The following is a 57,671-nucleotide window of genomic DNA, read 5'->3' as shown; positions in this document are numbered from 1 at the left end:
ATGCACGGTAAGTCCCGGATGACGGGACAGGAAATCGGGCAAAGCGGGCAGGATAATGGTGCGTGCAAGATGCCCGACCGTATCGAGACGGATCACGCCGCTCAGCGCTGAGCCGATGGACCGGTCGGCTTCCTCGAGTGAAGCGACGATCGAGCGGCAATGGGCATAGTAGAGTTTGCCTTCCTCCGTGGGCTGTACGTGGCGTGTGGAGCGATGCAACAGCCTTGTGCCAAGACGCCGTTCCAGCGCCTGGATGGCAGCACTCGCAGCGGGTCGTGATACACCGCAGGAAGAGGCCGCTGCGCTGAAGCTGCCGCGCTCGATGACGCGCAGGAAAAGCTCGATACTGGCCAGTCTGTCCATAAGCCCATCCTGCCAATTGTTCTGTTCTGGTGAATAATGATGACAGGAATGCGCGGCTTATCGCAAGCCAGCGCGCATGGTCTCCTCTGCGTATCGAAACGAGAGGATATCACCATGACTTCCATTCATCGCATCGCGCTTGTAACGGGCGGTAGCCGTGGCCTGGGCCGAGCCACCGTCGAGGCTCTTGCCCAGAGAGGCATTGGCGTCATCCTGACCTATCAGGGTAATCGGGAGGCGGCGGAGGCCGTTGTCGCTCTGGCAGAGCAATCCGGTGTAAAGGCTGCCACGCTCAAACTCGATATGGGCAGCAGCGACAGTTTCAGCGTCTTCGCCGGGCAGGTGAAGGACATTCTGGGCCAATGGGGCCTGTCCCATTTCAACTATCTGATCAATAACGCCGGCAGTGCCCATAATGGCGGCCTGGCAGATACCACCCAGGCCGAGTTCGATCGCATGTATGGCGAACATCTCAAGGGCCCATTCTTCCTGACGCAGGCGCTCTTGCCTTTGCTCGCGGATGGCGGACGTATTCTGAATATCAGCAGCGGCCTGACACGTTTCACCTTTCCGGGTCGGATCGTCTATGCCTCGATGAAGAGCGCGGTCGAGACCATGACGCGCTATATGGCGAAGGAACTCGGCCCGCGAGGCATTACGGTCAATGTCGTGGCACCCGGCGCCATACAGACCGATTTCTCCGGTGGCGCCGTGCGCGACAATCCCGAGATTGCCCGTCATATCGCACAGAACACAGCGCTGGGGCGTGTCGGCCAACCTGATGATATCGGCCCGATGATCGCCTCGCTTCTCTCGGACGATAACCGCTGGGTCAACGCGCAGCGCATCGAGGTGTCAGGCGGCCAGTCGCTCTAAGAAGTCATGGCTCAGCCTCCACCGGGGTTTATGATCTCGGGGGAGGCGCATGAGCCCTCCTGGGTGCTCAGGAATGCAGGCGCGTCAGTCGGGCGTGGCGCGCTGCCTTGACGGGCTCTGGGGTCACGCGGTTTTCCTCTACCGCCCGCTTTGTCTCTTCATCGCCGCCTACCACATGGTCCAGGCCATTCATGAGAGCCTCATAACCCTGCCGGGCTACTAGGGTCTTGTCATTCTTGTGACCCTGATCAATGGCGCTGCTGGCCATACCGGCATTCTTGTGAAAACGACTATCGGTGGCGCCGGGCAGCAGGGCCGTCACGCTCACGCCCTTTTCCTTCAGTTCCTCACGCAGGGATTCTGCGAACATGAAGCCAAAAGCTTTCGAGGGCCCGTAGACGGTCTCGAAAGGCGTGGGCAGGGTCGCTGAAACCGACGAGGTGATCAGGATGCGGCCACGGCCCTGCGTAGCCATATGGCGTGCCACATGCTTTGCCATGCGCACGGTGCCGCTGATGTTGATGGCGATCACTCGCAGATCGTCTTGCAGGGCGGTGTCGATGAAAGCACCCCCCAGACCAATCCCGACATTGAGGGCCGCGGCGTCGACAGGCCGCCCTAGGGCGACGATGAACTGCCAGAAACTATCCACGCCCTCAGCCAACGCTGCATCCGCGCGGTGGGGATACGCAGAGGCGCCCAGGGCCTCAATGCTTGTGGCTGCCTCGAAGATCTGGTCGCTTGAGCCGGAAATGGCAACGTCATACCCGTTCCGCGCAAATTCGAGAGCGAGTTCGAGGCCAATACCCGAGGAAGCACCGGTAACGAAGGCGAGTGGGCGATGGGTCATGATGAAAATCCTGTCCTTGAAAGTAACCCGATTGATCACGGGGATATGGAACAGGTGTGCACCCCGGTGGTTTACTGACTCGAACTTGATGCACCGATGAGGAAGATTCATAAATGACCGCGGGTGGTGTGAGTAAGGACAGTCTTGAGTGCTTCATTGCGATTGCTCAGGCGGGTAGTTTCGCACGGGCTGCCTCGCTGCGCGGTGTGACAGGATCGGCCTTGAGTCACGCCATGACGCAGCTTGAGCGTAAGCTTGCAGTGCGGCTCTTCCACCGTACGACGCGTCAGGTGAGGCTGACAGGCGCTGGCGAGATGCTCCTGGCGGAAATCGCCCCGCAATTCGCGCGGATTGATGCCACTCTGGCGGCACTTGATGCGTTTCGCGCGTCGCCTTCCGGTCGGTTGCGGATCACGACGCTGCGGGATGCGGCCAATCTGCTGCTGGCACCCCGACTGGCCGAATTCATGGCGCAGTATCCGGCGATCGAGTTGGATATCGTGGTTGATGATCGTGTGGTGGATATCGTTTCGGAAGGATTTGACGCAGGAATACGCTACGGAGGCACTGTTCCCGAAGGCATGATTGCGACGCGCCTGACCTCAGATCTGAACTGGGTTGTCGTCGGCGCGCCGGCTTATCTCGACGCAATGGGTCGTCCGCAGCAGCCTGAGGATCTCATGCAGCATCGCTGTATTCGTATCCGCACCGGCACGGGTCGCCTTTATCCATGGGAACTGGGTGAGGGGTCGAGGCAATGCGTGCTCGAAGTGCCGGGGCAGGTCATTCTTGGCGATAGCGAGTTGTCGCTGGCTTGCGCCAGCGCCGGGGGCGGGTTGTTCTATTGTCTCGAAGCGAGAGCCCGGCCCGCTCTCGATAATGGCCAGCTTGAACTGGTTCTGCCTGAGTGGGCGTCGTTGGGGGAGGGCTTTCATGCCTATTATCCCTCCCGAAGGCACGTCCCGGCTGCACTGAGAGCCTTCACGGCGTTTTTCCGCATCCCAAGCGCGTAAGCGTTCCATCACAGGGAGAAGGTGGCCTGAAGGCGGGATACAGCACACCCGACGGTGCCGTGCTTCACGGCGATTGGCTTGCGCGCAGATCAGTCGCTTGCCTGCTGGTCGTCTTTTGCCCCCGACACTGCCATATCGCGCGACGTTTCCGAATGATTCTGATTATTTCAGAAGTGTAATTCGAATAACCAAAGGTAAGATATGAGTTCAGTTTACAACAACCGTAAGTAACTCTGTGATAAAAATACAATGATCAGTGTCTGCGCGATTTGATGTGCAATAAGCCTCTAGACGTGATTTCGTTTGTGAAATCTTTTCGCTCCCAGAACGCCTTTTGGAGGTCGAAAACACTATGAAGATCATCAGAAACAAGCGGCGATTGCTTCTTGTCTCCACAGTTGGTGCAGGTCTGGTTCTTGGTCAGGCGCAGCTGGCCCACGCCGCCCAGTCTGCAACGGCACCCTCACATAAGACCCACAAGCGCACAGCCAGAAAGACAACCCCTGTCGCTGCGCGCAACCAGGCCACTACCGCTCCTGCAGCCTCTGCCGCACCGCTCGTTCGTCCGGCTGCGCAGGGCGCTGGCGTCCGCTCGATCTCGGCCAGCAACGACACATTCGCGCCGGTTTCCGGTCGTGGGGCGCGGGGTGGCAGTGAAAACATTGTGGTGACCGGTTCGGCGCTCAGCACCTCGAACAACGCCAATGCCAACCCGGTCCAGATCGTGACGTCCAAGCAGATCCTGCAGACAGGCGCCACCACGGTAGGCGATTATCTGCAGCGCCTGCCTTCTGTCGGTTCGTCGGGCACCTATAATTCGCAAACGAATGGTACGGGCGGGTCGTCCTGCGTGGATCTGCGCAACCTTGGCCAGAACCGCACGCTGGTGCTGATCGATGGCAAGCGCACCACGCTCAACGGCAATAACAGCTGCGTCGATCTGAACACGATCAACGTCTATCAGGTTCAGAGCATCGAAATCCTCAAGGATGGCGGCTCCGAACTCTACGGTGCTGACGCCGTTGCAGGCGTGATCAATATCAAGATGCGCCATGACCTGAATGACGCGAACATTACCGTTCGCGGCGGGATCACCGATGTCGGTGATGGCCAGACGGGTCAGATTTCCGGCTACAAGGGCTGGAACTTCGATCATGGCAAGGGCAACGTGACACTGTTCGGGTCGTATATGACCAAGAGCGGGATCATGCAGCGCAACCGCGCCTGGTCACGCAATGTGCAGATCAACGATCCGACTGATGCGTCCGACCTGCTCTATGGTTCATCAATCCCGACAACGGGCAAGTATTTCACCGATTCAGGGACTTATATTCCCAATGCCAGTGGGACCGGCTACCACACGGCCACTTCTGCAGATCGCTATAATTACGGCTCGCAGCAATCCCTGACCAACTCGCTGCAGAACTCCACGCTGTCTTTCGACGCGCATTATGACGTGAACAGCCATTTCACGCCCTATGCCAATTTCCAGTACAGCCACCGTACCTCCAGCACCACCTTGGCGCCGGAGCCGATGACGGGCAGCATCTACCCGTCCAACCTGCCGTCCAGCCTCGTGATCCCGGCCGATGCGCCATACAACACGTTTGGCGAAGACGTGCTGATGTACAAGCGTTACGGCGAATGGGGTAACCGTCGTACCGAGACAGCGACCGATACCTACACTGCCATTGCAGGCGCCAAGGGCGAGATCACCCATGGCTGGATGTACGATCTGTCCTACACCTATGGCTGGAACCAGGTGACATCGCAGATGTCGGGTGTGGGCAACTATGCCAAGCTTCTGCAGGAATACGGTCTGCAGCAGGTCGATCCGACCGATTCAAGTTCTGCGCTCGTTTATAACCCGTCGGTCTGTCAGGCCTCTGCCGGTTGTGTACTGTCCGATCCGTTCAAGCCCCTTTCCTCGGCGGCTGCGGCTTATTCGAACTACACGAGCCATGATCATTACTATTACCAGCTGCGCGACCTGAACCTGCGCATGCACAACAACCATGTTGCCACCATGCCCTGGAAGGGCGGCGGCGATCTGGGCTTTGCGCTGGGCATGGAACATCGTGGCGAGCAGCTTGCCTATCATCCTGATGCTGTTGTGGCGTCAGGCGACACGCTCACCAACTCGGCCTCCTATACCGGCGGTGGGTTCAACGTCACGGAAGGGTATCTCGAAGGCAAGGCGACGCTTCTGCGCGACGTCTTCCTCGCCAAGGATCTGACCATCGATGCGCAGGGGCGCTATTCATCCTACAGCACCTTTGGTGGCACCAAGAACTGGAAGGCCTCGATCAACTGGGCGCCGATCCGCGATATCCGTTTCCGCGCGACCATCGGCAGCTCCTATCGCCAGCCGAATGTGTATGAGCTCTATTCAGGGGGCAGCCTTGGTTACGCCTCGGCAACCGATCCCTGCGCCCAGGCCAGCTCCTATGGATCGCTCTCGGCCAATGTCGTGGCCAACTGCGCCAAGCAGGGCATCAACACCTCAACCTTCGTTGCGGCAAATTCGGGTCAGGTGCCGACACTTTATGGTGGTAACGCATCGCTGAAGCCGGAAACCGGTCGCACCTATACAATCGGTACGGTGATCACACCGCGCTGGGTGCCGGGTCTTTCCGCCTCGGTGGAATACTGGCATTACACGATCAAGAACATGATCTCGTATCTGAGCTCACAGTATATTCTTGACCAGTGCTACACAGGTGCCAGCACCAATTACTGCAACAACATCACGCGCGTCTCGAGCACCAGCCAGCTGAACTCTGTGACGGACTACTATGCCAATATCGGCGGTCTGCGCACGAGCGGTATCGATTTCGACCTTGATTATCGTATCCGTGTAACACCCAAAGATGTGGTGACGCTGGGCAACAACTTCCAGCAGCTCATCAGCTACCTGCAGCAGAACGAGCCGGGCGGACAGTGGTACAACTATGCCGGTCGTCTAATGTACCAGTCGGGCACAGGCCAGCCGCGCGTGCGCGATTACGCCACGGTCAACTGGCAGCATGGCAACTGGGGTGTCACCTATATGATGAAATATACGGGTGGCATGGTGTGGAACAACGGATCGCAGGATCTCAGTACGGCCCTTGGTTATGGACGCTACAAGACCCCCGGCGTGTTCTCGCATGATCTGACGATTGATTATCGTCTGAACAAGTGGACGTTCCAGGCCGGTGTGAACAACCTGTTCGACAAGCAGCCGCCCTTCGTGGCCGATGCCTCGACCAACAGCGCCGCCGGTCTTTATGGCGACCTTTATTATGGCCGCTATGTCTTCCTTCAGGCCGGGGTCAATTTCTGATCCTGCCCCAAGGGTGACGCGCCTCGTGTAACGGGGCGCGAACGCCCTGTGTGAGAGGCCGTCGGACCCTGCGTTCGACGGCCTTATCTCGTTTAGGATGTTGCATGTCCGGCTGCGCGAAGGCTGCGGACTTACAGGCGATAGGAATCGTTACCGGTCACGATGGGCGACCGGGCTTCGCGGTAGTTGCTGCCGCTGCGTGAACGATGATCCTCGATCATCGAATAGACCAGCCCCTCGCTTTCAGCATCGAATACCCTGTGAGGGTGAGCATTTCTGATTGGATAGATTGCCTTGGTATAGGCGTGCGGGCCCGTGATATTGAATGTCGTGACCGCGCCCGCGCCATGCACCTCGGGACGATAGGTCAGGATCTTGGTCATCACGAGCTGGATCACCCGCCTCAGATAGGGATGACCGGGCCGGGCGATGAGAAACCATTGCTGGTATTCTCCACCCTGAACATAGGCGATCGAGGCACCAATGCCCCATCCCTTGTGCAGCCCGGAGCCTGACATGTTCCATTGCGAGATCAGATACGTATCATCCGCGCGTATCATCTCATCCAGCGGACGTGACGTCGTCGATTTGAGGTCGAGATAAACCCCACCCAGCTTGTAGATCAGCAGATAACGGAAGAAATCCGCCTTGGCGGCGCCGTATTCCCCGCCAATCATCAGGTATATTTTCAGCACATCCCAGCCATAATGCTCGGATATGAAATCGAAACGTGCAGCCTCGTCCCACAGCCTGAGCGACCATCCCGAATTCATCTGGGCCGTGCGCTCGATATTGGCTGCAATGGCGGGGTCCAGTGTCGCCACATCATTGCAGATGTAATGCAACAGACGCGGCACGGGCTCGGATGATATCTGTGCTGGCGCGATGACCGGGAAGCGGCGCAGGCTGAGGCAAACGAGTTCGCTCCAGCTGGCGCGTTCCATGACCAGATCGCGTGAGCCGTCAGGGGCGTGCGACCAGATGGCGCCGGAGGCATCGCGAAGCTGATACACGGCGGGCGCTGTCTGATGCAGGTTCCACCCGGCAGGTGCATTGAGCAACAGGCGGCGTTGCGTATCGATGCCGAGCAGGGTTTGCCCAGTGCCCTCCAGAACCGTGCCGCGAATGGGACTGTCTGTATTCGGCGTGAGGCTATCAGTTGTCCCGTTTGTCCCCATTCCGGGCGTTTCTTGCCCTGCGGCCCCCATTTCGGGAGTCTCTCTCCCGTTGGGGATGAGGACATCCCCGAACATGGTCACGAGGGCTGTGTCAGACATCGTGCGGATCACTTTCCGTTACGGCGTGAGGCTCATGAGGGAGGAACTCCCCGATTTGCCGCACCGCCTGCGCAAGGCTCACACGCTCGACATCGACGCCTTCAGGGAAAGCGGAAAGGAGGCGTGAGGGCATGCGTCGATCGAGAATGACGAATACCCCGCGGTCATCGCCCTTGCGTATCAGCCGGCCAAAAGCCTGACGCAGTTTCATACGCGTGAGACGGTCGTCGTAATCGCGCGGGTCGTCGGGGGAGAGCGCCTTGCGCCGCTCGCGATGCAGGATATCGGGGCGCGGCCACGGTGTACGCTCGAAAACGACCAGACGCAGCGCCTGACCCGGCACATCCACGCCGTCGCGCATCGCATCTGTGCCGAGCAGGCAGGAATGGAGTTCGGTGCGAAAGATATCGACCAGGGTGGCATTATCCATCGTATCGACATGCTGCGCGTAAAGCGGCAGGCCTGCTTCCTCCAGCGGTGCCGCAATCCGCTGATGCACGGCGCGCAGACGGGAGATGGCGGTAAACAGCCCCAGCGCACCGCCTTCCGACGCCATGAAAAGCAGCCTGTAGGCGCTTGCCAGCGCATCGAGATCGTTCGGTGGAACATCCGTGACGATCAGCGCGCGTGTCTGGCTGGCGTAGTCGAATGGGCTGAGCAGCGAGGCCCGCATGGGCGGCTTGATGAAATGCGGCGTACCCAGTCGCGTCTCGGCCGCCTGCCATCCCTGTTCGACCAGACGGGGGTCAGGGCCGCTCTCACCCTGCGGGGGTGTCTGGTCACGCAATGTGGCCGAGGTGATCAGGATGCCATGCGCCGGCCCCTGCATGACTGAGGCAAAGGGAATGGTCGGGTCGCGCCAGTGACGGTGCAGACCGATATCGCGCTCCCCCGGACGGCCGGGGACATATTCGATCCGGATGAGATCGATGAACGCACTTCCCGATTCAGGGGTGTCGCCCAGCACGGTGTCGAGCATGGCGATCCAGCCCTCTACACGCGAAATGGCCCGCCGGCGGATAGAGCGTATCATGGCCTCGATACGCAGCCTCTGCGCCGCTTCCAGCGCGTCATCCGGCTCGCTCAACAGGGCCTTGAGTCGCTCGACGAGGGTTTCGAGCGGCGTGAGCAGGCGTCGCAGCGCCGTATCGAAAGGCTCTACTGCCCCCCTGAGCGTCTCGCCAGCCGGGTGGAGCTCACATTCGGACGTGTCCTGTCCCGCCGCGCCAATGCGGCGCGCTTCGAGCTGCGCTCTGAGCGCCCGGAAAAACTGTTCGGCGCTGTTGGTAATCAGCTCCGGCACCTCCGGCTCCGTCGCGTCATCCTCCCCATTGAGGCGACCGAGCCAGCCCGGTGCGGGCAGGGCATGGGCTGCGGAGAGAATGGCATCCAGCGGCGATTCCAGCGCCGGGGAGGTGGCAACGAGGTCCTCCAGCCGCCGGCGTAATCCGCGCGCCCGCGAGCGGCTGCCCTCGGCGCCGAGCAGCCAGCGTCGCAGCTCCGCCGCCTCCAGTCCCGAAAGGGCGAGCGAGAACGCGCTATCTGCCGCCTCGGGCAGGTGATGCCCCTCATCGAAGAAATAGCGCGTTGGAAGCTGGTCCTCATCAGGCACATCATCACGTGCAAGGCTGGCCCAGCTTGCCTGCGACAGCACAAGAGCATGATTGGCGATCACGAGATTGGCGCCGCGTGCCCGACGAATGGAATGTTCGACAAAGCAGGTCTGATAATGCGGGCAAGCGCCGTGGATACATTCGCCCCGTCTGTCAGCCATGCCATAGATCGTGCTGGTACCGAAGATATCGCCAAACCAGCCTGGCAGGTCGCCCCCCATCAGATCGCCATCTTCGGTTGCTTCAGCCCAGCGGGCCAGCATGGACAAGCCGACAAGGGCAGCAGGTGAGGGGTTTGGCCTCGACGCCAGCGTGTTGACTGCGTCTTCCATGTTCAGAAGGCAGAGATAGTTCTCCCGTCCCTTGCGCAGAACGACTGTATTTCGGCGTTCGGCATCATCGGGATAGAGGCGATGCAGCTCCTGCTCGATCTGACGTTGCAGATGCCGCGTATAGGTGGAGATCCAGACCGGTCCATCATTCTGTTCGGCCCAGACACTGGCCGGGGCGATATAGCCAAGTGTCTTGCCTGTCCCAGTCCCGGCCTCCGCCAGCACGATTTCCGGTATCCCGAATCCCTCACGTGGGGCGAGGGCGTGGGTGACGGCCGAGGCATAATCGGCCTGACCCGGGCGCGTCTCGGCCTTGTTACCCAGAATGGCCGAGAGGCGGGTACGCGCCTCGACCGGGCTGACGGGGCGGCTTCCCGGCGGTGGTCTTTGCGCCAGCTCCTCCCAGCGCGGCAGTCGCCGCCAGACGCGCAACGCCTCGTAAGGATGGCGCTGTCTTGAGGGAGTTGCGGCCAGTTCCGTCTCGACAAACGCCGCCCAGGCCCAGCCTGCACGAGACAGAAGCGGAAGCAGGGCCCGCATGGTGTCCGCCTCGCCCGTCTCTGCCAGACGGGTGAGACTCTGGCGCAGCGTTTCGAGAAGCTGATGCAGAAAATCGGCCTCGCACGGGTCAGGGGCCATCATCCCCAATGCCAGAGCCATACCCCGAGGGGTCGGCACGACAGGGCGTGTGGGAAAGAGAAACAGGAACAGTTCGAGCAGATCGAACCACGGCACGACCTGACCCGGTGGCGTGAGACCCAGTCTCCTGATTGTGGCCGGACCGTGAATCAGCAGCGGTGGGGGGAGCGTCGCCAGCAGCTGCGCCGCCTCATTCGCGTCGAGGGAGAGAAGCTCGCCATCCGGTGTCAGAACCGACGCCCGCGCTCTGGTCGTTACAAGGGCAGGGGCATCATAAGGTAAGGCGCGGGAGGGTGTGGGCATCACACTGACCATAGACGCACTCGCGCTCGCCCGCCAGCAGAGCGTTTCCTTTGCCATATGCGACCTGGAGCGGGGTGGAATGGGCGCGTTGGGCAGCCTGTGAAGAAGAGGGGTTAACGCCAACTTGCTTGACCCGGGGCGGAACTATTTCTAGTTTTCGACCAATCATGTCCAGCATTGCAAAAAACAACGCCTCCCTCACTCCAGACGCCCTCGACCTGCCAAAAGCATGGCCGTTCGAGGAGGCGCGAAAAATCGTGGCCCATGTCGAGGCACGAGGCGGCGATGCTCCGGCCCTGCTCGAGACCGGTTATGGCCCGTCCGGCCTGCCCCATATTGGCACTTTCGGTGAAGTCGCGCGCACGACCTGGGTGCGTCTGGCCTATGAACGCCTGACGGGACGCAAGACACGTCTGCTGGCTTTCAGCGATGACATGGATGCGCTGCGCAAGGTTCCGGGCAATGTCCCCAATCAGGAGATGCTGGCGCAGCATCTCGGCCTGCCGCTGAGCCGCATCCCTGATCCGTTCGGCAGATTCGAGAGTTTCTCGGCACATAACAACGCGATGTTGTGCGAATTCCTCGACCGTTTCGGCTTCGAGTACGAGTTTGCCTCCGCAACCGATTATTACACATCGGGCCGGTTCGATGCGGCGTTGCGCCGTATGCTTGAGGTGCATGACGAGGTCGTGGCGACCATTGCGCCTACGCTGGGTGCCGAACGTCGCGCAACCTACTCGCCTGTGCTGCCCATTCATCCGCGCACCGGTCAGGTCATGCAGGTGCCCGTGACCAAGGTCGATCCGATTGCCGCCACCGTGCAGTGGCAGGACCCCGAGACGGGTGAGAATTTCGAGACCTCCGTGCTGGGTGGTCTTGCCAAGATGCAGTGGAAGGCCGACTGGGCCATGCGCTGGTACGCACTGGGCGTCGATTACGAAATGTCGGGCAAGGACCTGATCGATAGCGTCAAGCTGTCCAGCAAGATCTGCCGTATTCTTGGCAAGGCCCCGCCCGCGGGCCTGACCTACGAGCTGTTTCTGGACCAGAACGCCCAGAAGATCAGCAAGTCCAAGGGAAATGGTCTGTCGATCGAGGAGTGGCTGCATTACGCGCCGCCCGAGAGTCTGGCGCAGTACATGTTCAATCAGCCAACACGCGCCAAGCGCCTGTTTTTCGATGTCATCCCCCGTGCCATGGACGAGTATCTGGCCAATCTGGACAAGGCTGTCGAGACGGAAGACGAGACCACGCTGCGCGCTAACCCGGCCTGGTTCATCCATGGCGGCACGCTCGACAAGGGGCTTTCAAGCCCGGTCTCGTTCACGGCCCTGCTGAATCTGGCCTCGGTCGCCAATGCCGAGACCAGCGATACCCTCTGGAAATTCCTGCGCCGTTACGACCCGAGCCTCTCGCCGGAAACGCACCCCTATGTCGACCGTCTGGTCGGCCATGCTCTGGTGTATTTCAAGGAGTTCGTCCGCCCGGCCAAGACGTTCCGTGCCCCGACCGATCTTGAGCGCGTTGCCCTGCAGGATCTGGCAGACGCCTTGAAACTGGCAGACCCCGGACTATCTCCTGTTCAGGTTCAGGATATCGTCTTTGAAATTGGCAAGAAACATCAGATCCAGCCGCTAAGGGCGTGGTTCGGGTGTCTCTACGAGGTGTTGCTCGGGCAGACCGAGGGACCGCGCTTTGGCATCTTCGCTTCGCTTTTCGGCCTGCCGGAAACAGTGGCGCTGATCGAAAATGCTCTTGCCCGCGATGTTGCCGTGGCTGATGCCAATAACTGACAGGTGAAGAGACGATCAGCAGCCTTGATTGAGGGTTCATGACCGTTCAGGAACAGACAACACCCTGCTGTGAGGAAGGCGAGGCCAAACCTGCGAGCCCTTGGCGACGCGTGGCCTGTCGTCTTCCAGCGCTGCTGGGGCTCGTTCTTCTGGTGGCGGCAATCTACGTTATCCAGAAAGAGCTCAAATCGCTCTCTCTTGCCCAGATTAGGGGCGCTCTTCAGGCCATACCGGCACAGGCATTGCTGGCTGGCGTGGGCTGCACCTTCCTGTCCTACTTCATCCTGTCATTCTACGACCGGCTGGCCTGTTATCATATCGGGTCAAAGCAGTCGTTCCTGCGCACAGCCTTTGCAGCATTCTGTTCATATGTGCTCTCGCATAACCTGGGCTGCTCGGCCATTTCCGGCGCTGCCGTGCGCTTTCGGCTTTATCGAAATTGGGGGGTGTCGCCCGGCGGTATCGCCCAGATCATTGCCTTTTGTTCCACCACCTATCTGCTTGGTGCGATGGCGCTCATAGGCGGCGTGTTCCTGTTCGAGCCCGGCCATATCCCGCTTGTGGCTCATCTGCCCCATCTGGTCCTGCAACTGGGTGGTGCAGCGGCCTGGCTCTGCGTGCTCGCTTATCTCGGCGTGTCGCTGCGATATCGCCAGATGCGCATCTGGCGTTACACGCTTGACGTGCCGGGTTTTCGCGTGGCTGTGGCACAGGTCATTGTCAGCGCCGCCGACATGGCGATGACAGCGATGATTGCCTATGTCTTGTTGCCTCCCGAAGCGGCAATCGGCTTTCCGGCATTTCTCGCCATCTACATTGCCTCCTACACTGCCGGTCTGGTCGCGAGTGTGCCGGGTGGACTGGGCGTGTTCGACGGCGCAATGCTTCTGGCGCTTGGGCCCTATCTGCCCACCCCGCAGATCCTTGGCGTTATTCTGACCTTCCGCCTGTTTTATTACATCATTCCACTCTTTCTGGCCGGTGGCATGTTTGCCGTTCATGAGCTCTTTCTGCGTGGTGATGCGGCTTGGGCACGGCGCCGCGGCGGGGCGGCAGCGGGTGCTTTTGCACGGCGTCCAAGCCAGGTGGTGCGTGAGTCCGAGGCCGATTTTTCGGTGACGGTCGCGACAGGTGTGGTGGCCGGGACCGGCATATTGCTTGTGTTTTACGCAGTGGCCGTTCCTGCGCCCCTCCTTGGCACGCCATTCACCCATCTCATGTTGCAGCTGGCAGAATTCCTTTTGTGCCTGACCGGGGTGATGCTTGTGGGGGTCGCCGCAGGGCTGGCGCAGCGCGTGACTGCGGCATGGCGGGCGGCGCTTACGCTATTGGGCGTTGCCATTCCATTGGTCATCCTGCGGCAGGGGCCTCTAGCGATTCCGCTTTGCCTGATGATGGTGATGTTCCTCATCGCGCCGTTTCGGTCGTGCTATTATCGCAAAGCGCGGCTCTTTGCCGAACCCCTCAGCCCGACACTTATGGCGCCGGTCACGCTCTGGATCATCAGCCTCGGCAGCGTGGGGCTGTTTGCCCTGCGCCATCATCTCGGCCATGCTTGGTGGCGGTCGCTCATCTATGATGCGCATACCTCGGTCGTTCGCTGGGCGCTTGGCATTTCGGCTCTGCTCGGCATTGTCGCCGTCATCCAGATGCTGCGTCGAAGCCACGTTCTGGTGCGTCCCTGGGACAAGGAGAGCGAGACGCTCTACCGCAACCTGGCTCACGCCCTCGAGGAGCTTGGCCCCCGTCGCCCGAGTGGTCTGATCCTCAATGACAATGGCCGTGCCGGTATCCCGTTTCTGCGCACGGGTCAGTTCATCATCGGCGTTGGAGACCCTGCCGGCGCGGAGACCGAGTGTATTGCTGCGATCTGGCGGCTGCGCGATCTCGCCCTTGAGGAGGGGCGTCATCCCGTGTTCATCAAGGTGGGACAAGCGCTTCTTGGGGTCTATCATGACATCGGCATGACGGTCTGCCCCAACGGTCCGGGTGAAACCGGGGCGCTGTGCTGCCTCGCGCAGGATCTGCAGGCGGTCAAGGCGGTGCTGGGCAGTGAGCACAGGCGGCTCAAACGCCTTCTGCACACGAGACGTTTCCTGTCGGTCAAGGCCCGTGCCGATCGGGCCGCCGGGTGATGCACCTGCCCCATGTGTTGACGCAACAGGTCAGGATCAGCGACGTAACGGCCATCTGGCTGATGGCTTATTCGGCCCTGTTCTCGATCGTCAACCCTCTGGGCGCCTCGCTTATCTTTGCGCAAACGACCCTTGGTCGCCCACGAGCACAGGTGGTCCGTCTGGCCCGGACCGTCGGGTTCTATTCCTTCATCATTCTGATGGTGTCGGTGTGGCTGGGTGGGTGGATCCTCAGTTTCTTTCGGATCACCATTGATGCATTGCGCGTGTCTGGTGGTCTTGTCGTCGCTTCGCGCGCATGGGCGCTTCTGTTGGCGCCAGAGGAGAGCGAGGCGCGCAAGGAGCGGCAGGTTTTCGACCATGATACTGCCAACGCAGATAACGACCTGGGAGACAGAGCGTTTTTCCCTCTGGCCATGCCGTTTACCGTGGGGCCTGGCAGTATTGCCGTGGCCATTGCCCTGAGTTCGGGTCGTACGCTTGGGGCCTCGGCTGCCAGCTACATCATCGGCTTGTCCCTAGCGGTACTTGCCGTCTCCCTGACCGTGGTCATTTTCTACACCTATGCCGAGCGCATCGTCAGCTCGCTTGGACGGACCGGGGCGCGCATCGTTAGCCGTCTTGCTGCCCTCATTCTGCTTTGTATCGGTATCCAGATCCTGTTCGCGGGGCTGGAGGGGTTCGTTGTCTCGACACTCAAGCATATGCGCCAACTCAATTTGCTGGATTAAACTGAGCTGAGCTGAGCTGGGCAAGCGGGCAGGGCTTTTCAGGCCAAGGCGTTGCGTATCTCATGGCGCAGGGCAGGGATGACCTCCTCGCGGAACCAGGGCGCTCGCTTTTCCCACACACCCGTTCGCCATGATGGATGTGGCAGCGGAAAGTAACGGGGCAGATAATCCCGAAAGTGACGAACACGATCCGTTACGGATCTACGCCCCAGCGTGTAATGCTGGCTGTAGGAGCCAACCAGCAGGATCAGCCGCAGCTCCTTGAGATGCCCAAGAAGCTGGTCGCGCCATGCAGGTGCGCATTCAGGACGGGGTGGCTTGTCACCGCCATTCGGCAGGCGACCGGGATAGCACAGCCCCATGGGCAGAATGGCGACTTTGGCCGTGTCGTAAAAATCCTCCTCGGAGAGAGCCATCCATTCTCGCAGACGTCGCCCCGAGGGATCGTAGAACGATTTGCCGCTCTCATGGGCAATGGTGCCGGGCGCCTGGCTCGCGATGAGGACACGCGACGTTGGCGAGACATGGATGAGCGGTTTGGGGTCGAGGGGCAACGAGGCTTCACAGATACGGCACGCTCTGACGCGCGTTACCAGATCTGCGAGGCTCTCCTGAGGTTTTGGGGTTGGCAACTCAGAAAGACCACGCTTCGAGTGGCGGCAAGGCGCTGAGTGTCAGTGCGTACTCGGCGCAGGTTTCGTAATGAGGCGTATCACCCCCCCTGTGGGAACGGAACAGCACAAAGTGCTCCGTCATGACCGGCTTGCCGCGCATCAGATTATTCCCCTGAATCCAGCGAATGACCTCGGCGCCCGGATCGCCGTCAAAAACGCCCAAGGTGATGTGAGGCATAAACCGCTTCTTCTCGAGAGCAAGACCGCACCGCCTCAGGGCGGTATCGATCTTGCCCTGCAGGGTCATCAGGCTGCTGGACGGCGCCACGCCTGCCCAAAGACGTGACCGGGTGCCCTGTGTCGCAATACCTACCCCACTCGGCTCGATCTGGACGGGCGTGGTGGTGATGGCGGCCAGCGTATGGTCAAGCTCCTCCATCATCGGCCGAGAGCGGATATCGCCGATGAAGCGCAGGGTGAGGTGATAGGTCTCCGGTGGGTGCCATGTCACACCGGCGATGGGACGGCGCAGGGACGACAGAAGACGCTTGTGCTCGCTGGCAAGGTCGAGAGCAGTGAACAGACGCATGAACACTTCCTGTCAGGCGGGATGAGCCAAGAGTGGCCCTTTGGCGGAAGGATATCCCCGCAGGGACCGGATCAGAGAGGGCAGGAGCAGAGCCGACATGCAGGATGCGGCGTGGGGCGCGGAATGAGGGTGGGAGTCAATTCGATAGCGTTTGAGATCCGTTCTGTCGTAACGTCACAGCCTATAACGCACCGCATCGCAGCGGTTTCGGCAAGCGCGGTGAATGTATCTTAGAATGTCGTTCCTCGCGGCCGACTTGACCACTATGCTAAAAGCGCCACATTGAAGAAACAAAAGGCCAGTCCGGCCAAATCTCAGGAAAGGGTGTCATGGCTTTCGTTCCAAATTCTCGATCTGGTAATACCTCGGGTAACACCGGAGCCGCCAGGGTCGATACGGTCGATGCCGGTTTGCGCGCCTACATGCTCAGCGTTTATAACTGGATGACAGCGGGGCTGGTGGTGACCGGTTTCGTGGCATATGCCGTAGCCGAAACCTCGTTGCGTGACCTCTTCTTCCAGCAGGTTCTGACGCCGGGTGGCATTCTGACCCGCCCGACGGGGCTGGGAATGCTCACGATCTTCGCCCCGCTGGCCTTTGTCATGGTCATGTCATTCGGTGTGAACCGCCTGTCGCGTCAGACTGCGCAGGGTTTGTTCTGGGCTTTCTGCGCCGTGATGGGCGCCAGCCTGTCGAATATTCTGATTGTCTATACCCATACCTCCGTGGCGAGCACGTTCTTCGTTACAGCAGCAACGTTTGCGGCGATGTCTCTGTGGGGCTACACGACCCGCCGTGACCTCAGTTCGCTTGGCTCGTTCCTGTTCATGGGGCTTATCGGTCTGGTTATAGCCAGTCTGGTCAACATGTTCCTCCACAGCCCCGCCATGTCATTCATGGTGAGCCTGATCGGTGTGGTGCTGTTCACGGTGCTGACAGCGTTTGACACGCAGCGTATCCGCGCAACCTATCAATACTACCTGTCCTATGTGGGGCCGGAGGAAATGGGCAAGCGCAGTGTTTACGATGCGCTTTCGCTTTATCTGAACTTTATCAACCTCTTCACCTTTTTGCTCCAGTTCATGGGCGTTCGTAATAATAACAACAGCTGACTACTGATCTAGATCAATCGTTTATTTGAGGGGGCGTGTCACAGGCACGCCCCTTTTTGTTTATTCAGACTATTTCGGTCTGGATAACTTGTTATTTCTGTCTGAACTGAATCTAAAAAATCCGCAATGAATTGCGGCAGAAAAGCGATAATGTACGCTAAAGCCCTGATTCTAAAGATGAACACTTGTGTTCAAATTGTGAACAGCCCCATGAAAAGTCTTGATCAGTGCTTGCTTTGCAGACCAATCGGGCGGAAACAACAGAACAGAGCTGGGCGCTGATGCCCAGCGTGCAGGCAGGCGGTTGATCAACCGGTCGATCGCCTTGCCGAAGCAAGGCGAGGCAAGGATGAGACGTGTCGTGGTCGGAGCGTTCAGAGCCACCGGCAGACGTAACGTTACGTCTTCATACGATCCCGGTCGTATGATGATGTCACGTTGCGGCGCGATACGTATCGTTCACTGGAATAGGAGAGATGGATGACATCCCCTGAAGGTGTTGTCGCCATGTTCGACCAAGCCGTGGTCGGGTTCAGCGGCAGCGTAGCGCAGCCAAAAAGCTTGACGGTCGGTTCAACGAGCGGGGCAGACAATGAACAATAGACTCTTGCCGAAGTTGCGGCGGCTACTGCCGCTGGCGCCGGCGTTTTTCCTCTCCGGTTGTACGCTCGATCTTCTCGATCCGCGTGGCCCGGTTGGGCTTCAGAACCGTAACGTCATCCTGATCGAACTGGGTGTGATGCTCTGCATCGTCATCCCTGTCATCATCATGACACTGTACTTCGCCTGGAAGTATCGCGAGAGCAACACATCGGCTGAGTATCTGCCGAACTGGGATCACTCGACGAAGATCGAATTCTTCGTCTGGGGCGTCCCGGCTGTTGTGATCGTCATCCTCGGCGCGATCGCGATCATCACGAGCTATACGCTCGACCCCTATCGCCCGCTGCATTCGGCTGAGGCGGCAGGGCGCAAGCCTCTGAATGTCGAAGTTGTCGCACTCGACTGGAAATGGCTGTTCATCTACCCCGACCAGGGTGTTGCAACGGTCAACCAGCTTGCGGTGCCGGTCAATACGCCGATCAACTTCCGCATCACCTCTGACTCGGTCATGACGTCGTTCTTCATCCCGCGTCTGGGCTCGCAGGTGTATGCCATGGCTGGCATGCAGACGCAGCTCCATCTTCTGGCCAGTGCGCCGGGCGATTACCTGGGCGAAGCAGCGCACTACACGGGTCGCGGCTTCTCTGACATGAAGTTCCGCACGCTCGCCATGACGGATGAGGATTTCAACCAGTGGGTGGAAAAGGTGAAGGGCGCGTCTGACTCGCTCGACTCAGCCGACTATCCGCAGGTTGCCGCTCCGCAGGAAGCAGCACCGGTCAAGTATTTCGCGCATGTTCAGCCGAACCTCTTCGACAGCATCGTGGCCAAGTATAACAACGGTATGGTCATCGACAAGTCGACGGGTCAGGTCATGCACATGCAGTCCGCCATGTCCGACATGCAGATGAAGGAATAGGGACACATGCTAGGTAAGTTAACACTTTCGGCGATACCGCTGGACGTGCCCATTCTCGTCGGCACGTTCTCAGGTGTAGTTATCGTCGCGCTCGCCGTTCTGGGTGCCATCACCTATTTCGGCAAATGGGGCTATCTGTGGCGTGAATGGCTGACCTCGGTCGACCACAAGCGTCTGGGTATCATGTACATCGTACTGGCCCTCGTCATGCTGTTCCGCGGCTTTGCCGACGCCATCATGATGCGCAGCCAGCTCGCTCTGGCCTATAATGGCAACCCGGGCTATCTGCCCCCTCACCATTACGACCAGATCTTCTCCGCCCATGGCACCATCATGATCTTCTTCATGGCCATGGCGTTCATGACGGGTCTGCTCAATGTCATCGTGCCGCTGCAGATCGGCGCACGCGACGTGGCGTTCCCGTTCCTGAACTCGCTGAGCTTCTGGATGACCACGATCAGCGCTGTTCTGATCAACGTATCGCTCTTCATCGGTGAATTCGCTCAGTGCGGCTGGCTGGTCTATCCGCCGCTGTCCGAGCAGCAGTTCAGCCCTGGCGTTGGTGTGGATTACTACATCTGGGCCGTGCAGCTTGCCGGTGTCGGTACGTTGCTGACTGGAGTAAACTTCTTCGTCACCATCGTGAAGATGCGCGCTCCGGGCATGGGCTGGATGCAGCTCCCCGTGTTCACCTGGACGGCTTTCGTCACGGTCGTTCTGATCATGGCAGTCTTCCCGGTTCTGACGGTCACCCTGGCCGAGCTCGCGCTTGACCGTTATCTGGGTATGCACTTCTTCACCAATGATGGCGGCGGCAGCGTTCAGCTGTATCTCTCGCTCATCTGGACGTGGGGTCACCCGGAAGTTTACATCCTGGTTCTGCCGGCCTTCGGTGTGTTCTCGGAGATCACCCAGACATTCTCGCGCAAGCCCCTGTTTGGCTACCGCGTGATGGTTTACGCCACGCTTGCGATCGGCGTTCTGTCCTTCATCGTCTGGGCTCACCACTTCTTCACCATGGGCGCAGGCCCGAACGTCAATGCCTTCTTCGGTGTTGCCACGATGATCATCGCCGTCCCGACGGGCGTGAAGATCTTCAACTGGCTGTTCACCATGTACAAGGGCCGTATTCAGTTCAACGGCATCATGTACTGGGTCATCGGCTTCATGGTCACCTTCTCCATCGGTGGCATGACGGGCGTCATGATGGCGATGCCGGCAGCCGACTTCGTGCTGCATAACTCGCTGTTCCTGATCGCTCACTTCCACAACGTCATCATCGGCGGTGTGTATTTCGGTTATGTCGCAGGTCTGAACTTCTGGTGGCCGAAGGTTCTCGGCTTCAAGATGAACGAGTCCTGGGGCAAGCGCGCCTTCTGGTGCTGGTTCGTCGGTTTCTACCTTGCGTTCGTGCCGCTCTATATTGCCGGCTTCGAAGGTATGACCCGTCGTATGAACCATTACGACAATGCTGACTGGCATGTTCAGATGCTCATCGCTGCTGCCGGCGCTGCCGTCATTGCAGTGGGTGTTGTCTGCCAGCTGATGCAGATCTACGTCTCGATCCGCGATCGTAACCTGGCCGAGAACCGTGACTTCACGGGTGATCCGTGGAACGCACGTACGCTCGAATGGTCGATGTCCTCGCCCCCGCCCGCCTATAACTTCGCCGTCCTTCCTGACGTTCACGGTATCGATACGTTCCATACCGAGAAGCAGATGGGCCGTCGCAGCTATGAGGGTAAGGTGCTCGCACCGATCCATATGCCGAAGAACACGGCTGCCGGCTTCTTTGTCGGTGCCTTCAGCTTCGTGCTTGGTTTCGCAGCGATCTGGTACATCTGGTGGCTTGCCGCACTCGCCCTTATCGGCGTGTTCGCGACGGTCATCCTGCGCAGCTTCAACAATGATGTGGACTACTATGTCCCGGTTAGCGAAATCGAACGCGACCAGGAAAATTATGTCCGCTCGCTGACAGCACAGGCGGCAGAATAACAATGGCAAATATCTCAGCAACGCCGCACGGCACCGCACACGGCATCGATGATCACGAACACCACAACACGAACAACGTGTTTGGTTTCTGGATCTACCTGATGACGGACTGCCTCCTTTTCGGGACGCTGTTCGCCACCTTCGCTGTCATGCGCACCCAGTTCGCTGGTGGCCCGACGGGCAAGGAGCTGTTTGATCTGAACGGGGTAGGGCTGGAAACAGCCCTCCTCCTGCTCAGCTCGATCACCTTCGGTTTCGGTATGCTTTCGGCTTATGCCCGCAAGCAGGGCGCCATGCTTGCATGGCTCGCCATCACCTTCGTGCTCGGCCTCGGCTTCCTTGTTCTCGAAATCCGCGAATTCGCTCACCTTATCCATGAAGGCGCCGGACCGGATCGCTCTGCGTTCCTTTCCGCTTTCTTCACGCTGGTGGCGACGCATGGTCTTCACGTGACCTGTGGTCTGGTCTGGATCGCTGTTATCATGGTCCAGAGCTTCAGCGCGCAGGTTTTCAGCACACGCTATATGGACAAGCTCCAGTGCCTGAGCCTCTTCTGGCACTTCCTGGATATCGTCTGGATCTGCGTGTTCACCTTCGTTTATCTGTTGAGTGTGATCTGATGAGCCAAGCATCGACCCATCAACACGAAGGCGAGTCTCACGGCAGCTTCGCCTCGTACATCATCGGCTTCGTGATTGCGGCCATCCTGACGGTGGCGGCTTTCGCTATCGTCGAGATGCACCTCATGACCCCCGGCGTGACCTTCGGTGTCATCGCCGCGCTGGCCGTGGTTCAGATCTTTGTGCATCTGATCTACTTCCTGCACATGAACAGCAGCTCGAGCCAATCCTGGAACAACACGGCATTTGCCTTCGCGGTCATCTGCGTGCTGATCATCATCGGTGGAACGATCTTCATCATCCACGATGTCAGCATGAACATGATGTCGCGCTGACGCGATCTGTCTTCCAGCGTCTTCCTCTCAGGGATACGCCGGAAGTTGATCATGCCGGTGAAACGGAAAAGGCCCGGGGGAGAAATCCTCCGGGCCTTTTCTTTTGGCAGCGTTGCCCTGCGGCGGCTTTGCCTGCCGTGACAGAGCTACGGTCTCGTCTGCCAGTGGTCGGGGGAACTGCAACGGGCTGCCGCGCAGGCGACACGGATGACAGATACAAAAAAGGCCCAATCATTGATCGGGCCCCTCTCAGAAACGCGTTGCGTCTCTCAGTCCTTGTGCGGCTCCGGCGAGAGCATGGCATCCTTGCCGGGTTTATCTTTCCACTCATCGGCATCCGGCATGGCGTCGATCTTGCGTGTGATGTTGGGCCACACGGCAGCATATTTGCTGTTAACCTCGAGCCACGGCGTCGCACGGTCGTCGCTGTCGGGCACAATGGCCTCAGCAGGGCATTCGGGTTCGCAAACGCCACAATCGATGCACTCATCGGGGTTGATTACGAGGAAGTTCTCGCCTGCATAGAAGCAGTCAACCGGACAGACTTCAACGCAATCCGTGTATTTGCAGCGTATGCAGTTTTCGGTGACCACATAGGCCATAGGTGTCTCCGATCTTAAGCTGGGGCCAAAGGCCCGAGAGGATCCCGGGAGGCAATAGAGAGACGCCGTCTGGGATTTTCCAATAAGGGATGCCGCAGATAGGCGGAAGTTTCGGTCTCTGGCAAGCATATGTTTACGGCAAGCCACGGCAAATTTGCCTTGTGGGCTCAGTCCTCGCCAATAACCTCGTAAAGCAGGGCGGCCTCGGTGGCAGAACCCCGGCGTTCGGCGAGGGCGAGAACACGCCAGATACGGACCTCGGGGCGCGGATGACCGGGGAGTCCCAACACATCGCCCACACGTATCTTGCTATGGGGCTTTGTCGTTACCTGACGATTGATCCTGATGCGTCCTTTTTCCACCAGCGCGGCGCAATCCTGCCGCTGGCGGCACACCCGGGCATGCCACAGCCACAGATCGAGCCGCTGATAATCACGCTCCGCATCAGACATGGATCATCTCCCGCCCAGACCCAGCCGGGCCAGCGCGGCGAAGGGGCTGTCAGAGGGGGGAGCGGGCCTTGCGGGCGCTCGCTTGCCCGAATGACGGCGGTGTTTTGCCAATGGTTTCACCGCCGAAAGCATGAGGGGCGCGGGCGGCCCGAATTGCCCTGACGACAAAGGTGCAGCCACGCGCAGGCGTATGCCCAGTCCGGACAAAATCTCCGGTAGCTGTGTCTTGTTCAGCCCGTAGCGCTGCGCGAGATCGTTCGGCACGGGGCAGGGGCCTTGTCGTGTCAGGCGATGCACCTCGCCCAGCAGCTTTTCCACACGATCCAGCCGCATCCAGTTTCCGCCAGCCCAGGCCCAGCCCGCAGAGGCAATTGGCGCTGTGCCCGGGAGGGCAATCGTTATCTGCCGGGCGTCAGGGTTCTGACTGGCGTGGCGATGCCACAGACCGAGCAACAACGAGCGCAGGGTCATGGCGGCAGGCTTGAGCAAGACAGGCATGAAGACGCCCTGCGGGACGAACAGGATCCCCAGACGTCGCAGGTGGCCAAGCACCTGCGTTCCGTGGCTGGCGGGTTCGCCAGGCATCAGGGGGGCAACACCACCGTATTCCATCAGGCGATGGGTGAGGCCGCGCAGGGCAGGCGTAGGGCGGGGCTGCGCAGCCAGCGCGTATAGAGGGGCCAGCGTCGTGCGGATATGGGTAGCTGCGAACGCCGTGAGCCTCTCCTGAACGAGATCGCGCTGCTTCGTGTCAGCAAATTCCCCACCCAGAATTTGTACGGAAGGCGCGAGGAGAGCTGTGCCACGGGCGAGGCGCGCGATAACCACGCCGTCCCAGGCAATATGGCCATTGGTCGCATCCAGCGAGAGGGTGTCGTCGGAGGCGGAGACAAGGGCCTGCACGCGTCGCGGAATTTCGTGCAGCAGCGCACGCCGTCCTGCACGCAGCATAAGCTTGCGTTCGGGAAGGGCCTCTTCGCGATCGGGCTTCAGGGTGAAACCCTCTATGGTGCCGACGGCGTGGCCCTCGACAATCACCTGCCCCTCACGGGTCACGGCAGAAAGCAGGTCCCGTGTGCCGTCACTATCGAGACGACGCAGGAGGGATGTGGCGCGCCGATCGACAAACCGGGCTGTCAGGCGTTCATGCAGCGCGTCTGACAGCAGATCCTCGACTTCTCGGGTGCGTTCCTGCCAATGGGTTGCCCGATCGCTCCAGTCACTGCGCGCCGCCACATAGGCACAGATCCTGATGCCGGTAAGGCGATGCATCAGCGTGTCGATATCGCCATCGAGGCGCGAAAACCCGGAAATATGGGCGTCGAACCACGCGCCAGGGATGCCTCCATCCTGCAGGAGATGCATGAAGAGACGATGGCACAACCGCACATGGGAATCGTCACCCAGTTTACGAAAATCGGGAATCTGGCACACTTCCCATAGCAGGGCTGTGGCCTTCCTGCCTCGCGCTGCCTCGCGGATATCGCGCTCACCCGAAAGGCTCTCGAGCGTCAGCACATCGGAAGCAGGGCGGCCCGCCACCAGACCGCGTTTGGGTGGTGATGCGTTGAGGCTCGCATAAAGGGCGTCGGGGGAGGTAAAATCGAGAGCCGCATTGCGCCAGCTCACACGCTCGACCGGGTCAAAGCGGTGCGCTTCAATCGCATCGACGAGCGACTCTGACATCGGACGTGCCTCGGCAGTCGTGCCGAATGTGCCATCCTTCATGCCGCGCCCGGCGCGACCGGCAATCTGGGCACATTCCTGGGCTGTCAGTGGCCGAAGCGAGGCGCCGTCGAACTTTGTGAGCGATGCCAGCGCAACATGGTTCACGTCCATGTTCAGCCCCATGCCTATGGCATCGGTCGCAACGAGATAATCAACATCCTTGTTCTGATAGAGCTCGACCTGTGCATTGCGGGTGCGCGGCGAGAGCTGCCCCATGATGATCGCGCATCCGCCCCGTCGACGTCGTATGATCTCCGCAATGGCGTAGACCTCGGCAGCCGAGAACGCGACGATGGCCGAGCGGGCAGGGAGCCGCGAGAGTTTGGTATGACCCGTATGGACCAGACTCGATAGGCGAGGGCGCGTGTCGATCTCGATGCCGGGCACAAGGCGTTGCAGAAGAGGGCGCATGGTTTCCGCACCGAGGAACAGGGTCTCCACATTGCCACGCGCATTCAGCAGCCGGTCAGTGAAGACGTGCCCACGATCGGGGTCGCTGCTGAGCTGGATCTCGTCCACGGCCACGAACTCGACCTTGCGCGTGAGGGGCATGGCCTCAGTCGTGCAGGAAAACCACTTTGCATCGGGGGGAACGATTTTTTCCTCACCCGTGATGAGCGCCACATGGCGCGCGCCCTTGAGGCGCACCATGCGCTCGTAATTTTCGCGCGCCAGCAGACGCAGGGGGAAGCCGATAATGCCAGATTCATGCGCCAGCATGCGCTCGAGCGCATAATGGGTCTTGCCGGTATTGGTCGGTCCCAGCACGGCACGAATTCGGCGGGGCATGAGATGGAGCTGGGACTTCATGATACGATGCTTGTGCATGAGCGACCGAATTGCAAGACGCCACCGCCACTGGCACAGCTTGTGCGGATCCGATCCTCCATCGGAAGATCAGCAGAAAGGCAGAAAACCATGCGCAACCCCGAAGAGCTTTGCCTGACGACGAGCGCCGACGCGGCGAGACTCCTCCATATCGTGCCTGTCGGGCAGGATCTCGAGGCATTGCTTCATGGACACGGCGCCGCCCTGCGCGAAATGGCCGGGGAGCCTCTGGCAGGACGTCTTTATCTCGTCCCCGGCGCGGCGGGCGTCAGTCACGCAATCTATCTGGATGATCCGCAATCATGCGATGCCGCGCGGTTCGGTGTGCTGGCCACGGGCTTGCCCCCCGGTGACTGGGTTCCTTCTGTCGCACCCGATTATACCGGGTTGCGCCCGGGGATTATGCAGGATGTGATGCTGGGCTTTTGCATGGGGGCGTATCACTACGCGATAGGCCCGGCGAGCGAGAATACGGTGCGCCTGGTTCTGCCTCCAGAGTGCGATACAGGTCGCGCCGTCGCGCTTGCTCAGGCGACATGGCTCGGCCGCGATCTGGTGAATATGCCTGCCAATCTGCTAGGGCCGGTGGAGTTGGCGCAAAGGGCTGAGGCTGTGGCCCGACTTCACAACGCTTCGAGCGAGATCATAAGCGCCGAGGCTCTTGAGCGGGCCTATCCCTGCCTTGCGGCTGTAGGCTCGGGGTCAGATCGCCCGGCGCAAGTGTTCAGGATGACATGGCAGGGCAGCGCTGCCGGAGCCGATGCGCCGCTGCTCTCTCTGGTTGGCAAGGGCGTCTGCTTCGACACTGGCGGATATGACATCAAGCCCGCGAGCGGCATGCTGCGCATGAAAAAGGATATGGGTGGCGCTGCCCTGATGCTGTCTCTGGCGCATGTGATCATGGCGCAAGACCTTCCATTGCGTCTGGAATTGCGTCTTGGCTGCGTCGAAAACAGCATCTCCGGCCATGCCATGAGGCCGGGCGATATTCTGACGACGCGCGCAGGCCTGACGGTTGAGGTGGGTAATACCGATGCTGAGGGGCGCCTGGTGCTTAGCGACTTGCTGACCGAGGCTTGCGAGTCCCGACCTGACTGGCTGCTGGATGCGGCGACTCTGACGGGTGCGGCCCGTGTCGCGCTGGGCCCTGACTTGCCTGCGCTGTTCTGTAACGATCCGGAATGGTCGCAGATTTTGCTCGAATCAGGTCATGAGACCGGCGATGCCATGTGGCAATTGCCACTCTGGCATGGCTACGACGCATGGCTCCGCCGCAAAAATGCCCATCTTGGCAATGTGACGGACAAACCGATGGCGGGGGCGATTACGGCCGCCCTGTTCCTTCAGCATTTCGTCGAACCCACTGTAAAATGGGCACATATAGACACTTATGCCTGGAATGACGGCGCAAGAACCGGGCGTCCAGAGGGGGGAGAGACACTCGCCCTGCGTGCTCTGACAATCGCAACATTACGAATGATTAATGAAAGAGTAGGGTCGGGCTCAGCTTAGTCACTGACTTTCAACAAAAAGATACTAAACCGATTACAAAAACGAACCTATATGGATGCGTATCGTTCGACGCATGTTGTAGGAATGCAACGCTAATCGGGATGTAACCCGCTTCGTTCCTAAAGCAAGCGCCTTCAGGACACGCACCCAAGGCGTGGCATCCCTGAAATATCCGCAAGGTGTTTTCAGGGTGGCTTACTTGGGCGACGGGTAAGACCATTAGCCGCGCCAGATGCGCGATGCATTGAGGAGTTTTTTCGATGGCCCAGGCACAGAATGACCAGATGCTCAACCTTCTTCGTGACACGATCGTTTCGCTCGTGCGCAAGGACGGTCCTGATCTCTCCGCGCGCCAGCTCGGCGTTTTTCTAACCTGCTACCTGCAGGATGGCGCCCACACGGTTCGCGGTCTGGCACAGGAACTCAATGTCTCCAAGCCTGCCATCACCCGTGCTCTTGATCGTCTGGGTGAGCTCGATCTGGCGCGTCGCAAGGTCGATCCGCTCGATCGCCGCTCGGTTCTCGTGCAGCGCACACTCAAGGGCTCGGCTTTCCTTCGTGAAATGCGCTCGCTCATGAGCGAGGCTTCGGGCACGGTCAAGCCGGCTGCCAAGACCGGTCGCGGCACGGTTGAGCGTATGACCGTGCGTCGCATTGCTGGCTGAACAATTCAGGTTGTTCAGCAGGCGCATGCCTGACGTTGGTTTTAAAAGCCGCCTCCTGAAAAGGGGGCGGTTTTTTTTGTTTGGGTGCCAGCGATCTGAGGTTCTCGGATAGTTTTGGCCGGTGTCTCCCACGACCGTGGCATCCGACGTATCCATAAAGGGGGAAAGCCATGACGCGCGAGTTCGACACGACTAATCTGTGTTTTCGGCTTCCTGCCCGGCAGGATTTCGAGGCGCTTGCGGACATGCGCGCCGACCCGGTCGTGACACGCTATACAGGCGGTCAGCCTGCGTCGCGCAATGAGTCCTGGGACCGGCTGATACGGTATCGTGGGTACTGGGGAATACTCGGTTACGGCTATTGGTGCGTGAGGGAACGCCTTACCGGGCATTTTGTCGGTACGATCGGGTTCGGCGAGGCAAGGCGGGGAATCGAGCCGTCACTCGATGGCTATCCCGAGGCTGGCTGGGTGCTCGCCTCATGGTGTCATGGCAGCGGGTATGGGGGTGAGGGTGTGGCCGCCGCTCTGGACTGGCTCGATACCCAGACCGATCACCGGGTCGCTCGCTGCATCATCGATCCGGATAATCTGGCCTCCATGAAGCTGGCCAGGCGGCATGGCTTCAGGCCGCTGGCCCGAACCCATTATCTGGGCTCTGTCATCGACGTCCTCGAACGTCAGCGTGGCGGCGTCACCATTTGCCCAGATCATGCGCCCGTGCCCGATGCAGGGTGAAGCCTGTCCAGATCAGTTGCGGGGCCAGGACGAGGATCAACTGAGCGGCAATAGGCAAGGGGGTCACGGCGACAGCTGCGCCCCATAGGGCGAAGGCCCAGTGCAAGAGGCTTACAAGCGTTGGTGAAACGCCGCTGCGCGCTGCGAGCTGGTAAAGATGGCTTCGATGGGCCTGTGCCAGCGGGTCACCTGCAATCGCACGACGGATCAGCGTAAAGGCAACGTCATAGAGCACCCCACCCAGCATGAAGGGTACGATAAGGGGGCAGGGTGTTGTGCAGGCGGCCTCGATACCGAGCCATGCCAAAGTCAGTCCTGCACCCTGACTGCCGACATCACCCATGAAGATACGCGCCTTGGGGAAATTGAAGGGCAGGAACACCAGGAGTGCAACAGCCAGAAGAAGCGCTGCATGGGTAAAGCCGGGTCTCCCCGCGTGGCTGAACAGGAGCGTAAGCGCCAAAGCCGTAATGGCCATTACGCCGGAGGCAAGGCCATTCAGGCCATCAATGAAGTTCAGGGCATTGGTCGTGAAAACGAGCCAAAGGAAGCCGATGCCGATAGCAAGAGCCACGATGACCCAGCCTGGCGCGAGATAGTCCGGAATGTAAGGGAGAGCACTTCTGCCCGAGATTACGTCGCCGATTACACTAGAGCCGGAACCCGGGAGTGAGGTGAGCGCCACGCCCGCCAGCGTCATCAGGGCGGCGATGCCCTGAACGCCCAGCTTGAGCGAGGCGCGATAGGAGTGGATATCGTCAAGCCAGGAAAAGAAAGCGAGCAAGGCCACGGCGAGAAGAGGCAGAAGAAGCGCCGGGCCCGGCAGATCGCCCTGCGTCCAGAGTTGCGACAGGGGAAAGACGAGCAGGAACCCCGTGATGATGCCAATGCCACCCCCTTTGGGGGTAGGGCGCGTATGTGAACTGCGATGGCCCGGCATATCCATGACCCCGACACGGATCATGTAAACAACAAGGGCAGCACTGATACAGGCCGTGGCAGCACAACAGAGGATCAGGGGTATCATCATCGGATCCGGAAGTTTTTCAGCGGGCAGGGCCTGACGTGACGACTGCCCATCGCGACAAAAGTTTTTTTGCGGCTATAAGTGTCGTGTGAACGCGAAGCAACAATCTCATAGCCCTGTCCCCTCATCCTTGACGCGGCGTCATCGATCGCGAGGGCGCATTGCCGTCAATGTACTGGCTGACGGTCTGATATCAGGACTCGCTGCTCCTGTAGCCCGTTTTCTGGCCGCCCCTCATGACGGATTGCTGCATCCACTCTGGTTCATCATGGGCGGTGCCATCACATTGCTCGTCAGTGGCCTGCCTTTTCGTATCCCGCAGCAGTACTGGCGTTTTTCAGGCGTAGCGGATCTGCGCGGTATAGCGGCTGCCTCGATCGCTGGCGCCGCCCTTTTCTCGCTTATGCTTTGGGTCTCTGGCTTTCCCCTGCCATCGCCGACCTTTCCCCTGATCTACGCGCTCGTTCTCCTTGTTGGTCTTGGAGGCGGTCGTGTTGCGACGCGCCTTTACGGGACGGTGCGACAGCAGGCGCAGGGGCAGAAGCGCCGTGTTCTGCTTGCGGGCTCGGATCTGAGCGCCGACCTGTTTCTTCGCGCGCTGGAGCGCGTATCCGACGCGCATTATCTGGTGCTGGGTCTGGTTACCCGGTCGCCAGGGCAGCAAGGGCGGCGGCTGCACGGCGTACCGATTCTCGGTGTGACCGAGGATCTTTCCTCCGTGCTGGCGGAAATGGAGGAAAACGACACCCTTCCTGACAGCGTGATCGTGACCGATCCCGAATGGCGCGGGTCGCAGCTCTCCGTCGTGCTCGATGCCGGGCAGAGCTACGGCATTGCGGTACAACGTGCCCCTTCGCTCACACGGCTGACCCCGGCGGAGGAAATCCAGATGCGTCCCATTGCACTGGAGGACCTGCTGAACCGGCCGGAAGTCCCGCTGGATCGTGAAGGCATGGCGCGATTGATCCAGGGGCAGGTGGTCATGGTCACCGGTGCGGGTGGGACAATCGGTTCAGAGCTGGCCCGTCAGGTTGCCCAGTTCGGCCCGGCCACGTTGCTCCTGCTGGATCATGGCGAATATGCGCTCTGGCAGATCGATTTGGAATTGTCAGAACTGTTCCCCCATGTGCAGCGTCAGGTCATCGTGGCCAATATCCGCGATGCCCAGCGTATCGACGAGGTGTTCGCCCGCTATCGTCCGGCGCTCGTGTTTCATGCTGCGGCGCTCAAGCATGTACCGATTGTCGAGGCCAACCCTTGCGAGGGCGTGCTGACAAACGTGATCGGGACGCGGATCGTGGCCGATGCCGCTATTCGCCACGGAGCGCGGGCGATGGTCCTTATTTCCAGCGACAAGGCCGTCAATCCGTCGAGCATCATGGGGGCAACGAAACGCTGTGCGGAGATCTACTGTCAGGCGCTGATGGGCGAGGCTGAGGCAAAGGGCTCGCATTTCCGCTGTGTGACCGTGCGTTTTGGCAATGTCCTTGGTTCCACGGGGTCGGTCGTGCCGCTCTTCCGACGCCAGCTGGAGCAGGGTGGACCGCTCACCGTCACGCATCCTGACATGACACGCTATTTCATGACCGTACCTGAGGCGGTGGGTCTCGTGCTCCAGGCCAGTGTGCGTGGCACAGCATCGCGGCGTGAGGCCGACGAGACGGACCAACGTCTGCAACGCGGCGGAATCTTTGTTCTCGATATGGGCGAGCCGGTTCGCATTCTTGATCTGGCGCGTCAGATGGTGCGTCTGGCGGGGCTGAGGCCTGATGAGGACATCGCCATACGGTTTACCGGACTGCGCCCGGGCGAGAAGCTCTATGAGGAGCTGTTTCACGGCCGCGAAGCGCCGGTTCCGACCGATGCGCCGGGTCTGAAAATGGCAACGCCGCGGATGATTGATCTCGACGCTGCCCGCACATTGCTTCAGCAGCTCGAGGCGGCCAGCCATGCCGATGATATCGGGCAATCTCTGGTGATCATGCAGGAACTCGTGCCCGAATTTGCCCATAACCCGCTGGGTGAGGTGCGGTATTCCACCCCGTTTATCCAGAAAGCTGAAAGCCCGGAGGCTTCGGAAAACACGAACCCTGTGTCATAGTCCCGGCATGATCGTACGGGCGCGCCTCCCTATGCGCCCGGCCAACGGAAACTGTCTTTCGGGCTATGCCGCGATTGACGGAACCTCTAGCGATACGGGACCGGCCTCATGCGGCCGTTAATGGAAAAAAAGGTGCCATGAGCGACAAAGCCCCCATCTCCTTTCTTGACCTGCCCAGACAACAGGCGCGCCTCGGCGCGCCGCTGAAGCAGCGGATCGACACAGTTCTCGAGCACTGCAAATTCGTGATGGGGCCTGAGGTTGAGGAGCTCGAAAAACGGCTCTGCGCCTATAGCGGTGCGACGCATGCGGTGAGCGTCTCGTCCGGTACCGATGCACTACTTATGGTGCTCATGGCCGAGGAGATTGGTCCAGGCGACGCCGTGTTCCTGCCGGCCTTCACTTATACCGCTACCGCAGAAGTAGTGCTGCTGCTTGGCGCCACCCCGGTTTTCGTGGATGTGGATCCGGCAAGTTTCCAGATCGACTGCGATAATCTGCGCGCCCGCATAGCGTCGATACGCGCGCAGGAAGAGCTTGAGCCTCGCGTAATCATTGGCGTTGATCTGTTCGGTCAGCCTGCGCCCTGGGCAAACCTGCGCGATGTTGCCGCGCAGGAGGATCTGTTGCTTGTCGCTGACTGCGCCCAGGCCTTTGGCGCCTCTTTGAACGGTCACAAGCTGGGCCGCGAGGCGATGGCGACAACCCTGTCCTTCTTCCCGTCCAAGCCGCTGGGGGCCTACGGCGATGGGGGTGCCATCCTCACTGACGATGCCGAGCGTGCGGCGCTGTACCGTTCGCTGCGCACCCACGGCGAGGGGCGCACGCGCTACGAGGTTCTGCGTATCGGCCTCAATGGACGTCTCGATACGCTTCAGGCGGCTATTCTTCTGGCGAAGCTCGACCGGTTTGAAGAGGAACTGGGCCGCCGCGAAGCCATTGCGCAGGCGTATGACGCGGCGCTTTCCGGTATTGTGCAGACACCTGCACGGGTGGAGAACAGTGCAAGCGCCTGGGCCATTTACTCCATCCTGCTGCCGGACGCCGCCACGCGGGATGCCTTGCAGGCACATCTTGGCCGCCACGGGGTCCCGAGCGTTGTGTACTATCCGCGCCCACTGCATGAGCAGCCAGCTTATGCTGAGCATCATGACGAGACGGTATCGCTGCCAGTTTCGGAAACGCTAGGCTCTCGTATTCTGGCCCTGCCGCTTCATCCTGAACTGACTGATGAAGAGGTCAGCCGAGTGATCGGCGCTGTCTCGTCCTATTTTGCTGCGCCCGGAGCCGGCGGCGAAGCGGGTTCAGCCGATGCTAGGCAGGAGCGCGGCGCGTGAGGAAAGAAACCCTTCTCGTCTTCGGATTTCTGGCGGTTGTTCTCTCGACGGTCGCGCTCATCTGGTATTTCGCATGGCCGGCTCTGCGTCCGGTACGGTTCGAGACCGTCTCGGATGTGACACTGACGATCGAGCAGACGAACCAGACGCGCAAGCTCGACGCGGCGGAAACGGCTCAGCTGAACGAATGGCTCCACAGCCATACGCATGGCTGGGCCCCGCTCACCTCGCCAGCCCCTTCAACCGGCGATGTGGTAATCAAGGCCCACCTGCCAGATGGTGAGCCGTTCGAGCTCGCGCTCTGGACGGGTATCAGCGGTGCTGACTGGAATGATACAGCCATTACGCGCGCGAACCCTAAGGCACGTTTCAAGGTGCAGAGCTTCGACGATCAGGGTTGGGCGCCTCTGCGTCGCCTGATCGAGGGGCAAGGCTTCGAGAAAACCGACGTTCCCTGAGGAAAAGCTTCGTGGCCTGTTCACCTGCAAGGGTGTTCAGGCCGGTGCTTGCCACTCTAGCCTGACACCCGTGACGGTTGCAGGCATGGTGTCAGGCGTCACGATTGCGACATCCATGGCCCGGAATGAAAACATCCATCCCGGACCAACAGTGCGCGTATTCAGGGCTGGCCCTGCGAGACCTGCTTCTCCCCCGTGCGTGAGAGCCGACCGGTCTCCGTCATGAAACGATAGACCTCGGCACTGAACGGTGCCTTGGCTGTGTCTGTCTGCCAGCTTTCCATATCGGCATACATCTTTGCCGCCTTGTTCCAGTGGTCTTTGCCCAACGCATCAACCATCGGCTGTTGCAGCGTCATCCACTCATTAAGCAGTGACAAGGCTTGCGGCGACCCCGGAGCAACGCCCTGTCTGATGGCGTCTTCAACACGGGTGATCAGCGCCGCCCAGTTCTGCTCATAGGCGGTGCGCGTCTCTCCCGGAAAAAGTCTGGCCCCGAGCGCCTGCCAGCGATTCCATTCTTCCTCAGTGAAATACTGCTTTGCGACGGTTCTGAGATCCTGTTGTGTCATGATGGTCTGTGCCTCCTTGATAAGGGAACAGAGCCGGTCAGCATCAGGTGTTTCGCGTGTTCTGAGCAGATCGGACATATGCCGCAGACGGCGCAGCATGGTCTCGATCTCTCTTTGCTTCGCGCCAAGATGCAGGATCTGTGTTTCGATCAGGCTCCGGGCGTCCAGAGAGGGGGCAATCATGACCGCGGAGATTTCCGATAGCCGGTACCCTGTCTGCCGAAGCAGGAGGATCTTGGTGATCAGGTTCACTTCCCGCGCGCCGTAGACACGACGACCTGCCTCGGTTCGGCGTGGGGCGATCAACCCTTTTTCCTCAAGGTGGCGCAAGCTGCGTACCGACAGCCCGCTTTGGGCAGCCATTTCGCCAATTGATCGATCACGCATCACGATGCCCCTCTCTATCGTCCGGCATCACCATGCGATGCTGACATAGTGTGAGGAGCAAGAGGTAAATACGCTATATCCGACGACTGGTATTTGAAGGCAGAGCCGCGCGCAGCTCGTGGCATCACTCCGGCTGGCAGGCTGGACTGACGGGGTGATAATACGCCCCGTCAGTGAAGGGTCAGGCGTGCTGTTGTTTTCCGCTCTCGCTCGGAAGCGGCGCATCGCCCATGGCCTCGCCCGTACGCATATCATCGGCGAGCGGCGCCGTGCCCTTGTCACCAATGGCAAGCAGGGCTGCGGTGAGGGGAGAGGCAAGAATGAGACCGGGCACGCCCAGAATGGTGCCGAACACGGTCTGTGAGAGAATTGCTAGCGCTGGCGGCATATGAACGGCGTGACGCTGGATCAGGGGGGCGAGCACGTTGCCCTCCAGGAACTGGATGACGCAATAGAGCCCCGCCACCATAAGGCCAGTGCGTGTGCCCTGGGAAAGGGCGATTAAAACCGCCGGTATCGCGCCGAGAATCGCGCCGATATAGGGGATGAAATTGCAGAGGCCGGCAACAACGCCGAGGGCCATCGCAAGGGGAACGCCAAGAAAGCCCAGCCCGATACCCGAGGCCAGACCGACGGCAAGCATGTCAAAGGCCTGTCCGATTGTCCAAGACCACAGCGCCGTGCCCGCCGTCAGAAGAAGCTTGCGGGCCTCCGGGCGATGGCCCTCGGGCACGAGGCGTAGCAGACCATCCACATAGATGGCGGGGGACAGGGCGAAGTAGAGTCCGGCGATCAGGATCACAGCAATCGTGCCGAGCAGTCCGAACGCGCTGCTCAGAATACCCGTCACCGAATTGGCCAGACCGGCACCGAGGGACGGGCCGCTACCAGCCTCGTTCCCACCAAGCGATTTGGGCAAGTGATCAAGGGCAAACTGGCCCCACGTGCTGGAGCCCATCTGCTCGCGTATTTGTCCATACTGCGTGATCAAAGCCTGCTTCAGCTTGACGAACTGGTCACCAATCTGCGGGCCGCTGAAGAAGAAGAGAGCGGCGATGGCGAGGAGGATCGTCAGCGCCACCAGACCCACGGCGAGCTGGTAAGGCATACGGGCCTTGTCACGCAGAATACGCGCCAGACCGTGCAGGATCACAGCAAACAACGTGGCGGCAAAAACGACCATCAGCACGTCGCCAATGAGCCAGATGGCGAGCACGGCAACTGTAACGATGAGAGTAAAACGCAGGATCCGGAAGATCCGTGTCAGTTCGCGCCCCGCGCCGTGGGCGTCGTCAGGATGGGTTTCGGACATCGTCTCTCTTGTTTTCAAAAATCTGTCTCGTTTTAACGGTGAGCCCTAGTTTCGGTTCGCCTCGTCGATTTCGGCTTCTGCGGCCAGCCAGCGTTCCTCTGCCGCCTGCTCCTCAAGGCGCAACGCGGCCAGCCTTGTGTTCAGCTTCGTGATTTCAGCGGTATCGCTTTTTGCATAGAGTGCCGGGTCGGCTAGACGCGTCTCGATTTTCTGACGCTCCTTGCCAAGCTGTTCCAGCAAATGCTCGGCGGCTTTCGCTTCCTTGCGCAGGGGCGCCAGAGCCTTTCGCTGTTCCGCACGGTCGCGACGCTGATCCTTCCTGCCGGCGCTGTCCGGCTCGCTCTCCACCCGGCTGTCGCTGGCAGCCTTGCGTGCCCGTTCGATCAGCCAGCTGCGATAGCCGTCCATATCGTCATCGAACGGCGTGATTGTTCCCTCATCGACAAGCCAGAGACGATCAGCGACGGATTCCACCAGATGAGAATCATGGCTGATCAACACGACAGCACCTTCGAAATCGCAAAGGGCGCGAATTAGTGCGTCGCGGGCATCAAGATCCAGATGGTTGGTCGGTTCGTCCAACAGCAGGAGGTGAGGGGCGTTGCGCGTGGCGAGGGCAAGGAGGAGACGCGCTTTCTCACCGCCGGACAGGTCGCCCACCCGGGACTCGGCCTTGCCGGCATCGAGGCCGAACCGGTCGAGCTGCGCGCGTACGGCGACGGGCGTCGCGTCAGGCATGGCGCGGCTCATATGGTCGATGGGTGTATCGCCCAGCACGAGCTCGTCACCCTGATGCTGGGCGAAATAGCCGATGCGAAGCCTTGGAGAATGGTTGACGCGGCCTGAGATGGGATCAAGACGCCCTGCCAGCAATTTGGCAAAGGTCGATTTGCCTTTGCCGTTCTGGCCCAGAAGCGCGATGCGATCATCAAGATCGAGGCGGCAGGAGAGGTTGGACAAGACAGCGCGCCCGTCATAGCCAACGCTGACATTTTCCAGCGACAGCATGGGCGGGGGAAGAGGCGTGGGCTCCGGGAAGGAAAAGCGGGTGGGACTGTCCTCCACAACAGAGTCGATCTGGGGCAGACGCGCCAATGCCTTGAGGCGGGCCTGAGCCTGTCGGGCCTTGGTGGCTTTGGCCCGGAAGCGATCGACGAAAGACTGCATATGCGCACGTTGCGCCGCAAGGCGTTCGGCTGCCCTGTTCTGCTGCAGGGCCTGCTCGGTGCGTATGCGGATGAACTCGTTATACCCGCCAGGGGTGAGGCTCAGCTTGCCCTTGTCCAGATGGGCGATGGAATCGACTACGCTATCGAGCAGGGAGCGATCATGGCTCACGACGATCGCCGCGCCCGAGAAGGTCTTGAGCCAGTTTTCGAGCCAGATGGTCGCCTCGATATCGAGATGGTTCGTGGGCTCGTCCAGCAACAGCAGATCGGGGTTCAGGAACAGGGCTGTGGCCAGCGCCACGCGCATGCGCCAGCCACCCGAGAATGACGAGACCGGGCGTTGCTGGGCTGCATGATCGAAACCAAGCCCTGACAGGATGCTTGCTGCGCGGGCCGGGGCCGTATGAGCATCGATGACAAGCAGACGCTCATGGATATCGGCAAGGCGAGAGGGATCATGGGCCGCTTCGGCCTCGTGCAGCAGGCGCGCGCGTTCAAGATCGCCAGCCAGAACCGTGTCGATAAGGGAGGCATCCCCCTCAGGCGTCTCCTGCTTGACGCGCCCCATGCTGGCCCGGTTGGAGAGCTGTATCGTGCCCCCATCGGGGTGCAGATCACCGGCAATGGCAGCAAGCAGCGTCGATTTGCCGGCGCCATTCCGGCCGACCAGCCCCACCTTGCGCCCCGGGTCGATACTGAGTGAGGCATTGTCGAGCAGGACGCGACCGGCAATGCGCAGGGTCAGGTCGGTGATGGTCAGCAGGCTCACAGTTTCTTCCCGGGCAATATGGAGGCGTTTTGATGCCAAGCGGACTATCAGGAAGTCTTGTTTTGCTCTAGGGGAAGGGCGTTCACCGCTTTTCTTTTTTAATGCAGGAGATGCCTCATGGCCCTGGAACGCACCCTTTCGATCATCAAGCCCGACGCAACCCGCCGCAACCTGACCGGCAAGATCAATGCCGTGTTCGAAGGCGCTGGCCTGCGCATCGTCGCCCAGAAGCGCATCAAGCTGACCGAAGACCAGGCCAAGGCCTTCTACGCTGTGCACGCCGAGCGTCCGTTCTATGGCAGCCTCGTTGCTTCCATGCTCTCCGAGCCGGTCGTCGTGCAGGTGCTGCAGGGCGACAACGCTGTGGCACATCATCGCGAAGTCATGGGCGCAACCAACCCGGCCCAGGCTGCCGAAGGCACCGTGCGCAAGCTCTATGCCGAGAGCATCGAAGCCAACTCGGTGCATGGTTCGGACAGCCTCGAAAATGCAAAGAACGAAATCTCGTTCTTCTTTGCCGAGACGGAAATCCTGCCGTAAGGCAGTCTGCACCAAGGCAGGTAGAGAAGGCGGCTTTTTAGCCGCCTTTTTTTTGACTTTCTGCTGGGTTGGAAAGCGTGGTCAGGCGGTATGACTGCGTCGTTCCCCCGCAAAATATGCTCATGTTATCCGGCCACGATCTTCACGCCGCTGATGGCGGCTATTAACGCTTTGTAGAACAATAACCTCAATAATCTGACAAACTACGCCCGATTTGATAAATCACGCAGATGGCAAAGTGATAAGAAACTTGAGGTTACGTAATCACATAGAAATTACGCAAAGTAGAGAATTCGATGGCAGTGATAAGCATAAATAAAGATGATGAATCTACCGACAAAATCTCGATATATTCCGACAACATCATTCAATTTCCAGCTAAATCGACGCCTTTGGAAGCAAAGCCGCTAGAGATCGTCGATCCTGATATTTGTATCTACACGCAGGATGGCCGAAAGCTGGACAAGCTTGGGCTGGCGGCGGATGAGTGTTGCTACATCCTTCCCCCAGGCGTTCAGGTGATTTGCCTCAAGCGTGAGGAAAGAGACTCCGTGACGTCCGAGGACGGTGTTGTGCTGCCGGAGACGATTCCAGTGCGTGTTATCCTGTCCGAGAGCGATGCGGTAACGGAAATTGATATGGTCAATGCGGGGAATACCGCGTCGACGTCCAAGCCGACAGAGGTCATGCATTGGATCGACCCTGGTCATACGCTCTTTCTCGCCCGGCAATCACCGGATCATGTGGCGATGATCTCCCTGCGGCTCACCGTATCAGAGCCGTCAGCCAAAAGTGATCCGGTCGAAGATGTGCAGGAGCAGGATGATCAGCGCGAGATCTGAGACGGCGCGCCAGGGTCATCGAGATGTCGTTGCCCGATCTGTGACGAGGCGGAACAGGCGTCCATCGATAGCGGCCAGGCCTGCGCCAATCAGGCAGAGCCCGGCCAGAGCATACCAGCCGGGGTGCTCGCCCAGAAAGAGTATCCCGAGCATCAGCGCCATGATGGGGAGCAGGAACGTGACGAGCGAGAGATTTGTGGCGCCGGAGGTGGCAAGGAGTTTGAAATAGAGGATAAACGCGCCAGCCGTACTGAGCAATGCGATGCCTGCAAAGGCCCCCCATACGGTTGCTGAGAGTGGAGGAAGCGTCCACGGGTGATCGACCAGCATGGAAAGGGGCAGGATCAGGATCGTGCTGGCGGTGAGCTGCCCGGTGGCGATCTGTAAAGCCGGTAAACCGCGGAATTTTCGTCCATATACGCCTCCAAACCCGTAGCTCAGCGCGGCGCCAAGGCAGGCCAGTTCTCCGGCAAGCGAGCTTTGCAATCCACCTCCTGCCAAGGCAGGCGCGATCAGCGTGCCAACTCCGCAGAAGCCCAGAACGATGCCGGCAACTTTGTCCAAACGCATCTTTTCGTCATGGGTCAGAAAATGCGCGACGATAATGGTGAAAACCGGCGTTGTGGCGTTCAGAATTGCCGCCAGACCGCTGGAGATGCGCGTTTCGCCGAATGCGATGGCCGAAAAGGGTATGACGTTATTAAGCAGTCCGAGCACGAAAAGCCGTAACCAGAGGGTACGATCCAGCGGCAGGGTCGTGCGGCGGACGACCAGAAGAAGATTGAGCGCCAAGGCCGCCAACCCGACCCGCCCCAGAACGACACTGAAGGGCGGTACGGCAGAAACGAGGATCTTGAAGAAGAAGAATGAGCCGCCCCAGAGGAGAGCAAGGATCAACAGAAGCGACCATTCCTTTGGCCCCATATGGTTCTGGTGTTGCTTCTGCACGGATCGTCCCCCTCTCCAGGTCGTCTGAGTTGTCTTTTGGCACAGGTGCGGGGCAGCCGCACCCTCTATGAGAGGGATGTCTTCCGCGCGAGTGCCGATGGCGGCAGAGACCCGGTCTTCTCTGGCGTCATGGGGAGGCCTATTTAGACCAGGGGTGCGTAACCAATGGATCCAATAAGCAGACTAGGGCCGCGTATTTGTATCCTCGGCCCTTCCAATAGCGGGAAATCCACGCTTGCACTGCGCCTGGGCACGGCGTTTGATCTCCCCGTGGTTCATCTGGACCTCCTGCGATATCAGTATGGCAGTTTCAGCACATTAAGGCCGCTTGACGCTTTTCACACCGATCACACACGGGCAATTTCGGATGACCGCTGGGTGATCGAGGGGAATTACTCCTCCTGCATGGAAGATCGTCTGGCACGAGCGACCGGGTTGATCCTGCTGGACGCGTCAACCTGCCTCAGCCTGTATCGGTACCTGCGTCGCTGTGCACGTCCCGGCCAGCGTATAGGAGGGTTTGCGCGCGACACCTGCGAGCCCATCAGTGTCGCGATGCTCAGCCATATCGTCGGGCCGACGAGATTGAACAGGCGGCGCTACCGAACGATCTACGCCCGGTCGCGCCTGCCAAAATGCTTCCTCCCGACACCTCGTGCCGTCAATGAGTTCTGCCGGCACGCGGGACTGTGAGGAGGCGTAATGACGGCATCTGAAGTGGCACCGCCTATGTCAGCTTGTTTTTTCTATCAGGCTTCACCACGCCCGGTTCACGTGTGATCAACAGGGCGTCTGGTGGATAGCGGATTGTTCTCCGGGCGGCTCGCTCTGTAGGCGGGGCCAGCCATCATGGTTTCCTCAATCTTCTCAAGGGAGACCCCTCTTGTCTCGGGGATATACCGCAACACGAAGACCATCGACCCGAGGCAGAGCGTCGCAAAAAGCCACATGGAAAAGGCACCGTGAAAAGCCTCGTTCAGGGCATGGTTGCCTGCCAGCATGGGAAAGCCTTGCGCCACCACGAAATTCATCACCCAGTTTGAAGCGACGGCGAGGCTCATGCCAATCGAGCGGATACGGTTCGGGAAGATTTCCGAAACGAGAATCCATGCGACAGGCCCCCAGGAAAGGCCAAACATGGCCATGTAAAAGAGAAGGCCGAACAGGGCGAGAAGTCCGGAATCCTGTCTGTAGAGGGCGACGGACGACACCAGAAGGCCAATGGTCATGCCGAGCGACCCCCACAGGATCAGCGGACGTCTTCCCTTGCGATCGACAATCCAGGCACCGATCATGCCCCCAACGAGATTGGCCACCCCGATCCAGATGGTCTGGAACAGGGCATTTTGAAGGCTGCCGCTTGTCGTGCTCAGGAGCATCGGTGCGTAATACACAACAATATTGATACCGGTGAATTGCTGCAGGCCTGCGACCATGGCGCCCGCGAAGACGATCCATCTGGCGCGGCGGTCGCGCAGCACCGTCATGAGCGCAGGTCCCTGGCGGGTATGCCGCGTCATGGACTCCCGTATCTCAGCGATGAGCGAGCGCGCATGGGCCTCGTTTGATATCCGGCTCAGCGTCTTGAGGGCATGGGACTCGCGCCCACGGATCATGTGCCAGCGTGGAGATTCCGGAATGAGGAAAATGGTTGCGCAGAAAACGAGGCACGGAACAATCTCCGAGCCAAGCATCCAGCGCCAGCCCATTTCCTCAAGCCAGGCAGTGCTCGCACGGGCAGCGATCAGATAATTGACGACATAAACGATCAGCGCGCCCAGAACGATGGCAAACTGCTCCATCGACAAGGCCCGACCGCGCATGTCCTTTGGCGATACCTCAGACATGTACATGGGCGACACCGCAGAAGCGATGCCGACAGCCAGCCCACCCAGGATCCGGTAGATGATAAACTGGGTGAAATCAGGCGCAAGGGCTGCACCCACCGACTGCACGGAAAACAGGATGGCGCAGATGAACAGGGCCATCCGGCGCCCGAGCGTGTGAGCGAGCCACCCCGATCCGAAGGCCCCGATGATACAGCCCAGTATCACGCTGGAGACAGCCCAGCCGGTTGCGGCGTCACTCAAATGGAAATGGGCCCGTATCGGCCCGATGGCCCCCGATATGACGGAGGTATCGTAACCAAAGAGAATACCGCCCAACGCTGCTACCGCGCAGATGCGAAGCACATAGGAAACATCATGGCGCTCGGACGTGACGCCGACGAGTGACTGGATCCGTCTCATGCGCGTCCTCCGTTTGTCGAGAAAGCGGTCTCGATTGCGGACGCGCGACGGGTCTCGCAGGAGCGACGATGCAAGGCAGGGGAGGGAAACGAAGGAATGATCATAGGGCGACCCCAAGATGACATTAAGTTAACGTCCGAAGCCTAGCCATGCGTCTGCGGAAGCGAATGCGAATTCCGATGGTTTCACATCAAGGACGGACTGTGACCCTGTCACTGCCCGGGACAGGATCGGCACAGGATCACCGGGGCAATTTCTACCCGGTGAGGATGACTGATCTGTCAGGAGGAGATGTGCATCATGCGCACCGCGTTGCATGGTATTACGAGTTTCCACTCGAACTTGTTGACTGATATCCGTCTCGCGCATGAAGCGGGGTTTGACGATATGGAAATTTTCTATCCGAAACTTGCCCGTTATCTTTCCTGCGGCGGTACTATCGATACCGTGCGAGGCATGGTGCGCGATGCCGGGATGGGCATAAGCCATGTGAGCGCGCTCGATCACATCGAGCGTCACGATGCGACCGGACGCGCAGCTCTGATGGAGGAAGCGGTAAAGATCACGCGCGAGGCACATGATCTGGGCGCACCAACAGTCATGGTTCTTCCGCGCAACGGTGCCGACCATCTGTCAGAGTCGGAGATCATGGACATCATGACGCACAATATCGCTGCCATTGCCGCGATCGGGGCCGATTGGGGTGTGCGATACATGATCGAGTTGCCGGCCTTCACCCGTTTCCGGACCTTGACCCAGGCCAAAGAGGTTATCGCCCGTGTGGGGGCCGCCAATGTGGGGGTGGTTGTCGATTTCTGGCATTTCCACGGGTCGGGGGCGGTGCCTGCCGATCTCGATTCGCTCGACCCTGCGAGGATCTTCGGTGTGCATTTCTGCGATGGGCGCCTTCCGTGTCCCGGCGAGGCTTGGGACGAGACCGTGCTGCGTGACTGCATGCCGGGGGACGGGGAAATCGACCTTCCGGGATGGTGCGACGCCGTAAGGCGCAGCGGCTATGTCGGGCCATGGTCGGTGGAACTGATCAGCCCGGCGCTATGGGAGTGCGACCCGGCTTTTCTGCTGCCGCGCCTTCAAGGCGTGCTGCGTGATCATATGACGACTGGTTAAGCCGGGGCAGGCCGGCTGCGCAGGCCATGGGGCCACCGACATGATCTGGCCTCGATGCAGCCGAGATGCTAGGAGCGCCTTATCAGGATCGTTCCGCAGAGAGAGTAATGCAGGCAGACCGCAATCAGGCAGGTATCGTCACAGCAACCGCACTGCCGCTTGGCACCTGCCGGGTTGCCGTCCTCATTCCCTGCTACAACGAGGAAGTAACCATAGCTGGCGTTGTGCGCGACATGCGGGATGCCCTGCCAGACGCCTCCATCTATGTTTATGACAATAACTCCAGCGATCGAACCGTCGAACTGGCGAGAGAAGCCGGTGCCATCGTTCGACGTGAGCGCTTGCAGGGCAAGGGCCATGTCATAAGGCGCATGTTTGCGGATATCGAAGCCGATTTTTATGTGCTGATCGACGGCGATGGCACTTATGAGGCGGCTGCGGCCCCGCAGATGGTGCGTATGGCGCTCGAAAACGGACATGATACCGTGATGGGCGTGCGTGTTCATGAAGCGGTTGCCGCCTACCGTCCTGGCCATGTGCTGGGCAACAAGGTACTGACCGGTCTGGTCGTGAGCCTGTTTGGTCGGGGTCAGTCTGACATGCTTTCGGGCTATCGCGTCTTCAGCCGCCGCTTCGTCAAATCCTTCCCGGCGCTTTCGTCGGGCTTTGAGACCGAGACCGAATTCACGGTGCACACCCTTCAACTCAATATGTCGATGGGTGAAGTCTCGACGCGCTATATCGAGCGGCCGGAGGGGTCGTTTTCGAAGCTGAATACCTACCGCGACGGCTTTCGTATTCTTGGCACGATCGTCAACCTGCTCAAGCAGGAACGCCCGTTTCTGTTTTTCGGCGCGATCGGCCTGTTCCTCGCTGTGGTTGGCGGCTTGATCGGGCTTCGCTCGGTACTCGACTTCATCGAGACTCACACGGTGCCGCATCTGCCATCTGCCGTACTGGCCACCGGGTTCGAGCTTCTTGCAGCGCTATCGCTGGTTTGCGGGCTCATTCTTAACAGTGTCGCGCTGGGTCGGCAGGAGAACAAGCGTCTGGCCTATCTGGCGCTTCAGGCTCCACCCTGCGTGGGTTTCTGACAGGGCGCGCTGGCGGCTGTTACCAGCCCGGTCGCTTCCGGGCCATCATTGCGTTTTCCCCGGGGGGATGAAGTCTTGCTTTCCACTCTGCGATCGGCCTTGGCGCTTTCGCCTGTGCGCGTATTCATGTTCTTCGCCTCCATGATGGGGCTCGCCTGCATCCTGCTTATTCCACCCGGGCAGATGCCGGATGAGCGTAATCATTTCGCGCGAATCGTTCAGATCGCCCAAGGCGGGTTTGTTGGCATCAAGCTCGACGCGGCTCAGGCCGGGGGCTATCTGCCTGCCAATTTTCCCTCTGAGGCAGAATTGCTGAACAGCCTGCGCTTCCATGCCGAAACCAAGGTGGACATGAACGAGCTTTCAGCGCTTGCCGCCCGTCCATGGGATCATCGCCAGAACTGGGCCTCTTTCGGCAATACGGTCATTTACGCTCCTATCACCTATCTGCCGGGCGCGGTCGTCACCTTTATCGGTCGCCATACGCGGGCGACGATCATCCAGACCAGCATCATGGTGCATGTGATCAACGCGGTGATCAGCATTGCTCTGTGCACGCTCGCTATCGCGCTGGCCCGCCGCGGGGTGCTCTATCTGATGCTGCTCGCGAGCCTGCCCATGGTGATGGCGCTCGATGCGTCATGCTCGCAGGATGGTCTGATCTTTGCGCTCGCCCTGCTTACGGCTTCGCTGCTTACTCGGATCAATGCGCTTAATCCGGGATCAACGCGCTTCTGGATTGGTATCGCCTGTCTTTTCGCCGTTCTGACGGTTAGCAAGCCCCCTCTGCTGCTATGCAGCCTTATCCCGCTTGGCCTGTTCCCGGCGCGGGAATGGCTGGGTGCGGGGCGCCGCAAATATCTGGCGGTGGCCCCTTTCGTGGCCAGCATTGTGGCGTTTCTGATCTGGCAACATTTCGGCATGACCCCGACCAAAGTGCAGTTCCTCGATGGGTCAGGCACGTCGGATAGTGGTCAGGTGCACTGGGTACTCACCCATCCTCTCTCGCTGCCGATGCTCGCCTATAAGACGCTCAAGGTGAATCTCGGTCACAACATTCATGAGTTCATCGGGGTGCTTGGTTGGCTGGATACACTGTTTCCGGCCTGGTTCTATCGCCTTGTCTATGTGACGATTCTCGCTACGCTCTGCTTTTGCGCCTATCCCGCGGTCAGAAATCGGGCTTTGGCACAAAACGGCAGAACGGTTCTTGTGACGGTGCTTGCGATGCTGCTTGCAGTCGGCGCTGTCTACTTCTCGCTTTATGTGATCTGGACCCCGGTAGGTGCGCCCATCATCGATGGCGTTCAGGGTCGTTACTTCCTGCCGATTGCGCCCTTTCTGGCTCTATTGTTTCCCCTCATGCCAAGAGCAGGCCAGCTTTCCCCGTCGGAAAGCACACAGCGCTGGGCCATGCTAGGTATGACCGCTTTCCTGTGCTTTGACCTTGTAACGCTCACAAGCGTTCTGGCCGCACGCTTCTGGTAAGGGAGCGTCCTGCTCCCCGGGCCTAAGGTGCTCAATAAAAAAAGCCCGGCTTGACAGGGCTTTTTTGTCGCAGGAAGGTGCCTTATCGGGCTTTCAGAAACGCTGCGAGCGCTTCGGGGTAGAGGCGATGCTCTTGCTCCAGAACGCGTGCCGCAAGCGCGGAGGGTGTATCGCCCGGCAGGACCGGCACCTCGGCCTGGCCCAGCACCGGGCCTTCATCCACACCATCGGTAACCAGATGGACCGTGCAGCCATGACGGGTATCCCCCGCCGCCAGGGCGCGCTCATGCGTATCCAGACCGGGATAGGCCGGCAGCAGGCTTGGATGGATGTTGAGCATGCGGCCGGCCCATCGCCCAACGAGATAAGGGGTCAGGACGCGCATGTAGCCCGCAAGGCAGATCACTTCGATTCCTGCCTTTTCGAGACAGGCCTCAATGGCCTTCTCGTGTCCTTCGCGGTCTTTCGGGAAAAGACGGTGATCGATCGCAACAGCTTCAAGGCCTGCGTTTCGTGCCGTCTCGAGCCCCGCTGCATCCGGGTTATTGCTCAGCACAAGGGCAATGCGCGCCGGATAATCCGGTCGCGCACAGGCCTCGATCAGGGCATTCATGTTGCTGCCGCGCCCCGAGATGAAAACCGCAATAGGGGTTTTATGGACAGCCATTGCCTCGCTCATAGGGCAAAATCAACCTGGCCATCCAGTGCATAGCGTGGGCCATTGGCGGTAACGTCACCAATGCGATAGCCCTTTTCACCTCGGGCTTCGAGCATGGCCAGAACCTTCTCGGGCTCGGGCGTGATCAGAACCATGCCGATGCCGCAATTGAATACCTTGAGCATTTCGTCATGCGCGACATTGCCCGTGGTGGCCAGCCAGCGAAAGACAGGGGGCACGGGCCAGGTATCGGCTTCGATCTGTACGCCCAGCCCCTCTGGCAGGACGCGCGGCAGGTTCCCGGGCAGGCCACCACCGGTGATGTGCGCACAGCCATGCAGCAACCCGGCATGATGCAGGGCCATGACCGTTCGCACATAAAGCGCGGTGGGGCGCAGCAGCGCTTCGGCGAGCGTGCTGCCCGGCTCGAAGGGGGCTTCGCTGTTCCATTGCAGACCACTCATGGCCTTGATGCTGCGTACCAGCGAATAGCCGTTGGAATGAACGCCGGTGGAGGGGAGGGCGATCAATGTGTCGCCTTCGGTGATGCCGGCGGGAAGCAGGGCGGAACGCTCGGCTGCGCCAACGCTGAAGCCAGCAAGATCGTAATGTCCGGAGTCATACATGCCGGGCATTTCGGCCGTTTCACCGCCGACCAGTGCGCAATCCGTATCGCGGCAGGCCTGAGCAATGCCCTTCACGACACGGGCAGCATCTTCGACAGCCAGTTTGCCAGTTGCCAGATAATCAAGAAAGAAAAGCGGCTGAGCGCCCTGCACCACAAGATCATTCACACACATGGCCACCAGATCGACGCCGACCGTATCATGCTGACCGCTCTCGATGGCGACCATGAGCTTTGTGCCCACACCATCGGTGCAGCTGACAAGGATCGGGTCGGTGAAGCCGGCGGCCTTGAGGTCGAACAGCGCGCCGAATCCGCCCAGACCACCCATTGTGCCCGGCCGGTCGGTCGATTTCGCTGCGGGCTTGATCGCCTCGACCAGCGCATCACCGGCCTCGATATCGACGCCGGAATCGCGATAGCTTGCTGAAGGGGAAATCGGATCGGTCATGCTGTCGCCTCGCTCGAAAAACCTGGCCGGTTGCGTTAGTATCTGCCCTTCTAATGGAGCCGACCCGGCTCGGAAAGGACCGGAACGGCTATTGAATGGACAAAGAAGCGGGAATTGACGGATTGGCGCCGGGCAACGCCGCCGCGCAACTCGCGCTGGCGCTGCGGCCGCCTGCAAGCGTTGCAGCCCGTCACTTCATTCCGTCGGCTTCCAACGCACAGGCGCGCCACTGGCTGAACCAGACCGGCTGGCCCGATCGCAGGCTGCTGCTCTGCGGTGACGACAGCTGTGGCAAGTCGCATCTTCTGCATATCTGGGCGGCAAGGCGTCAGGCGCGCGTTGTGGATGCGGCGACGCTGGATATGACGCAGGTGGTTGAGATCGCGGGGGCAGCCCACACCACGCTGGCGCTCGATCATCTGGAGCGTGTGACGTCCGAGCGTGCCCTGCTGCATCTGCTCAATCTGGCGCGTGAACAACGCACGACCCTGCTCATCGCTTCGCGTTATGCGCCTGTCCGTCTGCCCATCGTTCTGCCTGATCTGGCAAGCCGCTTGCGGGCCATTACGGTGGTGCCGCTTCTGTCGCCTGAGGATTCCCTGCGTTTTGCCCTGCTTCTGCGCCTGATTGCAGAGCGTCAGATGATTGTCTCCAAGCCGATTCTCGATTGGCTCATGCAGCATCTGCCGCGCACCTGCGATGCGATTGTGAGCGCGGTAGACCGGCTCGATCAGGCTGGGCTTGCTCATAACAGGCCACTCACGCGGGTCCTTGCACGACAGGCCCTGTCGGGACTGCTGGATGAGCCAGCCCCCGGCGAACGCTGAACCTGACCGCTCAGGCCATCACCGGGCCGGAACGTTTTATGATGATTGGGTTAAGGGGTTTGACGCGCGCTGCTCACGGGCCGATGTTGTTACTTCTCATTGGACAGAAACAGGAAACGTAGCGCGTGACGTCGTCTTCGGAAAAGGACTCAAAGCCCGCCCCCTCCAAGGCACCACGCGCCACACGAGCGAAAGCTCCAAGGGCGACGCGCGCCACGCGTGCCGTAGCCCGTATTCCCGACCCCGGAATCGTGACCTCACCGACGCGGTTCATCAACCGTGAATTATCCTGGCTCGATTTCAACCAGCGCGTGATCGAGGAGGCGGAAAACAGCCGCCACCCGTTACTGGAGCGTCTGCGCTTTCTGTCGATCAGTGCCAGCAATCTGGATGAATTCTATTCAGTGCGTGTGGCAGGGCTTGTTGGTCAGGTGCGCGAGGGACTGGTCGCCCCCTCGGCTGATGGTTTGACGCCAGCGCGGCAGCTAACGAGCGTGCGCCGCAGCGCGGCAAAGCTCTTTGCGGCACAGCAGCGCATCTGGCGCCTGTTGCGCGGTGAACTGGCGCAGGCGGGGCTTCGCTTGTGCACACGTGAGGAACTGACAGACGCCGAGCGCGAGAGCATCGCTGCCAAGTTCGAGAACGAGATCTATCCTGTTCTGACGCCGCTCGCCATCGACCCGTCGCACCCCATGCCGTTCATTCCGAATCTTGGAATGGCGTTGGCACTACGCCTCAATGACCCGACGATCCCGGGGTTCTCGATGGATGCGCTCATTCTGCTGCCCCAGCAGATCGACCGTTTCATCCGACTGCCCGCGCCGCACAAGGAGGAGCCGGATATCCGCCCCGATGTGCGCTTCGTGGCGCTGGAGGATGTCATCCGGCTGCATATCACACGCCTCTTTCCCGGGATGGAAATTGCCGAGGGCGGGGTGCTGCGTATCATCCGCGATTCGGATGTCGAGTTCGAGGACGAAGCCGAGGATCTGGTGCTGTCCTACGAGACAGCGCTCAAGCAGCGTCGCCGTGGTGTGGGCATCCATCTTGCCCTCGACGCCTCCATACCGGAAAGCATGGGGCGTGAGTTCGCTGAAGAACTCGACGTGGCACGTGACGATGTGGTGGTTCAGCCCGATATCATCGGTGTGGTCGATCTCAAGCAGATGATCGTATCTGATCGCCCTGACCTGCTGTTCAAACCCTATACGCCGCGCTTCCCTGAGCGAATCCGCGATTATGACGGCGATTGCTTCGCAGCGATCCGCGCCAAGGATATCGTGGTGCATCATCCCTTCGAGAGCTTCGATGTGGTGGTGCAGTTTCTTAAACAGGCAGCGCTTGACCCCAACGTGGTGGCAATCAAGCAGACGCTTTATCGCACCTCGCGTGACAGCCCCATTGTGCGGGCGCTGATCGAGGCCGCCGAGCTGGGCAAGTCGGTCACGGCGATGGTCGAGTTGCGGGCGCGCTTTGACGAGGAAGCCAATATACGCCTCGCGCGGTCGCTCGAATCGGCAGGCGTACAGGTGGTGTTCGGCTTCACCCATCTCAAGACGCACGCCAAGCTCAGTCTCGTTGTCAGGCGAGAGGCTGGTGGCCTGAGGTCCTACGCCCATTTCGGTACGGGCAATTATCATCCGATCACGGCGCGTATCTATACGGATCTCTCCTTTTTCACCTGCGATCCCCAGCTCGCGAGCGATTCGGCCAAGCTGTTCAACTACATGACGGGTTATGCGACCCCGGTGGATATGGAGGCGCTCGCTTTTGCCCCCATCACGCTGCGTGACACCCTCATGGACCTGATCGAGGGGGAGATCGCTCATGCCAAGGCCGGACGCCCTGCCAAGATCTGGCTGAAGATGAATTCACTGGTCGACCCGGCCCTGATCGATGCGCTCTACCGGGCTTCACGCGCCGGGGTGAGGGTGGTCGGAATCATCCGGGGTATCTGCTGCCTGCGCCCCGGTGTGCCGGGCCTTTCGGAAAATATCGAGATCCGTTCGATCGTCGGTCGGTTTCTGGAGCACGCGCGTATCTTCGCGTTTGGCAATGGTCATCGGATGCCGTCGCACAAGGCCAAGGTCTTTATTTCCTCGGCTGACTGGATGGGGCGAAACATGGATCGTCGTGTCGAGGCGATGGTGCCGATCTTCAATTCGACCGTCCATGCCCAGATCCTGGGTCAGATCATGACCATGGATTTACGTGACACACTTCAAAGCTGGGTGCTTTCCTCGCGTGGGGATTGGCATCGCGTATCTCCGGGGGCTAATCCCTTCTCGGCGCATGAATATTTCATGCATAACCCTTCGCTCTCCGGGCGTGGCTCGGCAGCGAGGGAGAAACCGCAGGATAAGGATGCGGGCCGTCGTGAACGGCCCGAGCGTATCCGCGAAGATTGAGGAAGAGGGTAGAGTGACGGGTACTGACGCGCCAAAGGGCCATCATCGCGCCGCCATCGTCGATCTGGGATCGAATTCGGTCCGGCTGGTCGTGTTCGAGGGCGTCACCCGTAATCCGATCCCTATCTTCAATGAGAAAGCCACGCTCCGTCTGGGGCGCGGGCTTGAGCAGACGGGCCGCCTGAATGAGGAGGGGCTGAGACTCGCACGCGATGTCATGACCCGCTTCAATGCCATCGCACGCGCAATGGACGCCCACCCTTTCGAGGTGCTGGCGACGGCTGCCGTTCGCGATGCCAGCAATGGGCGCGAATTTGTCGAGACGCTGCACGAGTGCATGCCCGACGTGCCGATCCGTATCCTCTCGGGTGAGGAGGAAGCGGATTACGCAGCGACCGGCGTGCTCTGTGGTTTGCCGGATGCAGATGGCGTTGTCGCTGACATTGGCGGTGGCTCACTTGAACTGATCCGTGTGGCAGGGGGGCGGCATCATGAGGCCTGCACCAAGCCGCTTGGGGTGATACGCCTGTCTGACCGTTCTGGCGGCGACCTCAAACGTGCGCGTGAGGTGGTGGAAGCCGATCTTGATGATGTGGCGTGGTTGCCTGCCCTGAAAGGAAAGCCGCTCTATCTGGTTGGCGGCGCCTTCCGCGCCCTGGCCCGGTTGCAGATTGCCCGCACGCATTACCCGCTCAATATCGTTCATCTCTATACGCTGGGTGCCGATGAGGCGCGCGAGATGGTGACGTGGCTGATCGATACCCCGCGCAAGATGCTGGAGAAAGTACCCGGCTTCCCGCGCAAGCGTCTGGACGATGTCCCGTTTTCCGCAACCGTCCTGCGGCGCCTGATGCGTATCGTGCAGCCATCACAGATCATTTTCAGCGTCGATGGCCTGCGGGAGGGCTGGTATATGCGCAAGGTCGGGCAGGAGGTTGCTGCACTCGACCCCTGTCGGGCGCTGGCTGATGAGACCGCGCACCGTCTGAGCCGCAGCATGGAACTGCCCGATGATCTCGTGCGCTGGACGGAGCCCTTGTTCCAGCATGAAACGCCGTCCGAAACGGCATTGCGCGACATGGCCTGCCGTATGTCCGACATCGGTTCGTTCGATCACCCCGAATATCGCGCTGCCCAGACCTATCTGCGCATCATGCGCATGCATGGTGTTGGCTTCGACCATCAGTCACGCGCCTTCGTCGCCCTGACACTGGCGGTCCGTTACGAGGCTGACCCGGCCGATCCCCTTATGGAAGTCTCGCGGCGTCTGCTCTCACCCGATGATTGCGACCGCGCCGTGCAGCTCGGCTTTGCGCTTCGCCTTGCCTATACGATCTGCGGTGGTACGTCGGCGCTTCTCAAGAATACCTCGCTCTCGATCGAGGACGGGATTCTCTGGCTGAGCCATAACGAGCAGAGCAGCTTTGCTGCGGGCGGCGGGGTCAAGCGTCGCCTTGAGCGACTGGGCCAGAGCATGGCTCTCTCAGCAGCCACCCGCTCGTGCTGAAATCGTTCCTTCTCCTGACCGTTGCGGTGCTGACTGGAATCAGCCCTGCTCTTGCCTCACCTCCAGGGCTGGTCATTCACAAGGACCATGATCCAGACGTACTCTGGAAACTTGTGCATGGTCGTTGCGCTCGCGGGCTCAAACCTTGCACGGTCTACGATGAGACCCATGGCTTTGCGCTGCTCCACTCCATAGAAGGTCGAGGGCAGTATCTGCTGATTCCTACGGAGAAAGTAACAGGCATGGAGAGTGCCGTACTCCTGCGACCTGAACAGCCAAATTATTTCGCCGAAGCTTGGGCATATCGCGAGCGTGTCGGGCAAGATTACCATCGCTCGATCCCGGAGAGCGAGCTCTCTCTTGCGATCAATTCCGCTCACGGGCGCTCGCAGAACCAACTCCATATCCATCTCGACTGTATCGATGTCAGAATGCGCGCTCTGCTGGATCGCAACACGGCATCCATTGGCCCCTCGTGGTCATATCTTCCAGAGAGTTTCAACAATCACCATTACCGTGCGCTCTATCTCGCCACGATGAATGGTTCGCCTTTCCGTATCCTGGCGGCAAACCTTGCCCATCCTGAGGAGGAAATGGGGAATCACACGCTCATCGTGACCCCCCTAGGAACTGGCTATGTCTTGCTCGACGATGTTGTGGGTGGTGACGACCGTGCGTCCGGTGAGGAAATTCAGGATCATCGGTGTCAGGGGCGCGGTAACTAAATGATTACCCGGCGTCCCTGACCGATAGATGGGTTAGCATATCTCAGACGAGGCGAGATCTTTTCTGCCCCGACACCATGGCGGGGACGACCAAGAGTGCCTTCCTATCTATTTGTCCTTCTCGTCTACTTCTTCGGCCTTTAACCTGCCGCCCTTAACTGTTGATCTGCGATCTGCCTGGGCAGCATCAAGGGCGCGCCCTGCTGAAGAAAAGAGTGAAAGCTCGTTCCAAATCCCAGAGGATAGGGTCCTCCGGAAATCACTTCGATGCAGAGCATGAACTCTGTCTCGGTGGTGATATCGTTTATTGGAAGATTTGCGCGCCCCTGGGTCCAGCGATGCTTGCCTTCCTCCAGCACATCCCATCCAGGTAGATTGGGCTGGGTAAGATGGATGTCGATCTCGGTCGTCTGACGACTATCGTAGATGACGATATCCTGAACCAGAACGCCGAGAAGACGCTGATCGTCAATGAAGGGGCCAATTGCTTCCGAGGGTTTGAAAACCCGGGAGACGAGGTGCAGATTGCGCAGATCCGCCGGGACCATGAAGACATACCAGTTCCCCTTGCGTCTCAGCGGCTTTATCCGTCTGCCATCATCGGCCTCCAGATAAAGGCCAGAGTCCTCGATAGAGGGGTTCAGGCTCGCAGGTGAGTGGCCTGTGAGACCCAGCCCGCGACCCTCGAGTTCACGGTAGATCGGCTCGACAAAGCAACGCTCGACGCAGAGCGGTAGGGCCGGGACAGGCGGCACGAATGATTTGAAGAATTTCCCTTCATTTTCGAGGTCGTTGCTATCGAGAAAGCTTTCGGTCAACACGTGCTCCGCCTGGATGATCGAATGCTCTTCCAGCTTGATATGGAAATAGTCATAGCAAGATAGACGTTTGTCATATGCAATAGTGGTATGATTAACGAGCATACGTATGGGTACGAGGCGACCCTTGAACACAAAGCAATGCTCGTCCGTCACCCACATGTCTCGTACCGGACAACCTTTGGAGAAAGCACTACGCATGATACGTACGGGATAACTTGCCGATTTAACGTCGAAGATCGGTACTTCGACGTGACTGACATGTGTCCAAATCACACGTCGAGCACCTGTTAAGCGACCCATACTGTCATAGGTCGTGACCAGATCTCCCTCCTTGATTTCCTCTACCGGGATATCGCCGAGCGATGTGGTAATAAGTGTCCCGCGAAGGAAACACGTGATCATTTGTCCGCTGGTGATGCCCAGATACCCATTGCCGTTTACCGTCGGGTTGAAGACAGAGCCTTGGCTTACCCGTACGACTCCGCCAGTGGTAATGAATGGGCTGGACATAACGCCACCAGACAATACTTGGACATTTGAGGCGTCAAATCCGGTGTTAATGTAGGTGTTGCTAATCGCAGCCCCTCCAGAGTACACAATCCCGCCGTCTGAGTCCAAAGTACTCGCCGATACCAGACCTCCTGCCGATACGAAAACACTCCCGTTCTGTACATAGGATGAAACGAGAGTGCCGCCCCCTTGGATATAGACTTGGGGCCATTGTAACCCCACATATTGGAGGTAGACACCCGAGGCTACCGCCCCCGAAGTAACCGTGAGGTTGCCGCCGGAAATACGAATCGGTCCCGCCAACGTTACAGTTCCACTCTGGTAAACGGTCTTGCCGTCTACGAGGACTGCTGACCAGTTACCTGCAACGACTGTCGCGTTTGGGGCGAAGACAAGTGGATCAGGAATTTTCCCGCTTCCTACGACCGCACCATTGAACACCGCATTACCACCAGTGAGAGACGGTTGTCCTCCTATGACGGCACCCGGATACGCGGCCAATGAGCCGCCGCTCCCGACTACTGGGCTTGTGGCTGTCCCCCCCGAACTGACGAAGAAACCATTCACCGGCCGATCTATGCTGAAGATACGATCTTCTAGGGATGAGCCCCCGCTCATGATGATGGCAGTGTTGGATTCGATATCATTCGATATCGACTTTCCGCCACTGAAGACCGTGAAGAAAGCCTCGCGGATATATGAAGAAGTTAGGATGCCGCCCGCGGACACATTCACACGGCAATAGCCGCCTGAGTTGCTGAAGAATACGTTGGAGACCGTCGCGCCCGACATGATGTTCAGGGTTGCGCCATTGAACTGGACGGGGGGATCGACCACGGTGGCCCCGCTCTGAAAGACGGTGACACCTCCTGAATTTACGGCGCTCCACGTACCGGTGAGGATGCGGGCATTTGGATCGGGCTGGAAGGCCATGGGCGTTTCGCCTCTCTGCTGCGGCGAACGATAGATCGCGCTTTTGCTTTCTCCCTGCGACTGAGTAATCAGTCCTCAATCTTGACAGTAAAACTGCTCAGAAAACCCTATTATCGTAGTAATATCCGGGTGCAGATCAGTTCATCTTCGGGTATTAGAGAGAGTATGATGCGACTATCGTTCGTCTGTCGATGTTGTTGAGAGAGAAACTATCGGCAGTAGCGGTGCTCGCGATATTATCTTTGCCTCAAGGCACGATGAAAATTGGAACACATGTGACTTCGTGTTGCAGAGACCCTGGGCCCGATCGATGAGCAACCAATCGCTCACCCCGGAGGTATCGGATTCGCCCATGCTTCTACGATTTTGCGAAACCGTTCGATGATGCCCAGATTTGGCGAATGCGTGCGCCAGACCACCCCACTTGCGAGAAGGATATCGTCATCGGTGGGGTCATGGCTGAAGCTCGGCAGAGTGACACCTGCGTTGCTGAGCATCGTGTTCGTAGCGATGGTCATGGCGTTGCACGCGACGATAAGCGGACGCGCGTCATAGGCGGAGTTAAGTTCGATGACGTTTGCAGGGCTGTACAGATTGCGCGATGCGAGCAGGGATTCAAATCGGTCGCGAATTGCGAAGCCCGGTATCGGCAGGACCCAGTTGCGCAACCTGAAATCCGCCCAGTTATCGAGCGCCGCCGAGAGGCTCATCGTGCCCTCCAGCGACACAGCGAAGCAGCGTTCATCCAGCAGGATCTGACTGGATAGGGCAGGGAAATTCTCGATCTGATGCAATGCGATGAAGCCGATATCGTATCGATCCTGTTGCAAGCCATCCAGCAGCGAGGCTCTATCGATCTGCATGATCTTGAGCCTCAACGCAGGTATCTGCTGCCGCAACACGCCCGCCGCGTGCATTGCGATTGCTGAGAGCGACGGTGACTGATAGCCGATGGTTAGCGATTGTGGCGTGTTGAAAAGATTGTCCTGAATCTCGGCAGAAAGTTTTCTCAGCTCGGCCGTGATAATTCCTGAGGAACGGACCAGGAGGTGGCACAGATCGGTGGGCACCATTCCTGACCGGGTCCTGTCAAACAGCTTGTGCCCAATAATCGCTTCGATTTCTGCGCAAGCTTTCGAGATCGCAGGCGGCGTGAGGCCCAGATTGGCGCTGGCAACACTGATATGACCGGTGTTGAAAATCTCGGTAACAACACGCAGATGGCGCAGCTTGAGGTACTGGTCCAGATTGGCTGGCATTGGTATAGTCCCGTCCGGTTAGGGATGCAGAGCGGCTTACTGCGCTTTCTGCCCTTGTCTCAATACGCCCGGAAAGACAAGGCATCCATAAATCGGGTCGTGACTTGTGATGGGCGCAGGAGTTATTTGCCGAACCCCGCGATGTATCCATGCGCGTCCGGCCAGCACTTCGCCTGGGCTCAGGCAGCGGCACTGTTTGATTGAGCTTGTCCGGGCCTTTTTCACGCGGACGTCACGGGATTTTCCCCGCGACGCCCTGCGGATGTCAGTCGATCGATTTGAGGATGCGGCCGATCGTCTCGAAGATGCGATCGATCTCGTTCTTCTCGATGATCAGCGGCGGTGAAATGGCAAGGATGTCACCCGTGTAGCGCAGCAGCAGCCCTTCATGGAAAGCGCGCTCGAACACCTCGAAGGCCCGCGTCGTCTTGGCGGTGCGGGGGGCGAGTTCGATACCGGCCACAAGCCCTTCATTGCGGATATCGACCACATGAGGCGCACCCTTCAACGAATGGGCAGCCTCCTCGAAATACGGCGAGAGCGCGGCTGCGCGTTCGAACAGATGCTCCTCGGCATAGGTGTCAAGTGTGGCAATGGCCGCAGCACAGGCGATGGGGTGGGCCGAATAGGTGTAGCCATGCGGCAGGTCGATGGCCTCGCGCGGTCCCTGCATGAACGCCTCGAAAATCTCGTCGGATACGATATTGGCACCCATCGGGATCGTACCATTGGTGATACCCTTGGCCACCGTCATGATGTCGGGCACGACGCCGTATTTCTCGGCGGCGAAAGACGCGCCCAGACGACCGAAACCGGTGATGACCTCATCGAAAATCAGCACGATGCCATGCTTGGTGCAGATCTCGCGCAGGCGTTTGAGATAGCCCTTCGGCGCTGGCAGCACGCCTGTCGAGCCAGCCATGGGCTCGACGATAACAGCCGCAATGTTCGAGGCGTCATGAAGG

47 protein-coding genes (2 of these 47 only partly in view) are annotated in these 57,671 nt (G+C 59.6%); 27 read left to right on the top strand and 20 right to left on the bottom strand.

Annotated features, from left to right (window positions below; genetic code table 11):
• Positions 1–363 carry the 5' end (the start) of a LysR family transcriptional regulator gene (locus Asbog_RS08795; RefSeq protein ID WP_062164838.1) on the bottom strand. 552 nt of this gene lie to the left of the window's left edge, so the window shows 363 of its 915 coding nt (coding positions 1–363); it begins with the start codon at positions 361–363; its stop codon lies beyond the left edge, outside the window.
• 114 nt (positions 364–477) lie between these two features.
• Between Asbog_RS08795 and Asbog_RS08790 the strand changes: the two genes are divergently transcribed.
• Positions 478–1,239 carry an SDR family NAD(P)-dependent oxidoreductase gene (locus Asbog_RS08790; protein ID WP_062165825.1) on the top strand — a complete coding sequence of 254 codons (762 nt, stop codon included), beginning with the start codon at positions 478–480 and terminating at the stop codon, positions 1,237–1,239.
• A gap of 67 nt (positions 1,240–1,306) precedes the next feature.
• On the opposite strand, the gene Asbog_RS08785 is transcribed toward Asbog_RS08790, so the two are convergent.
• Complete coding sequence (locus Asbog_RS08785; RefSeq protein ID WP_062165823.1) at positions 1,307–2,089, bottom strand: SDR family NAD(P)-dependent oxidoreductase; 783 nt, start codon at positions 2,087–2,089, stop codon at positions 1,307–1,309.
• Between the two features lie 113 nt (positions 2,090–2,202).
• On the opposite strand from Asbog_RS08785, the gene Asbog_RS08780 reads away from it, so the two are divergent.
• Together Asbog_RS08780 and Asbog_RS08775 are read left to right on the top strand one after the other, a co-directional pair.
• Positions 2,203–3,102, top strand: coding sequence for a LysR substrate-binding domain-containing protein (locus Asbog_RS08780; RefSeq protein WP_062164837.1), 900 nt, complete (start codon positions 2,203–2,205; stop codon positions 3,100–3,102).
• Between the two features lie 352 nt (positions 3,103–3,454).
• Positions 3,455–6,427: a TonB-dependent receptor domain-containing protein gene (locus Asbog_RS08775; RefSeq protein WP_062164836.1), complete on the top strand. Its 2,973-nt coding sequence runs from the start codon at positions 3,455–3,457 to the stop codon at positions 6,425–6,427.
• A gap of 131 nt (positions 6,428–6,558) precedes the next feature.
• Here the strand turns inward: Asbog_RS08775 and Asbog_RS08770 are convergent, their stop codons facing one another.
• Complete coding sequence (locus Asbog_RS08770; protein WP_062164835.1) at positions 6,559–7,704, bottom strand: glycosyltransferase family 32 protein; 1,146 nt, start codon at positions 7,702–7,704, stop codon at positions 6,559–6,561.
• Complete coding sequence (locus Asbog_RS08765; RefSeq protein ID WP_062165822.1) at positions 7,697–10,591, bottom strand: ATP-dependent DNA helicase; 2,895 nt, start codon at positions 10,589–10,591, stop codon at positions 7,697–7,699. The genes Asbog_RS08770 and Asbog_RS08765 overlap by 8 nt, the downstream gene beginning before the upstream one ends.
• 167 nt (positions 10,592–10,758) lie before the next feature.
• On the opposite strand from Asbog_RS08765, the gene Asbog_RS08760 reads away from it, so the two are divergent.
• Genes Asbog_RS08760 through Asbog_RS08750 form a run of 3 tightly spaced genes read left to right on the top strand, consistent with a single transcriptional unit; the run spans position 10,759 to position 15,250 of the window.
• Positions 10,759–12,384: a lysine--tRNA ligase gene (locus Asbog_RS08760; protein WP_062164834.1), complete on the top strand. Its 1,626-nt coding sequence runs from the start codon at positions 10,759–10,761 to the stop codon at positions 12,382–12,384.
• A 38-nt stretch (positions 12,385–12,422) separates the two neighbouring features.
• Positions 12,423–14,519 carry a lysylphosphatidylglycerol synthase domain-containing protein gene (locus Asbog_RS08755; RefSeq protein WP_062164833.1) on the top strand — a complete coding sequence of 699 codons (2,097 nt, stop codon included), beginning with the start codon at positions 12,423–12,425 and terminating at the stop codon, positions 14,517–14,519.
• Positions 14,519–15,250 carry a MarC family protein gene (locus tag Asbog_RS08750; protein WP_062164832.1) on the top strand — a complete coding sequence of 244 codons (732 nt, stop codon included), beginning with the start codon at positions 14,519–14,521 and terminating at the stop codon, positions 15,248–15,250. Before Asbog_RS08755 ends, Asbog_RS08750 begins: the two co-directional genes overlap by 1 nt.
• Positions 15,251–15,288: 38 nt before the next feature.
• On the opposite strand, the gene Asbog_RS08745 is transcribed toward Asbog_RS08750, so the two are convergent.
• Entirely contained in the window at positions 15,289–15,882 is a 594-nt protein-coding gene (locus Asbog_RS08745; RefSeq protein ID WP_062164831.1) for a uracil-DNA glycosylase family protein, read from the bottom strand.
• 1 nt (position 15,883) lies between these two features.
• Positions 15,884–16,453, bottom strand: coding sequence for an RNA 2',3'-cyclic phosphodiesterase (gene thpR / locus Asbog_RS08740; protein ID WP_062164830.1), 570 nt, complete (start codon positions 16,451–16,453; stop codon positions 15,884–15,886).
• 329 nt (positions 16,454–16,782) lie between these two features.
• On the opposite strand from thpR, the gene Asbog_RS08735 reads away from it, so the two are divergent.
• From Asbog_RS08735 to cyoD, 5 genes are all read left to right on the top strand, one after another.
• Complete coding sequence (locus Asbog_RS08735) at positions 16,783–17,565, top strand: Bax inhibitor-1/YccA family protein (protein ID WP_083510803.1); 783 nt, start codon at positions 16,783–16,785, stop codon at positions 17,563–17,565.
• Positions 17,566–18,157: 592 nt separating this feature from the next.
• On the top strand, positions 18,158–19,087 hold the full coding sequence (cyoA, locus tag Asbog_RS08720) for a ubiquinol oxidase subunit II (protein WP_062164828.1): 930 nt from the start codon (positions 18,158–18,160) through the stop codon (positions 19,085–19,087).
• Positions 19,088–19,093: 6 nt separating this feature from the next.
• Positions 19,094–21,082 (top strand): cytochrome o ubiquinol oxidase subunit I, encoded by a 1,989-nt coding sequence (gene cyoB, locus Asbog_RS08715; RefSeq protein WP_035443866.1) that lies wholly within the window; start codon positions 19,094–19,096, stop codon positions 21,080–21,082.
• Between the two features lie 2 nt (positions 21,083–21,084).
• On the top strand, positions 21,085–21,702 hold the full coding sequence (cyoC, locus tag Asbog_RS08710; RefSeq protein WP_062164827.1) for a cytochrome o ubiquinol oxidase subunit III: 618 nt from the start codon (positions 21,085–21,087) through the stop codon (positions 21,700–21,702).
• Positions 21,702–22,037 (top strand): cytochrome o ubiquinol oxidase subunit IV, encoded by a 336-nt coding sequence (cyoD, locus tag Asbog_RS08705; RefSeq protein WP_062164826.1) that lies wholly within the window; start codon positions 21,702–21,704, stop codon positions 22,035–22,037. The genes cyoC and cyoD overlap by 1 nt, the downstream gene beginning before the upstream one ends.
• A gap of 269 nt (positions 22,038–22,306) precedes the next feature.
• Here cyoD and fdxA read toward each other — a convergent pair whose 3' ends face one another.
• The 3 genes from fdxA to Asbog_RS08690 form a co-directional block, all read right to left on the bottom strand.
• Entirely contained in the window at positions 22,307–22,639 is a 333-nt protein-coding gene (gene fdxA / locus Asbog_RS08700) for a ferredoxin FdxA (RefSeq protein WP_023978416.1), read from the bottom strand.
• Between the two features lie 167 nt (positions 22,640–22,806).
• The gene (locus Asbog_RS08695) at positions 22,807–23,091 is read right to left on the bottom strand and encodes an RNA-binding S4 domain-containing protein (RefSeq protein WP_062164825.1); all 285 of its coding nucleotides are present in this window, start codon (positions 23,089–23,091) and stop codon (positions 22,807–22,809) included.
• Between the two features lie 3 nt (positions 23,092–23,094).
• Positions 23,095–25,629: a helicase-related protein gene (locus Asbog_RS08690; RefSeq protein WP_231944549.1), complete on the bottom strand. Its 2,535-nt coding sequence runs from the start codon at positions 25,627–25,629 to the stop codon at positions 23,095–23,097.
• Positions 25,630–25,737: 108 nt separating this feature from the next.
• Here Asbog_RS08690 and Asbog_RS08685 point away from each other — a divergent pair, with 108 nt between their 5' ends.
• From Asbog_RS08685 to Asbog_RS08675, 3 genes are all read left to right on the top strand, one after another.
• Positions 25,738–27,159, top strand: coding sequence for a leucyl aminopeptidase family protein (locus tag Asbog_RS08685; protein WP_062165818.1), 1,422 nt, complete (start codon positions 25,738–25,740; stop codon positions 27,157–27,159).
• A gap of 260 nt (positions 27,160–27,419) precedes the next feature.
• Positions 27,420–27,824, top strand: a complete 405-nt coding sequence (locus tag Asbog_RS08680) for a MarR family transcriptional regulator (RefSeq protein ID WP_023978412.1) — start codon at positions 27,420–27,422, stop codon at positions 27,822–27,824.
• Between the two features lie 170 nt (positions 27,825–27,994).
• The gene (locus tag Asbog_RS08675) at positions 27,995–28,561 is read left to right on the top strand and encodes a GNAT family N-acetyltransferase (protein WP_062164823.1); all 567 of its coding nucleotides are present in this window, start codon (positions 27,995–27,997) and stop codon (positions 28,559–28,561) included.
• Here Asbog_RS08675 and Asbog_RS08670 read toward each other — a convergent pair.
• Complete coding sequence (locus Asbog_RS08670; RefSeq protein WP_062164822.1) at positions 28,518–29,591, bottom strand: glycosyltransferase family 4 protein; 1,074 nt, start codon at positions 29,589–29,591, stop codon at positions 28,518–28,520. The two genes, Asbog_RS08675 and Asbog_RS08670, sit on opposite strands and share 44 nt — an antisense overlap.
• A 127-nt stretch (positions 29,592–29,718) precedes the next feature.
• Between Asbog_RS08670 and Asbog_RS08665 the strand changes: the two genes are divergently transcribed.
• From Asbog_RS08665 to Asbog_RS08655, 3 genes are all read left to right on the top strand, one after another.
• On the top strand, positions 29,719–31,689 hold the full coding sequence (locus Asbog_RS08665) for a polysaccharide biosynthesis protein (RefSeq protein ID WP_171840682.1): 1,971 nt from the start codon (positions 29,719–29,721) through the stop codon (positions 31,687–31,689).
• Positions 31,690–31,826: 137 nt separating this feature from the next.
• A complete protein-coding gene (locus Asbog_RS08660; protein ID WP_083510801.1) occupies positions 31,827–33,026 on the top strand; it encodes a DegT/DnrJ/EryC1/StrS family aminotransferase in 1,200 nt (399 codons plus the stop codon).
• Positions 33,023–33,484 (top strand): hypothetical protein, encoded by a 462-nt coding sequence (locus Asbog_RS08655; RefSeq protein WP_062164821.1) that lies wholly within the window; start codon positions 33,023–33,025, stop codon positions 33,482–33,484. Before Asbog_RS08660 ends, Asbog_RS08655 begins: the two co-directional genes overlap by 4 nt.
• A gap of 161 nt (positions 33,485–33,645) precedes the next feature.
• On the opposite strand, the gene Asbog_RS08650 is transcribed toward Asbog_RS08655, so the two are convergent.
• The 3 genes from Asbog_RS08650 to Asbog_RS08640 all read right to left on the bottom strand — a co-directional run bounded on the left by Asbog_RS08650 (position 33,646) and on the right by Asbog_RS08640 (position 37,693).
• On the bottom strand, positions 33,646–34,443 hold the full coding sequence (locus tag Asbog_RS08650) for a MerR family transcriptional regulator (protein WP_062164820.1): 798 nt from the start codon (positions 34,441–34,443) through the stop codon (positions 33,646–33,648).
• Positions 34,444–34,624: 181 nt separating this feature from the next.
• Positions 34,625–35,755: an AI-2E family transporter gene (locus Asbog_RS08645; protein ID WP_062164819.1), complete on the bottom strand. Its 1,131-nt coding sequence runs from the start codon at positions 35,753–35,755 to the stop codon at positions 34,625–34,627.
• 45 nt (positions 35,756–35,800) lie between these two features.
• Positions 35,801–37,693 carry an ABC-F family ATP-binding cassette domain-containing protein gene (locus Asbog_RS08640; RefSeq protein WP_062165816.1) on the bottom strand — a complete coding sequence of 631 codons (1,893 nt, stop codon included), beginning with the start codon at positions 37,691–37,693 and terminating at the stop codon, positions 35,801–35,803.
• 117 nt (positions 37,694–37,810) lie between these two features.
• Here Asbog_RS08640 and ndk point away from each other — a divergent pair, with 117 nt between their 5' ends.
• Both ndk and Asbog_RS08630 read left to right on the top strand, forming a co-directional pair.
• Positions 37,811–38,233 (top strand): nucleoside-diphosphate kinase, encoded by a 423-nt coding sequence (ndk, locus tag Asbog_RS08635; RefSeq protein ID WP_023978403.1) that lies wholly within the window; start codon positions 37,811–37,813, stop codon positions 38,231–38,233.
• A 296-nt stretch (positions 38,234–38,529) separates the two neighbouring features.
• Positions 38,530–39,075, top strand: coding sequence for a hypothetical protein (locus tag Asbog_RS08630; RefSeq protein WP_062164818.1), 546 nt, complete (start codon positions 38,530–38,532; stop codon positions 39,073–39,075).
• A gap of 15 nt (positions 39,076–39,090) precedes the next feature.
• On the opposite strand, the gene Asbog_RS08625 is transcribed toward Asbog_RS08630, so the two are convergent.
• On the bottom strand, positions 39,091–40,023 hold the full coding sequence (locus Asbog_RS08625; RefSeq protein WP_231944548.1) for a DMT family transporter: 933 nt from the start codon (positions 40,021–40,023) through the stop codon (positions 39,091–39,093).
• 270 nt (positions 40,024–40,293) lie between these two features.
• Here Asbog_RS08625 and Asbog_RS14265 point away from each other — a divergent pair, with 270 nt between their 5' ends.
• Positions 40,294–40,716 (top strand): P-loop NTPase family protein, encoded by a 423-nt coding sequence (locus Asbog_RS14265; protein ID WP_197669036.1) that lies wholly within the window; start codon positions 40,294–40,296, stop codon positions 40,714–40,716.
• 77 nt (positions 40,717–40,793) lie between these two features.
• Here Asbog_RS14265 and Asbog_RS08620 read toward each other — a convergent pair whose 3' ends face one another.
• The gene (locus tag Asbog_RS08620; protein ID WP_062164816.1) at positions 40,794–42,272 is read right to left on the bottom strand and encodes a sugar porter family MFS transporter; all 1,479 of its coding nucleotides are present in this window, start codon (positions 42,270–42,272) and stop codon (positions 40,794–40,796) included.
• Positions 42,273–42,572: 300 nt separating this feature from the next.
• Between Asbog_RS08620 and Asbog_RS08615 the strand changes: the two genes are divergently transcribed.
• From Asbog_RS08615 to Asbog_RS08605, 3 genes are all read left to right on the top strand, one after another.
• Positions 42,573–43,400 carry a sugar phosphate isomerase/epimerase family protein gene (locus tag Asbog_RS08615; protein WP_062165814.1) on the top strand — a complete coding sequence of 276 codons (828 nt, stop codon included), beginning with the start codon at positions 42,573–42,575 and terminating at the stop codon, positions 43,398–43,400.
• A gap of 107 nt (positions 43,401–43,507) precedes the next feature.
• Positions 43,508–44,494: a glycosyltransferase gene (locus Asbog_RS08610; RefSeq protein ID WP_083510799.1), complete on the top strand. Its 987-nt coding sequence runs from the start codon at positions 43,508–43,510 to the stop codon at positions 44,492–44,494.
• A gap of 75 nt (positions 44,495–44,569) precedes the next feature.
• The gene (locus Asbog_RS08605) at positions 44,570–45,982 is read left to right on the top strand and encodes a DUF2142 domain-containing protein (protein WP_146926383.1); all 1,413 of its coding nucleotides are present in this window, start codon (positions 44,570–44,572) and stop codon (positions 45,980–45,982) included.
• Between the two features lie 82 nt (positions 45,983–46,064).
• On the opposite strand, the gene purN is transcribed toward Asbog_RS08605, so the two are convergent.
• On the bottom strand, positions 46,065–46,649 hold the full coding sequence (gene purN / locus Asbog_RS08600; RefSeq protein WP_062165810.1) for a phosphoribosylglycinamide formyltransferase: 585 nt from the start codon (positions 46,647–46,649) through the stop codon (positions 46,065–46,067).
• Positions 46,650–46,657: 8 nt separating this feature from the next.
• A complete protein-coding gene (purM, locus tag Asbog_RS08595; RefSeq protein ID WP_062164814.1) occupies positions 46,658–47,716 on the bottom strand; it encodes a phosphoribosylformylglycinamidine cyclo-ligase in 1,059 nt (352 codons plus the stop codon).
• 95 nt (positions 47,717–47,811) lie between these two features.
• Between purM and Asbog_RS08590 the strand changes: the two genes are divergently transcribed.
• From Asbog_RS08590 to Asbog_RS08575, 4 genes are all read left to right on the top strand, one after another.
• Complete coding sequence (locus Asbog_RS08590) at positions 47,812–48,543, top strand: DnaA/Hda family protein (protein ID WP_062164813.1); 732 nt, start codon at positions 47,812–47,814, stop codon at positions 48,541–48,543.
• 233 nt (positions 48,544–48,776) lie between these two features.
• Entirely contained in the window at positions 48,777–50,951 is a 2,175-nt protein-coding gene (locus Asbog_RS08585) for an RNA degradosome polyphosphate kinase (RefSeq protein ID WP_231944704.1), read from the top strand.
• A complete protein-coding gene (locus tag Asbog_RS08580; protein ID WP_083510798.1) occupies positions 50,908–52,458 on the top strand; it encodes a Ppx/GppA phosphatase family protein in 1,551 nt (516 codons plus the stop codon). The genes Asbog_RS08585 and Asbog_RS08580 overlap by 44 nt, the downstream gene beginning before the upstream one ends.
• Positions 52,452–53,183 carry a CDP-diacylglycerol diphosphatase gene (locus Asbog_RS08575; protein WP_062164812.1) on the top strand — a complete coding sequence of 244 codons (732 nt, stop codon included), beginning with the start codon at positions 52,452–52,454 and terminating at the stop codon, positions 53,181–53,183. The genes Asbog_RS08580 and Asbog_RS08575 overlap by 7 nt, the downstream gene beginning before the upstream one ends.
• Positions 53,184–53,323: 140 nt before the next feature.
• Here Asbog_RS08575 and Asbog_RS14260 read toward each other — a convergent pair whose 3' ends face one another.
• The 3 genes from Asbog_RS14260 to Asbog_RS08560 all read right to left on the bottom strand — a co-directional run.
• Positions 53,324–55,447 carry a Hint domain-containing protein gene (locus tag Asbog_RS14260; protein ID WP_083510797.1) on the bottom strand — a complete coding sequence of 708 codons (2,124 nt, stop codon included), beginning with the start codon at positions 55,445–55,447 and terminating at the stop codon, positions 53,324–53,326.
• Positions 55,448–55,773: 326 nt separating this feature from the next.
• Positions 55,774–56,706, bottom strand: coding sequence for a LysR family transcriptional regulator (locus Asbog_RS08565; protein WP_062164810.1), 933 nt, complete (start codon positions 56,704–56,706; stop codon positions 55,774–55,776).
• A 265-nt stretch (positions 56,707–56,971) separates the two neighbouring features.
• Positions 56,972–57,671, bottom strand: the 3' portion of a protein-coding gene (locus Asbog_RS08560) for an aspartate aminotransferase family protein (protein ID WP_062164809.1). Its footprint extends 620 nt past the window's final position; only the last 700 of its 1,320 coding nucleotides appear in the window; its start codon lies off the right edge, out of view — the gene reads right to left on this strand; the stop codon is at positions 56,972–56,974.

It is taken from the genome of Asaia bogorensis NBRC 16594, from assembly GCF_001547995.1.
Taxonomy (GTDB): domain Bacteria; phylum Pseudomonadota; class Alphaproteobacteria; order Acetobacterales; family Acetobacteraceae; genus Asaia; species Asaia bogorensis.
This window is presented reverse-complemented; position numbering and strand designations above follow the sequence as displayed.

What these genes read in the sequence shown, in the direction of transcription:
- Asbog_RS08770 (WP_062164835.1), bottom strand. Translation starts at nt 7,704, where the DNA reads ATGTCTGACACAGCCCTCGTGACCATGTTCGGGGATGTCCTCATCCCC.
- Asbog_RS08790 (WP_062165825.1), top strand. Translation starts at nt 478, where the DNA reads ATGACTTCCATTCATCGCATCGCGCTTGTAACGGGCGGTAGCCGTGGC.
- Asbog_RS08675 (WP_062164823.1), top strand. Translation starts at nt 27,995, where the DNA reads ATGACGCGCGAGTTCGACACGACTAATCTGTGTTTTCGGCTTCCTGCC.
- Asbog_RS08750 (WP_062164832.1), top strand. Translation starts at nt 14,519, where the DNA reads ATGCACCTGCCCCATGTGTTGACGCAACAGGTCAGGATCAGCGACGTA.
- Asbog_RS08690 (WP_231944549.1), bottom strand. Translation starts at nt 25,629, where the DNA reads ATGAAGTCCCAGCTCCATCTCATGCCCCGCCGAATTCGTGCCGTGCTG.
- Asbog_RS08755 (WP_062164833.1), top strand. Translation starts at nt 12,423, where the DNA reads ATGACCGTTCAGGAACAGACAACACCCTGCTGTGAGGAAGGCGAGGCC.
- cyoD (WP_062164826.1), top strand. Translation starts at nt 21,702, where the DNA reads ATGAGCCAAGCATCGACCCATCAACACGAAGGCGAGTCTCACGGCAGC.
- Asbog_RS08620 (WP_062164816.1), bottom strand. Translation starts at nt 42,272, where the DNA reads ATGAGACGGATCCAGTCACTCGTCGGCGTCACGTCCGAGCGCCATGAT.
- Asbog_RS08670 (WP_062164822.1), bottom strand. Translation starts at nt 29,591, where the DNA reads ATGATGATACCCCTGATCCTCTGTTGTGCTGCCACGGCCTGTATCAGT.
- Asbog_RS08765 (WP_062165822.1), bottom strand. Translation starts at nt 10,591, where the DNA reads ATGCCCACACCCTCCCGCGCCTTACCTTATGATGCCCCTGCCCTTGTA.
- purM (WP_062164814.1), bottom strand. Translation starts at nt 47,716, where the DNA reads ATGACCGATCCGATTTCCCCTTCAGCAAGCTATCGCGATTCCGGCGTC.
- Asbog_RS08660 (WP_083510801.1), top strand. Translation starts at nt 31,827, where the DNA reads ATGAGCGACAAAGCCCCCATCTCCTTTCTTGACCTGCCCAGACAACAG.
- Asbog_RS08780 (WP_062164837.1), top strand. Translation starts at nt 2,203, where the DNA reads ATGACCGCGGGTGGTGTGAGTAAGGACAGTCTTGAGTGCTTCATTGCG.
- Asbog_RS08785 (WP_062165823.1), bottom strand. Translation starts at nt 2,089, where the DNA reads ATGACCCATCGCCCACTCGCCTTCGTTACCGGTGCTTCCTCGGGTATT.
- fdxA (WP_023978416.1), bottom strand. Translation starts at nt 22,639, where the DNA reads ATGGCCTATGTGGTCACCGAAAACTGCATACGCTGCAAATACACGGAT.
- Asbog_RS08590 (WP_062164813.1), top strand. Translation starts at nt 47,812, where the DNA reads ATGGACAAAGAAGCGGGAATTGACGGATTGGCGCCGGGCAACGCCGCC.
- Asbog_RS08650 (WP_062164820.1), bottom strand. Translation starts at nt 34,443, where the DNA reads ATGCGTGATCGATCAATTGGCGAAATGGCTGCCCAAAGCGGGCTGTCG.
- cyoB (WP_035443866.1), top strand. Translation starts at nt 19,094, where the DNA reads ATGCTAGGTAAGTTAACACTTTCGGCGATACCGCTGGACGTGCCCATT.
- cyoC (WP_062164827.1), top strand. Translation starts at nt 21,085, where the DNA reads ATGGCAAATATCTCAGCAACGCCGCACGGCACCGCACACGGCATCGAT.
- cyoA (WP_062164828.1), top strand. Translation starts at nt 18,158, where the DNA reads ATGAACAATAGACTCTTGCCGAAGTTGCGGCGGCTACTGCCGCTGGCG.
- Asbog_RS08760 (WP_062164834.1), top strand. Translation starts at nt 10,759, where the DNA reads ATGTCCAGCATTGCAAAAAACAACGCCTCCCTCACTCCAGACGCCCTC.
- Asbog_RS08735 (WP_083510803.1), top strand. Translation starts at nt 16,783, where the DNA reads ATGGCTTTCGTTCCAAATTCTCGATCTGGTAATACCTCGGGTAACACC.
- Asbog_RS08580 (WP_083510798.1), top strand. Translation starts at nt 50,908, where the DNA reads ATGCGGGCCGTCGTGAACGGCCCGAGCGTATCCGCGAAGATTGAGGAA.
- Asbog_RS08610 (WP_083510799.1), top strand. Translation starts at nt 43,508, where the DNA reads ATGCAGGCAGACCGCAATCAGGCAGGTATCGTCACAGCAACCGCACTG.
- Asbog_RS08685 (WP_062165818.1), top strand. Translation starts at nt 25,738, where the DNA reads ATGCGCAACCCCGAAGAGCTTTGCCTGACGACGAGCGCCGACGCGGCG.
- Asbog_RS08680 (WP_023978412.1), top strand. Translation starts at nt 27,420, where the DNA reads ATGGCCCAGGCACAGAATGACCAGATGCTCAACCTTCTTCGTGACACG.
- Asbog_RS08630 (WP_062164818.1), top strand. Translation starts at nt 38,530, where the DNA reads ATGGCAGTGATAAGCATAAATAAAGATGATGAATCTACCGACAAAATC.
- ndk (WP_023978403.1), top strand. Translation starts at nt 37,811, where the DNA reads ATGGCCCTGGAACGCACCCTTTCGATCATCAAGCCCGACGCAACCCGC.
- Asbog_RS14260 (WP_083510797.1), bottom strand. Translation starts at nt 55,447, where the DNA reads ATGGCCTTCCAGCCCGATCCAAATGCCCGCATCCTCACCGGTACGTGG.
- Asbog_RS08645 (WP_062164819.1), bottom strand. Translation starts at nt 35,755, where the DNA reads ATGTCCGAAACCCATCCTGACGACGCCCACGGCGCGGGGCGCGAACTG.
- Asbog_RS08775 (WP_062164836.1), top strand. Translation starts at nt 3,455, where the DNA reads ATGAAGATCATCAGAAACAAGCGGCGATTGCTTCTTGTCTCCACAGTT.
- Asbog_RS08565 (WP_062164810.1), bottom strand. Translation starts at nt 56,706, where the DNA reads ATGCCAGCCAATCTGGACCAGTACCTCAAGCTGCGCCATCTGCGTGTT.
- Asbog_RS08695 (WP_062164825.1), bottom strand. Translation starts at nt 23,091, where the DNA reads ATGTCTGATGCGGAGCGTGATTATCAGCGGCTCGATCTGTGGCTGTGG.
- Asbog_RS08615 (WP_062165814.1), top strand. Translation starts at nt 42,573, where the DNA reads ATGCGCACCGCGTTGCATGGTATTACGAGTTTCCACTCGAACTTGTTG.
- purN (WP_062165810.1), bottom strand. Translation starts at nt 46,649, where the DNA reads ATGGCTGTCCATAAAACCCCTATTGCGGTTTTCATCTCGGGGCGCGGC.
- thpR (WP_062164830.1), bottom strand. Translation starts at nt 16,453, where the DNA reads ATGCGTCTGTTCACTGCTCTCGACCTTGCCAGCGAGCACAAGCGTCTT.